Origin of the sequence: Chryseobacterium hilariae, assembly GCF_051400735.1 — a bacterium.
GTDB lineage: Bacteria > Bacteroidota > Bacteroidia > Flavobacteriales > Weeksellaceae > Chryseobacterium.
Genome location: NZ_JBLFFJ010000001.1, coordinates 974,132 through 1,031,802, shown reverse-complemented (window position 1 = coordinate 1,031,802; position 57,671 = coordinate 974,132). Strand labels below are relative to the sequence as shown.

Genomic DNA, 57,671 nt, shown 5'->3' with positions numbered 1-57,671 from the left:
TTCCAGATCTACAATTCATTATTTATGAGCCTGCCTTATGATAAAATGACCAATATCGGGATGCTTCTTCCCTTCCTTTACGAGGAAAGCCGAAACGGATATGAAGATGGCAAAACCCCTGAGGAAATTGTCGAAGAATTCTTTAAAAACCATACCGATCTCCAGACAGAGGAACAGAAAGTAGAGCTCCTTTTCAAGATCATACAATACATCGAAAGGCAGGTGGTTTTGTTTGACAGTATAGAAGATGCTGCATTCCCAAACCTTCACTCTGAAAGCGACAGCGGAACTGTGACCAATCTTTTTGAACGTTCATACCAGGATCATAAGCTTGAAAAAGTTCGTGAAAAGCTGAAGGATTTTACGGTAAAGGTAGTTTTTACAGCACACCCGACCCAGTTTTATCCAAGTTCGGTACAGAGGATTATCCAGGATTTACGGGGAGCTATTACCAGCGATTCCGTTACCCAAATCGATATGCTTCTGCAACAGTTGGGGAAAACACCTTTCGTTAATAAAGAAAAGCCAACTCCAATTGATGAAGCGCTTAGCATTATTTCCTATTTAAGATATGTTTATTACGATACGATTGGAGAACTGTTTACCAAAATCAAGAAAACGTTTGGAAATGGTCATTTTCATCTTCACGAAGATCTTATTCAGCTTGGCTTCTGGCCAGGTGGAGACAGGGATGGGAATCCGTTTGTAACCGCTGATGTTACCAAAAGAGTGGCAGAAGAGCTCCGTTCCGCGATCCTAAAATCCTATTACAGCCATTTGAAATTTATCAGAAGAAGATTGAGCTTCAGAGGAGTATCTGAAGTGTTGACTCAATTGAGTGATGACTTGTACAGAGCAATTTTCAACGGAAATATAATCACTGCAGAGGATATTCTGAAAAAGGCAGATGAAGCAGAAAAAATACTGGTGAATGATCACAATTCCCTGTTTTTAGACCTTCTGGCGAATTTCAGGGATCGTGTGAAAATTTTCGGAACTCACTTTGCAACGTTGGATGTCCGCCAGGACAGCAGAATTCATCAGAAAGTTATTGATGAGGTTTTTGCAAAAGTATACGGTGCTATTGAAGCCAGTGAAGAAGAAAAATTCAATAAGCTGATTCAGCTTGATAACAAAGTTAATGCAGATCAGTTTGAAGATATCGTTAAAGACACTTTGCTAACGGTTTCACAGGTTGCCGAGATCCAGAATTTAAATGGACAAAGAGGAATGAACCGCTATATTATTTCCAATTCAGATGCCGTAAAAGATGTGATGAATGTGTATGCATTCTTTAAAATCTGCGGATATCAGGATGAAGACATCAGAATGGATATTGTTCCGCTTTTTGAAACCATGGAAGGTCTTGCCAATTCCGAGAATGTAATGAACGAGCTTTATCAGAATCCTGTTTATAAAAAGCATCTTGAAAGCAGAGGAAACCAACAGACGATCATGCTTGGTTTTTCGGACGGAACAAAAGACGGTGGATATCTGAAGGCCAACTGGGAAATTTATAAGGCCAAAGAAGTCTTAACTAAACTTTCCGTTCAGAATGGAATTAAAGTAGTATTCTTCGACGGAAGAGGAGGCCCGCCTGCAAGAGGAGGAGGGAAGACCCATGATTTTTATGCATCACAGGGAAATACCATTGCCAACAATAAAATTGAACTGACCATCCAGGGACAGACGATCACCAGTATTTTCGGAAATAAGGAACAGGCCAAATATAATTTTGAACAGCTTCTGACTGCCGGAGTGGAAAATGATGTCTTTAAAAACTCCAAGAAAGATCTTACAGAAAAAGAAAGAAAACTGATCGCCGAGCTTGCCGATATCAGTTACAAAAAATATTCAGACCTTAAAGCTCACCCAATGTTTGTTCCTTATCTCCAGGAGATGAGCACGCTGGAATATTACGGTAAAACAAATATTGGAAGCCGTCCGTCTAAAAGAGGGAATGGAACTGAACTGAAATTTGAAGATCTTAGAGCGATTCCGTTCGTAGGTTCTTGGTCTCAGCTGAAGCAGAATGTTCCCGGATTTTTTGGGTTCGGGTTTGCCATGCAGCAGATGAAAGAGCAGGGAAGACTGGATGAAGTGAAAGAGCTGTATAAAGGTTCGGATTTTTTCAAAACTTTAGTTCTGAACTCGATGATGAGTATGAACAAATCCTATTTTCCATTGACGTATTACATTAAAAACAATCCGAAATTCGGAGCATTTTGGAATGTCCTTTTTGATGAATATACGCTTTCAAGAGACATTATGCTTGAGCTTACCGGGTTCAAAATGCTACAGGAAGAAGATCCGTTGTCCAGAAAGTCAGTCAAGATTCGTGAGAAGATCGTGCTTCCGTTGTTGAGTATTCAGCAATATGCCTTAATGAAAATCCAGAAAGGAGAGGGAAATAAAGAAGCCTACGAAAAGCTGGTGACCAGATCATTATTCGGAAATATTAACGCGAGCAGAAACTCAGCTTAATATATTATAACAACGCCTCTCAATTTGTGAGGCGTTGTTTTTAACATATGGGTAAAGCCAATTTGATTGATGATAAAAGGTCAAGGATACATCTTCGGTAGTTTATTAAGATAATAGGTTGTATTCCAGCCTAATAATTTCACTTTTGAAGTGTGACAATGAAATGGGTTCAAATCCTTTCCATTGATTTGAACTTGTGGCATTTGTGTTAAAATTTGTGTTATTTGTGGTTAAAAATAAATCCACCATCAGCAATAGCAAATAACTATTCCTTTAAAAATTTTTCATAAAAAACCTGTTTCTTCGTTTGAATTTTCAGATAATAAGTTCCCTTCGGAAAGTCTTCCACTTTTATAGATTTTTGACCATTATTTTTTCTGATCAGCTTTCCTAGATTATCATAGACCTCAAGTAGCAGAATTTCACTTTCAGAAGCAATATTCAAAATATTTTTAACAGGATTTGGGAAAATGGCAAATTTTTCTTTCTTCACCATTTCAGAAGTATTCAATACTTGATTGTAAAGGTTCCCAAAATTAAGAATACCGTAACCCATCTGATCCGTGTGAGCTGGATAAAGTGAAGCGGTCTGTCTCAGTTTTGTTCTCATCAGCTCCCTGTTCATGGAAGGGAAAGCCTGGATAAAACAGGCTACACCACCAGCAGCGATTGGCGTTGCAATGGAGGTTCCGTTTACTGAAGTTAAGGTGCTGTTGTTAACTGTAGCAGATGCAGTTCCTCTTGCGCTTCCATCAGGTTTTACTACGCCGAGTGCATTCGGGCCATATGATGAAAATCCTGAAGAGCTTCCTGTTGCATCTACTGATCCTATGCTGAATACTTTAGCATTGTCTGCAGGAGTCATAATATAATGCCATGGCTGCTGGCCTGAATTTCCTGCTGCTGCAAGAACAAAAATTCCTTTATTGGCAGCTATTTCAGCAGCTCTTGCGATGAAAGAAGTGGTTCCATTCATATCGGAGTAGCTGTAGCTGTACCGGGAATCATCAAAAACGTTGTATCCAAGAGAAGTTGTGATGATATCGACTCCTTTTCGGTCCGCTTCTTCGGCCGCTTCTATCCAGTATAATTCCTCTTCCGGAATTTCGCCAACCGCATTTTCACTGCGGTAAAGATAGAAATCAGCATCCGGCGCTGATCCTACAAATGTATTTTCGATATAGCCGCCGATGGCACCCAGCACAGCAGCTCCATGATTGCTGATCGCAGTGCTGTACACATTATTTGTTTTGGTTACAAAGTCGTAAACAGCTTTAATGTGATTGTTGTTGCGTAATCTTTCAAAGGCAGATCCGGTATCTACATAAGGAAAACCTGCATCAATAACTGCAATGGAAACTCCTGTTCCTGTAAATCCGGCAAGGTGAAGAGGCCTTACATTAATCTGGTCTATCTGTGCGGAACCTGAGCCATAATCAAAGACAGTCAGAGTTTTTTGAGTCTCAGAAGAAAAATTCCATTTATCCTGATGTGCTGTTTTAGGAACAGAATTAGTGTTTCTTGCAAAGCTTCCTACTGACGATACATAGGGTTGGGCCTGTAAAATTGTTATCTGTGCCGGAGTTGCATTTACAGCAGCTCCGTTAAGCCATTTGGAATAATCTGTAACAGTAAAGCCTAGGTTCTGAAGATTTTGGATATAAGACTGTTCAATCGGAGCATCCTGATCATTCAACGGAATACCCAGCGAAGTACGTCTGTTAAGGGATTTTTGAGTCAGTTCCGAAAGGGGATTTGCATAAAAAGCAGCTTTATTCGGTTTGCCTGTAAAATAAACAAAAACAAGCTCCGTTTGTGCATTTACGGTAGAGTAACCCACTAAAAGACAAAAGAGTAAAAGTTTTTTCATAAAGTTATTTTCCATAAAGATAAAACAAAATCAATAAAATTTTTGATAGGATTTTAAATTCCTTATTTTTACACAAATATTTATTTATGAAAAAAATTCAGATGGTTGACTTGCAAAGTCAGTATTACAAAATAAAGAATGATGTAGATAATGCAGTTTTAAATGTAATGGATTCTGCGGCTTTTATCAATGGCCCTGAAGTAAAGTCTTTCCAGAATGAATTGGAATCTTATTTAGATGTAAAGCATGTGATCCCGTGTGCTAACGGAACGGATGCTTTACAGATTGCGCTGATGGCTTTGGACCTGAAAGAAGGAGACGAAGTGATCACCGCAGATTTCACTTTTGCTGCTACAGTGGAAGTTATTCATCTGCTTAAACTGAAATCAGTGCTGGTAGATGTAGATTACGATACATTCACCATTTCTACAGAAGAAATTAAAAAAGCGATTACACCAAGAACTAAGGCGATTATTCCGGTGCATATTTTCGGACAGTGCGCCAATATGGAAGAGATCTTAAAAATTGCAGAAGAGCATAATCTTTACGTCATTGAAGACAATGCACAGGCAATAGGAGCTCAATATACATTCTCTGACGGAACTGAAAAATATGCAGGAACCATGGCAACTGTGGGAACTACTTCATTCTTCCCTTCTAAAAACTTAGGCTGTTATGGTGATGGCGGAGCTATTTTCACCAATAATGATGAACTGGCGCACCGTTTAAGAGGAATTGTCAATCACGGGATGTATGAGAGATATTATCATGATGAGGTAGGAGTGAATTCAAGATTAGACAGTATTCAGGCTGCGGTTTTGAGAAAGAAACTTCCAAATCTTGATTCTTACAATGACGCAAGAAGAAAAGCAGCTGATTATTATGATGAAGCTTTTGCAGGAAACGAAAATATTTTAACTCCAAAAAGGGCAGAATATTCTACTCATGTATTTCACCAGTATACTTTAAGAATCCTGAATGGAAAACGTAATGATTTACAAAAGTTCCTTACAGAAAAGGAAATTCCTGCAATGATTTATTATCCGGTAGCCTTAAGAAAGCAGAAAGCTTATTATCAGGAAAGTAACGATGCAGATTTTGTGAATACAGATAAGCTTTTAGATCAGGTAATTTCTCTTCCGATGCATACAGAACTGGATGAAGAGCAGCTGAAATATATTTCGGATGCTGTGCTGGAGTTTATGAAATAATATGCTTCGCGACGAAAATAAGTTTGCTTATTTCCACATCAATCAGAAATGAAATAAAAAATATAGGAAAACACAACGATTAAAAAAATATTAAACAAAAAAATGGCAATACTTGTTACAGGAGGATTAGGATATATAGGTTCCCACACAGTAGTAGAACTCATCAATAATGGTTATGAAGTTGTTATTGTGGATGATCTATCTAATTCCGAAAGGTTTATTTTAAAGAATATTGAAGAAATTACAGGTAAAAAGCCGGTTTTTTATCCTTTTGATTTAAAGAGAAGAGAACTTCTTACCCAAGTGTTCGATGCCCACAAAATTGAGGGATGTATCAATTTTGCAGCATCTAAGGCCGTTGGAGAAAGTCAGGTAAAGCCTGTGGATTATTATGAAAATAATTTATTTACGCTGATTAACATTCTTCAGGAGTTTAAAGAAAGAGGCATCTCTAATTTTATTTTCAGCTCTTCATGCACGGTGTACGGACAGGCAGAGAAAATGCCGATTGATGAAAATACACCATTGAAAATGCCTGAAAGCGTTTATGGCAAAACAAAACAGATGGGAGAAGAAATTCTGATTGATTTTGCAAAAGCTTACAACAGAAGGATTTCTCTTTTAAGATACTTTAATCCAATCGGAGCTCACCCGTCCGGAAAATTAGGAGAACTTCCATTGGGAGTTCCTAATAACTTAATTCCCTATGTTACCCAAACAGCAGCGGGAATCCGCGAGAAACTGAATATCTGGGGTGATGACTACGACACAGAAGACGGAACAGCAGTACGCGACTATATTTATGTTGTTGATCTTGCTAAAGCCCACGTAAGTGCTCTTAAGAGATTACTGGAGAGCAGCGAAGAAACGGTGATTGATATATTTAATCTCGGGACAGGAAAAGGTTCATCTGTACTGGAAGTGGTGAAAGCATTTGAAACGGCTAATGACGTGAAAGTCCCTTACCAGATCTGCGCCAGGAGAGAAGGGGATATTACCATTGCTTATGCTAATGCGGATAAAGCCGAAAAAGACCTTCACTGGAAATCTGAAACCCCATTGGAAGAATCTTTGAGAACAGTCTGGAAATGGCAGCAATATCTTGAATCCAGAACTGTTTAATTAAATTTAAAAGATAAACAAATTATAAAAACCCTTCCCTCAATATTGGTCTTTTATCGGTTAAAAGAATAATGGTTGTAGCGGAATTTAATTGAACTATTATGAAAACGCAAAAAATAGGTATTACATTTTCTTCATTTGATCTGCTACATGCAGGGCACATCAAAATGCTTGAAGAAGCTAAAACAGTATGTGATTATTTAATTGTAGGTCTTCAGATAGACCCGTCTCATGACCGTCCGAATAAGAACAGGCCTACGCAGACTATTGTAGAAAGATACATCCAGCTGAAAGCAGTGAACGCAGTAGACGAGATTATTCCTTACTATACAGAAGAGGATCTTGAAGATATTTTAAAATCTTTTGTGATCGATGTGAGGATTATCGGTGATGATTATATGGACAGGGATTTCACAGGTAAAAAATATTGTGAAGAGAAAGGTATTGAAATCTTTTACAACAAAAGAGATCATAGGTTTTCCTCCAGCGATTTGAGAAAACGAATTTATGAAGCGGAAAAGGAAAAGTCTTCAAAAGCCGAAGCATTAAAATAAAAAAATCCCGGAAAATATTTTCCGGGATTTTTTGTGTATTACATTGGAACTTGCTGGTCATCGCCACTTTCGTTGGCATTGATGTCTTTTTTCCTTTTAGGCTGCTCTATTTTTTCGCCCTGCTTAAATCTGTAAGTTAAAGCAATTGAAAATTGTCTTGGTTGCCATTGCATGTAATTTCTGCGGGTGTAGTCACTATTGAAGCTGTATACTTCTCTGTTTCTGGTATTAAAGATATCCTGAATATTGAAAGAGATTGTTCCATCACCTTTCCATATTGTTTTAGAAGCTCCCAGATTTAGTGCATACATATCCTGAGTATCTTGATTCGCTGATTTTTGTGCCCCTCTGTAGAACCCTTGCAGCTGTACACTTAATGTCTTATCAAGTTTGAAAGTCGTGTTCAAACGTGCTCTCGTTGAGAAACCATCACCAGTAAAATCCATTGTACCGATTTTAGTTTTACCTAAAGCATCTTTTGTTTCGTACGAAGCAATACCGGTAGTTTTATAACCAAATACATCTAAACTTCCCATGATTTTTAACCATGCAAATGGATCATAAGTGAAATTAAGGTCTAAACCATAACGATCATCATTTCCTAAGTTAATCGGTTTTGTATAAAAAATACCCTGGCCTTCATCAGGTCTGTAGACAAGCATTTTAGTATCTTCTGTTGCATGTCTGTAGTAAAGAGTAGGGTTGATCGTGAATTTCTTTCTTGTAATGTTATAACCTACTTCATACGAATCTACATAGGATGGATTTAAATCAATATTTCCTTCAAAAACGTTTTGACTATTACTGTAATTAGGGAAAGGAACCATAAAGAATGATCTCGGCCTGTCTATTCTACGGGAATAGTTTACAAGGATCTGATTGTTCTTTGATATATCATAACTTAAGAATACGCTTGGAAATAAATTGTTGTAGTTCTTATTTTTATTGATCGGAGCCTGATTGGGATTTAAATTAGCATAATCAATTTTAACATTGGAAAGCTCATCTCTTAAACCTAACTGATAGGCAAAATTTTCTCCTATCTTGCTTTTAAACTGCAGATAGAAAGCATTAAACATTTCTCTGTAGTTCGTTTTATTGTTATAATCAAGAATAAACGGATTATTAGAAGTGCTGCTTACAAAATTATCATAATTGTTGTTATTAACATCTATTCTGTATCCTGCTTCAAGTTTAGACTGTTCACCGAGAGGAAGTTCATAATCCGCTTTTCCGATTAAGGTTTTGCTAACAGAATGTCTTTGGGTTATATCTTCCTGAACCGGAACAGAATCTTCAGTTTCTAAGATGTTAGAATTGTTATTACTTCTGTTTCTCTGTAAACTCAGTGATACGGATAAATTCTGTCCTTTATCATCAAATTTATGATCCAGCCCTATATCTCCCTGAAATGCAAGATTGGTATTTCTGCCTTCAGAATATCTTTGTCCATAGGAATCCATTAGGTTCCATGTTTTTTGATCACTGTATCGATAAAACCTATTAAAAGTATTCAGTAACTCATTATTGTCACTTTCAAATGTTCTTACAACTCCGGATAAATTTAATGATGTCTTATCAGAAATGTCATACGTAAAACCTGCACTTGCATTATAATTTTTGTTATAACTCTTGTTGGTAGAATTTTGCAACTGATAGGTAGGAACGTCATTCGGCTGAATATTCGGCAGTATAATAGGTTTTGTAATGTTATGATACGTTGTTTCAGTATCGTTTTTACTTTTATTTTCAGAATAACCTCCACCACCATTCACAAACCAGGTCCAGTTGTTTTTTCTCCAGCTTAAATTAGTATTAAGAGCTGTTCTTGGAAGATAACCCAAAGTACCAATTACACTTCCGTTAAAACCTATTTTTTTATTCTTTTTAAGAATAATATTTAAAATACCTGAAGTACCGCTTGCTTCAAATTTAGAAGAGGGATTGGTAATTACTTCAATTCTTTCGATCTGGTCCGCCGGAATACTTTGAAGCGCATTAGCACCATCATCTATTCCAAGCAGGGAAGAAGGCTTTCCGTTGATCAGAAATTTCACATTGGAGCTGCCTCTCATTGAAACAGTACCGTCGGTATCCACAGAAACAGAAGGCACATTGGAAAGAACATCCTGAAGATTTCCACCCTTACTTACAATATCCTGGGAAGGGTCGTAAGTTTTCTTGTCAAGTTCAACTTTATAAGCTTTTGTAGCTGCTGCAGTGATTACCACACCCTGTATTTCCTGGGTTTTTCCGTCTAAAGTGCTTGTTGCCTCAGGCTGTATGGATAAAGCGCCAATATTTCCGGGACCTGCAATGCTTTTATTGACTATACTTTTTTTATAGTCGATTGCTTCTACTGTAATGTCGTAATTTCCAGGGGCAAGTTCCAGTTTGTACTGTCCTTTTTCATCGGTCAGTACAGCATCGCTTAATGACTTGTTCGCTTTATTGCTGAACGTCACAGAAGCGTAAGGAACCGGCTGGTTGTTTTTGTTGACAATCATTCCCGTAACGCCTGCCTTGTCCTGGGCAAATGCCATTGCAGCTGCCGAAAGTACAAAAGTAAGTGCTAGCGTTTTTTTTGTGAAAATGTTGACAATTTCCGTCTGATTCATAAGGTATTTTTTGTGTAAAATCGTAAAAGTATAAGTCTTAACATTGTGAAATCATTAATTGGGTTTGATTTCAAAATATTACGATTTATGTATTATTTATAGATGTATAAGTCGTATATAATTGTTAAATGTTAATTACCGTATTGTTAAATAAAGTTAAATTAATTTTTTATTTGATATTTTTTGAATTCAGCCAGTCCTGATAAGCTTTTGCATTGATGGCATGTTCCTCCGCACTTGCTGTAAACTTATGATAGCCAAACCTTGCAGGATCAGCACACATAAATATGTAATTGCTGTTTTCTGCATTCAAAACCGCATCTACAGAGTTTTTATCCACCACACAGATAGGGCCAGGAGGAATTCCGGCGTTCGCATACGTGTTGTACGGTGAAGGTGTAGACAAATGCTTATAAAGTACTCTTTTGATTGGTTCCTTAAAATTAGTCTGCTTGTTAATTGCATAGATCACCGTAGGATCAGACTGTAGCTTCATCCCTTTTCTATAACGGTTCAGATACAATCCTGCGATGGTTTTCATTTCATCCTTTTTTCCGCCTGATTCTTTATAAACGATAGAGGCCAGGGCATAGATCTGATCTCTCGTCAGGCCAGATTGCTGTTCCTTGTTTTTTCTTTCAGCTGTCCAGAATTCATTGTACTGTTCATCAAATTTTTTGAAGAACTCTCTAGGGCTTACAGTCCAGAAAAAATTATAGGTATCAATAAAAAAATATTTTTTTAAATCCTCTGCATTTTTGTACCCTTTTTCTGCTGCTACTTTATTCAGGTCGTTTACAAAATGTAAAGAATCCAGTTCTGTTTTTTTGGTTACTTTTCCTATCATTTGGTACATGTCGCCAAAATCACCGATTCTGAAGCTGTTTTCCGTCTGATTCCCGGCCTTGATCATATTCACCAGGTTTGTGTTTCCTGCTCCTGGCTGGAAATGATAACGGCCCGGCTTAAAAAACTTATCAAGATCTTTATCTCTGGCAACCGCTTCAAAAGCTTCTTTGTCTTTTACATATGGGCCTACTGAATCAAGAATCTGCTTGAAATCCGCTTTATGGGGAATCAGCACATATCCGTCTTTCTCTACGTTATTTCCATAGTATTTATTATAAAATCTCAAACCAAAAAATCCTGCCGCTCCAACAATAATGAGAGCGATAATGAGAACAGTTTTTTTCATTATTAAAAATTTGATTAAAAGTTTAGTTTTTAAATAAGATCTATTTTACCTCTAAAAACTTGCTTAGCGGGACCTTCAAGCCAAATGTTTTGGAAAGAATTTCCGTTTTTTACAGCATGAACTTTAAGATTTCCACCTAAAGTTTTAACTTTTACAGAAATTAGATTGTTTTTTTGCAAAAAGGTTAAAGCAGAAGCCGTAACTCCTGTTCCGCAGCTGTAAGTTTCATCCTCAACGCCTCGTTCATAGGTTCTTACAAAGATTTCGTCATCAGTAATTTTTTCAACAAAATTTACATTGATACCGTTTTCTTTATAATTTTCTGAGTTTCTTATGCCATGACCTGCTGCAAAAACATTGTAATTCACCAGATCTTCTACATATTTTACATAATGAGGTGACCCCGTATCCATCACGGTGTCTTCTCCATCTTCGGAAATTGTTTCCACATCAATCATCTTTAATTTGATGATGCCGTTATGGATCTCTGCTTCGTGTTCACCGTCTACAGCAATGAATTTGCATTTATCTTCAAAAATATCCAGAAAAAAAGCAAAGGCTACCAGACATCTTCCGCCATTTCCGCACATAGTGCTCTCGCCGCCATCAGAATTATAGTATACCATCTTGAAATCATAGGCATCATCATTTTCCAGAAGAATAAGCCCATCGCCACCAATTCCGAAACGTCTGTCACATAATTTCCCAATAAGATCTTTTTCCTTAGGGAACTGCAGATCACGGTTATCAATCATTACAAAATCATTTCCAGTCCCTTGATATTTATAGAATTCCATATTTTTAGTCTAAAATTAACGAGCAAAATTAATATATTTAAAATGAAAAACGAACAGTGTTAGCTGTCCGTTTTCTTATTTATAATCGTTTTATCTAAATCCGCCTCCGCTTGACTGCTGTCTTGTGGAGCCGCTGTTTTGCTGAGTGTTACTCTGAGTGCTTGTACTTCCCCTGAAACCACCTGAAGATTCTGTTCTGGTGCTGTTCTGGTTTTGGTTGTATTGCTGCGTATTTCTGAAACCTCCGCTATTCTGATTATTCCGGTTTCCCTGATTGTTCTGAGAATTTCCGCCTGAATTTCTAAAGCCTCCGTTGTTCTGGTTGCTCTGTGGTCTCTGGTTGTTATTAGAATTGGTACTGCTCGAATTTCTAAATCCGTTATTACTGCTGTTGTTTCTTGTGCTGGTTCCTCTGTTATTATTGAAACCGCTATTATTATAATTACCTCCGTTGTTATTTGTACGTGTATTCTGGAATCCGTTATTAGGTCTCTGTGAAGTTACCATAGTTTTTCTTTCAACGTATACTTTTCTTCGGCTGTCCCCTGAATTATAGTAATAATAAGGAACCCCGTTATCATAATAATAATTAACATCATTTCTGTAGTAATAGCCGTCATTTCCATAATAACCGCCGTTTCCGTAATATCCGGAAGGAGCATAATAATATCCGTTGTTATAATACGGATCTCCGTAGCCTCCATTATTTGCATATCCGTCACTGTAAGCTAAACATGATGTTAAACTGCTGATAGCTACAATACTGAATGCTATTTTAAATAAATTTTTCATGACTTTATCACACTTTTTTCTTTTAAACTTTTTTTCCAATTGAGGTATCCTAAGATAGCCATTATAGTAAATACCAAATATTGAACCGAAGTGATACCAAGTTCCTTAAAAATCATCATAGGAATACAAATAAAATCTCCGATGATCCAGAAAATCCAGTTCTCAATGCGCTGTTTGGCCATAAACCACATACCTACTAAAAATATAGAAGTCGTAATAACATCAAGCCAGTTTGCCCAATCCAGATGATATAATCCTAAATTAGCTCCATCCATAGAAAATTTATTATCAATATAGGGCTTGTAATAGTAAATAAGGGTAACCAATGCCATGCTTAATAAAAAAAGAACTCCTGCGAATATTCTTTCTTTTTTTGTTGCCCAGCTTACCTCCACATGAATATGGTCTTCAGAGTTTTTTGACCACAGGATCCAGCCATAAACACTCATTGCAGTATAATACACATTGATCATACAGTCGCCGAGAAGACCAAAATTAAAAAGAATATAAACGTAGATCAGTGTGGAAATGATTCCGGTAGGGTATACCCAGATATTCTTTTTTATTGAAAAATAGACGCTCAAAATTCCGAAAAATGTACCGGTGGCTTCCAGCAGAATTTGTATGCTACTGTAGTTTTCATACGGTTTTACAAAAAGATCATATAAATTCATGCGATCAAAAATAAGCAAAAATTAGTACTTTTGAAAATAAATTAAATAATGTGTAAATCAGTTTTTTAAATATTTTTATTTAAAATAAATCACGAAAGTTTATTAATAAACGTTAAGGTTTGTAAAATTTTTATATTTTCGTAAATCTTTAATTAAATAAAAAAACATGTCTAAAATTTGGGTTAAGAAGCCAATGAGCGCTTATGAAGCTGATATCAAAAAGAGTCAGCTGAAACGCGTTCTGGGAAAATGGAGCCTTACTGCTATCGGAATCGGAGCAATCATTGGAGGAGGAATTTTTGTACTTACAGGAACAGGTGCTTATTATAATGCAGGGCCTGCACTGGCACTTTCATTTGTAATTGCAGGAATTGCCTGTGTATTTGCAGCACTTTGCTATGCTGAATTTGCATCTATACTTCCTGTAGAAGGTTCCGCTTATGCTTATGCTTATGGAACGGTAGGTGAAATTTTTGCGTGGATCATAGGCTGGGGGCTAATACTGGAATATGCTATGGGATCTATGACCGTCGCCGTATCCTGGTCGGGATATTTTGCCAAACTTCTCAAAATGTTTGGGCTGCATCTTCCGGCTTATCTTACCACAGATCCGCAAACCTATATTGCAGCAGGAAACTCAGGGTTTTCCATGAACCTGCCCGCATTTTTAATTGTTTTCTTTGTAATTTCTATCCTGGTAAGAGGAACCAAAGGTGCTGCTAAAGCCAATAACTTCATTGTAGTGCTTAAAGTTTCAGCTATTATTTTTGTAATCGTTGCAGGAGCATTTATTATTTTAAATTCAGCTGAGCCTTTTAAAAACTGGATTCCTTTCATTCCTGATCCAACCACTATTACCGAAAATGGAGTCTCGCATTCCGCCTACGGTGTTGCAGGGGTTGTTGCAGGGGCATCGGCTATTTTCTTTGCTTATGTAGGTTTCGATGCCGTTTCTACACAGGCAGGAGAAGCTATTAATCCTAAAAAAGATGTACCATTTGCGATCATCGCTTCACTGATTATCTGTACACTTTTATATATCCTTGTTTCTTTGGTATTAACAGGAATGATGCATTATACAGACTTTAATCCGTTGGGTAAATATCCGGATGCGATCAAAGCTCCTGTAGCATACGCGTTTGATATTGCCGGATATGCCTGGGCAGGATATATTATTACCATTGCAGCTACTGTAGGGTTAATCTCAGTATTGATGGTAATGATTATGGGACAGTCGAGAATCTTCTTGGGAATGTCTAAAGACGGATTGATTCCTGCTACCTTTTCAAAAGTAAACCCTAAAACAGGAGTGCCTACAAAGAATCTTCTTATTTTAGGAGTAGTAATTGCTATTGTTGCTTCCCTTACTCCAATCAATGATCTTGCACACATGACCAGCTTTGGGACATTGTTTGCATTTACAATGGTATGTGTAGCGGTTTGGGTACTTAGAGTGAAAGAACCTAATTTACAGAGAAACTTTAGAGTTCCTGCTTTACCGCTTATTGCTTGCTTAGGTATAGCGATCAATGTTTATCTGATCTTCAACCTGAGCAAAGAAGCACAGATGTATTCTTTTGCATGGCTGATCATCGGGTTTTTTGTGTATTTCCTGTACAGTAAAAAGCATTCTAAGCTTCAAAACGGAGGCTTTGGAGAGACTTTTAAAGCAGAACAGGAGCCTTTGGAAAAACCTGATTTAGATTAATAAAAAATATCAACTTAAAATCCACAGAATTCTGTGGATTTTTTATTTTTGTCTTTATGAAAAAAACTTTTTCCATTTTATTGGTATGCTTGGGAATATTTATGTTTTCTCAGCAAATAGAAAGCTTTACCACTATTTTAAATGACAAGATAAGCATAAGAGCTCTTGAATTTTATGATAATAAAGTCTGGTATACCGGAACAGATTCAAAGTTTGGCTTTGTTGATCTTAAAAACAACAAAGACCAAAAGCAGCTGGGTCTGTCGGATAAAAAGCTTCAGTTTAGAACGCTGGCACAGGATAAGAATTCTTTTTATGCTATTAATATTGAAAGTCCTGCCTATTTTTTTAAGATTGATAAAAAAGATCTGAAGTCAGAAATTGTGTTTACAGATACTGTGAAAACTGCTTTTTATGATGCTCTGCATTTTGTGAATCATCAGATGGCTTATACTTTCAGTGATGCAGATAAGGATAATCTGCTGAAGCTGGCTGTTTACAGTAATGGAAAATGGAGAATGTTCAAAAGTGATATAAAACTGAACAGCGGTGAAGCCGCATTTGCAGCAAGCAATACCAATATTGCCTCAACAAAAAAGTATCTGTGGATAGCAACAGGTGGAAAAGCATCACGAATTCTGAGAATGGATCTGAAAAAAGAAAGTATCCAGGTTTTCGAAACTCCTTTTATCCAGGGAGAATCTTCTCAGGGAATGTATTCAATAGATTTTTATGACGATAAATTTGGGATTGCAGTAGGCGGAGATTATACCAAGCAGGATGCAAATATCAATAATATTGCAACCACTAATGATGGCGGGGAAACCTGGAAGATTCAGGCTTCCGGAAGTAATGCAGGCTATACGACCTGTGTGAAAATTAAGCCAGGTTCAAAAGGTAGAGAGATAATTTCGGTAGGTGATAAACACATCAGCTATTCTTCTGATTTCGGGAAAACCTGGAAAAAGATTTCTGATGAGAAAGGATTTTTTGTCTGCCGCTGGATAGATGGTAATACCGTTGTTTTTGCAGGAAAAGACAGGATCTCAGTTATGAAATTAAAATTTTAAATCTCAGGAATAGAATTTATCATTATTTGAAGGATCCCAGCAGCGATCATATTTAGACTCATTATAAAATACGGCCTAATATATTTCATGGTTTAAAATTCATTCGTAATGGTTAATTTTGCAGGATGAAATTTATTTTATGTTAAATTTCATGATTCGATAATATTTTAAATTTTGAAATGAATTCTTTAATAGATAAGTATAATATTCCCGGGCCGCGTTACACGTCTTATCCCACTGTTCCTTATTGGGACGAATCTACATTTTCTCCTGAAAAGTGGAGGGAAAGTGTGATCAGGTCATTTCATGAAAGTAATGCAGAAGAGGGAATTTCTATTTATATTCACCTGCCTTTCTGCGAGGCATTATGTACCTTCTGCGCCTGCCACAAACGTATCACAAAACAGCACAGTGTTGAAATTCCATATCTGGAAAGTGTTTTGAAGGAATGGAAGCTTTATCTGGAGCTTTTTGAAGAAAGACCAAAGCTTAAAGAGCTTCACCTTGGAGGCGGTACTCCTACATTTTTTTCGCCAAAAAATTTAAAAACCTTATTGGAGGGAATCTTTGAAACCGTAGAAATTGCAGAACATCCTGAGTTTTCTTTTGAAGGACATCCGAATAATACAACAAGGGACCATCTTCAGACTTTATATGATCTTGGCTTCAGGAGAGTGAGTTTTGGAGTTCAAGATTACGATCCTAAAGTTCAAAAGGCAATCAACAGGATACAATCATTTGAAAATGTAAAAAATGTAACAGAATGGGCTAAGGAAATAGGTTACAGAGGGATCAGTCATGATCTGGTTTTCGGGCTTCCGCATCAGAGTTGGGATGCCATGGAGAATACCATCAGAAAAACAATGGAACTGAAGCCGGACAGGCTTGCATTCTATTCTTATGCACACGTTCCGTGGGTAAAAGGAGTAGGACAGAGAGGTTTCGATGAAAATGATCTACCTAGCGGTGAAGAAAAACGCCGTTTATATGAAGACGGAAAAAAGCTGCTTGAGGATTTAGGATATATAGAAGTGGGAATGGATCATTTTTCTCTTGAACATGATGACCTGTACCAATCCCTGATTCATAAAAAACTTCACAGGAACTTTATGGGCTATACTTCAAGCAATACCCAACTGATGGTAGGCCTTGGAATGTCTGCGATTTCAGATTCCTGGTATGCTTTTGCCCAGAATGTAAAGACAGTGGAAGAATACCAGAAGATTATTGAAGAAGGTAAAATTCCTGTGGTAAAAGGCCATATTCTTGATGAAGAAGATCTTACTGTAAGAAGACACATTTTGAATCTGATGTGTCAGCTTGAAACAACATTTACTGATAAAAATTCTTTCCCTGAACTGGAAAATGCATTTGAAATGCTGGAAGAAATGGAAAAAGATGAATTGGTGGAGATTTATGACAATCAAATCAAGATCACAGAAAAAGGAAGGGCATTTACGAGAAATGTAGCGATGGTTTTTGACCTCAGGATGATGAGAAACAAACCTGAGACGAGAATTTTCTCTATGACGATATAAAAAACAAAAGCGGTTCCATCAGAACCGCTTTTTTATTGAAGTAAAATTTCTATCATTTAATAATAAGTTTCTGACTGTAAGATTTCACATCTCCCGATTTGATGATCAGGTAATAAACTCCGGCAGGAATTCCTGTAATATCAACGCTGCCGTCATTTTCAATTTTTGCTTTCTCCAGGACTATTTTTCCTTCTGTACTGATAAGATCCGCAGTGTTGTTCATATCTTCCAGACCTTCAATGAATACCTTTTCAGAAGCGGGGTTGGGATGGATATACATAGAATTTAAGCGGTTTGTTTCATCTGTTGCGAGTGCTCCTGTTGTGATTTTAAATATCTTTCCGCTGTTTACTGCTGCTACAAACAATTCTTTCTGAGAATTCTGTCCGAAAGTAGAGAAACTGTTGCCTGTACTTGGAGAATTCCACACAATCGAATTATCCGGATTCATAATTCCGATCTGTTCAGAACAGTAATCTGCAAAGAAGTATTTTCCCTGAAGGGTAGGATACTGGCTTCCTCTATAAACATATCCGCCGGTTATAGAGCATTTTCCTCCGGAATGATCATAAACAGCAACCGGGAAAGTCATCGTGGACATAGGAGCACATCCTGCTGTATTGTAAGCATTATTGCCTTCATAGCATCGCCATCCGTAATTGATTCCGGCTTGGGTAACAGGCATTCTGTTGATCTCTTCTATGGCTCCCTGGCCTACATCAGCGATCATTACATTTCCTGTGTTGGTATCAAACGAAAATTTCCATGCGTTTCTAAGTCCATAGGCCCAGATTTCATCAGCTCCGGTCACTGAAGTTCCTGCAAAAGGATTTCCGGGTGGAATATTATACGGTCCTGTAGCATTCACATCTATCCTTAACATTTTTCCCAGAAGTGAATTTATATTTTGGGAATTGTTATTAGGATCTCCACCGCTTCCGCCATCTCCTGTAACGATCCAAAGATTTCCGTCGGGAGCAAAGTGAATGCTTCCTCCGTTATGATTGGCAAACGGTTTAGGAATATTCAGGAGGATTTTTTCAGAAGCAGAATCTGCAACGTCAGGATTGGCAGAACTCACAGAATATCTTGCTACAATGATATTTCCGGCGGTATTGTTATAATACACAAAGAAATATCCGTTGGTTGCGTACTGGGGATGAAATGCAAGGCCAAGAAGGCCTCTTTCCCCTCCGTAAAGAACTTTAGAGCTGATATTCAGAAAATCAGCGCTGTTGATCGTTCCGTTAGGCTGAACGATTTTGATGATCCCGTTCTGCTGTACAACGAAAAGACGGGTGTCATTGGCATTTGTAATTTCAACGGGGCTGGTGAACCCGGACGCAAATTCTACTAAATTAATGCTTTGAGAATTAACGATTAAAGAACAAAAAACACTTAGGGTAAAAAATAGTTTTTTCATAATATTTTGATATTTAGTGTATTGATAACTGAATGAAAATTTTATACCAATCGGAATTTGAAAATTTCATTACGATAAGGAAGAAAAATTATTAAATCTTAAATAGAAGTTAAAACCCCGATATATCTGAAAATAAACCGTTTCTGCTGTTAAAAAATTCATAAAATAATAATAAAATCATTATATTTGCCGACTTAATTTAACGTAGTTATAACAAAATGCAAGGAAAAGGACTTATTACAATTGTTGCTATTGTACTAGGGTTAATTTGCTTAAATGAGCTATTACCAACTTGGTACGCCAGCAAAATTGAAAGGCAGGCGACTGCTGTTGCAGGAGACAATCCGGAAAAGTATCAGAAAGAAATCGCAAGACTTTCTAAAGATACTTTGAACCTGGGATTCACAAAACTTTATTACACTAAAGCCAAAGACAAGGAAATGAAGCTTGGTCTTGACTTGAAGGGAGGGATCAACGTTCTTTTGGAAATCAACCAAAGAGACCTGGTAAATGATTTAACCAATTATTCTACCAATCCTGTTCTTATCGAAGCTTTAAACAAGACGGATGAAGTTCAGAAGAATTCTACAAAATCTTACATCGATAATTTCTTCGATCAGTTTGAAGCGATCAACAAAGCAAAAGGGACGAACCTTAAGCTTGCAGATCCTGAACTTTTCGGAAATACCAATTTATCGGAGATTAAGTATAATACGACTGATGAACAGGTAAAAAGCATCATCAAAAGAAGAATCGATCTTTCTGTAGGTACAGCTTTCGAGGTGATCAGAACCAGAATCGATAAGATGGGTGCGGTGCAGCCAAACGTTCAGAGAGTACCGGGTACGGCAAGAATTTCTGTTGAAATGCCTGGTATGAAAGATATCGACAAAGTGAAGAAAATGCTTCAGACTTCCGCAAAACTTCAGTTCTGGGAAGTACAGCAGGTTCCTGAAATAGCGCCATATTTCCAGACATTGACTACAATGGTGGGCATAAAAGGTGATTCTATGGGAGTTGCGAAGAACATCAATTTCATGAGTCTTTTAAACCTTGACAAATTAAGATCAAACGGTGTTGCAAGCGTAAAACTTTCAGATACTGCTGCTGTAAACAAAATTTTGAACAGCAAAGTAGGTCAGTCATTACGTCCGGCTAACATTAAATATACACAGTTTATGTGGGGTTACAAGCCTGAAGCTACAGATGCTGAAAGTTTAGTATTGTATGCGATCAGAGGTAACATCAACCAAAAAGCTCCGGTAGACGGTGCTGTTGAAACGGCTAGCATTGGCTATGATGAGCTAAGCAGAGTGGTAGTAGACATGCAGATGGATTCCAAAGGGGCTAAAGAATGGAAAACATTAACTGAAAGAAACGTAGGTAAGCCGGTAGCGGTAACATTGGATGGCAGAGTATATACAGCACCAAACGTTGTGAATGCTATTCCTAACGGTAGAACACAGATCTCAGGTAATTTTTCTCAGGAGGAAGCCAAGGAACTGGTAGACGTTTTAGGAGCAGGTAAATTACCAGCGGGTGCAAAAGTAGTTCAGGCTACAGTAGTAGGACCTTCATTAGGACAGGAGTCTATTAATGCAGGGGTTATTTCATTTGCTATCGCATTCCTGATTATTATTGTTTATATCATTTTCTATTACGGTGGTGCAGGTGTGTACGCTGTAATTGCGATGATCATCAACTTATTCTATATTTTCGGAATTATGGATTCCGGAGACTTTACATTAACGCTTCCTGGTATCGCGGGTATTGTTCTTACAATGGCAATGGCAGTCGATACGAACGTAATTATCTACGAAAGAACCAAAGAAGAATTATTTGCGGGCAAGAGCATTTTGGAAGCCTATAAAGATGGTTTTAAACATGCATTAAGCGCGATTGTTGATGGTCACTTAACGACATTATTAACGGCTGGTGTACTTTTCTTATTCGGAACAGGACCTATCAAAGGGTTTGCACTGACTTTAGGAATCGGTATTTTAATGACATTCTTTACTTCCGTATTGCTTTCCAGAGTAATGATCTTTACAAGATTGAATAAGGGAAAACATCTTTCTGTCTGGACTCCTCCAACGAAGAACCTATTCAGAAATACGTGGATTGATTTTATAGGAAAAAGAAAATATGCTTATATTATTTCTGGTATTTTAACAGTGATTTGTGTTGTATCTATCGCAATGAACGGATTCAAATACGGAATCGACTTTACAGGAGGTAGAAATTATGTGGTAAGATTTGATAAAGCCGTCAATGCTGAAGATATTGAACAGAATCTGGTAAAGGTATTCAAAACTGAAGATGGTAAAAATTCTTCTGTTGAAGCTAAAACTTTCGGAAATGACAGACAGCTTAAAATCTCTACAGATTATCTTATTGAAGATGAATCTTTAAAAGCTGACCAGACTGTAGAGCAAAAATTATATGAAGGATTAAAGGCTAGCTTACCTGCCAAGACTACATTGAATGATTTCAAATCTGCAGATAAAGAACATGCAGGAATTATCTCTTCTGAAAAAGTAGGTCCTACGGTAGCAGATGATATCAAAACTCACGGTATGCTTGCTGTAGCAGCAGCTTTGGCTGGTATCTTCATCTATATCTTGTTAAGATTTAGAAAATGGCAATTCTCATTGGGTGCTGTTGTGGCTTTATTCCATGATGCGGTAATTATTTTAGGAGCGTATTCATTGCTTCATAAATTTATGCCGTTCAATATGGAGATCAATCAGGATTTCGTTGCAGCAATCCTTACTGTACTAGGATACTCAATTAATGATACCGTTATTATCTTCGACAGAATTAGAGAGTATTTAAGAGAAAAGAAAGCTTTAACATTAGCTGGGTTATTTGATGACTCTATCTCAAGTACATTAGGTAGAACATTCAACACTTCATTTACAACGATCCTTGTGATCCTGGCAATCTTCATCTTTGGTGGGGACAACCTGAGAGGATTTATGTTTGCCATGCTGATCGGTATTGGATTTGGTACTTATTCATCAATCTTTATTGCATCGGCTATCGCTTACGATTTCCTTAAAAAAGGGAAAGAACAAGAGGTACACGGTAAGACAACAAGTACCAAAGAAGTGCTTGCTTCAAAATAATATCAACTACAATAAATAAGTAAGGGCCGTTTTCGAAAGAAACGGCCTTTTTTTGTGCAGATGGATTGTGGGATGCATGGTTTGAGATAAAAAGCTTTTGAGTTAAGGTTTTAAAAAAATTAATATTTAAAGTTCAAGGTTTAAATTTATATTTGCGTAGCCCAAATCTGAAACCTGATGGCTGAAATCTTTCATCTAAAATCTTGGATCTTGGCTCTTCCTTAAATTCACAATTTAGAACCATTTTATTTCAGATTTCATTAATTTTGCAGCACTATGGAAAATTCAAGGAAAAAAGCAGCTATCGGCTTTATATTTATTACTTTATTGATTGACATTACCGGATGGGGAATCATTATTCCTGTCGTTCCCAAATTAATTGAGGAGCTTATCCATGCCGATATCAGTGAGGCTGCAAAATATGGTGGCTGGCTTGGTTTTGCTTATGCATTTACTCAGTTTATCTTTTCGCCTGTTGTAGGAAATCTGAGTGACAAGTACGGAAGAAGACCTATTATCCTGATTTCCCTCTTTGGATTTGCGGTAGATTATATTTTTCTTGCCCTTGCGCCTACGATCTGGTGGCTTTTTCTGGGACGGGTTATTGCAGGAATCACAGGGGCCAGTGTAACAACAGCCAGTGCTTATATTGCTGATATTTCTACAGATGAAGACAGGGCTAAGAATTTTGGTCTTATCGGGGCTGCATTCGGTCTTGGATTCATTATTGGACCTGTATTAGGAGGAGTTCTTGGACATTATGGCGCCAGAGTGCCTTTCTATGCTGCGGCAGGTTTATGTCTTTTAAATTTCCTTTACGGTTATTTCGTTCTTCCTGAAAGTTTAGATAAAGATAAAAGAAGAGAATTCGACTGGAAACGGGCGAATCCCATAGGTTCATTTAAGTTTTTAGGTAAGCATCCGGAAATTTCAGGATTGATCTTTGCCCTTATTTTAATCTATATTGCGGGACATGCCGTGCAAAGCAACTGGAGTTTTTTCACCATGTACAAATTTAGCTGGACAGAAAGAATGGTTGGAATTTCATTAGGCGTGGTAGGACTTTTAGTCGGCCTAGTTCAGGGTGTTCTGATACGTTGGACAACTCCCAGGCTGGGCGAGGAGAAAAGTATTTATTACGGATTGGCCTTGTATGCATTAGGGATGTTGTTGTTTGCCTTTGCTACAGAAGGCTGGATGATGTTTGCGTTTTTAGTTCCTTACTGTTTGGGTGGAATCTGTGGACCGGCCTTGCAATCAGTAATTACTAAAAGTGTTCCTTCCAACGAACAGGGAGAGCTTCAGGGAGCGCTGACCAGCCTAATGAGTGCAACTTCTATTATAGGACCACCGTTGATGACCAACCTGTTTTACTTCTTTACCCATGATGAGGCACCGTTTGAATTTTCAGGGGCGCCGTTCTTTCTGGCATTTATCTTAATGGCGATAAGTGTGGTGATGACTTATTATGCTTTTCAGAAAAAAGAGAAAAAGCTGATCAAAAAGCTGTAAATCACACGGACAAATATTTTGTAAAAGAAGTAATGCAATAACCAATCTGAGCTAAGATCGAGATAAAGTAATGCTTAAATGTAATATTAACAAAAAACAGGGAAGCCCTACAGCTTCCCCATTTCTATTGAAAAATATAATAATGTGTCAGAATTTTTACGGATAAAGTGATTTTGTTCCGTTGCTTACGATATTGCTTCCCAATCCGGAAAATGATACGGAAAAATTGCTGCTGTTAAAGCTTAAAGAACCCGTAGGAGTACATAAGCCAAGCGCATATCTGCACTGCCCGTAAGCTCCTGTTCTCTTTGTGGTTTTGCTTTCGCTTTTTGCCTTGCCCAAACTGATACTTCCCCAGTCGCTTACATCAACATTGGAAACCGTAGACCCGGAATAATAAATAGTAATCTTGTATCCGATTTCCCCTCTTTTAGATCCCCACAACCATTTGGCTGTCCACCATTCCTTGAACCATTTTGAAGATACTTTAGCCTGAGCATCATAAGGAGAAACTTCAGTATTTCCTCTTGTATCCATCATGACAAGCCCTGCAAATACATTATCCCAAATAATGCCGGACTCATTATAAAAGCATAAAGATGTAAACTGTTGGCCTTTATGGTTCCATGAAATTTCAAGAACATCGGTACCGGCTTTGATCTGTTCGGAAGCAGCTTCTTTAAGTCCTTTTTGGGCCTCAGTCAATTGATCTCCCGAAAATAATACTCCGATTTTTCCTACTTTTACCGTTTCAGGAACAAGAATATTTCCTTCTGCTGTAAACTGCTCCCTGTCAGAAATTAAATTCTGGGAGATTTCAATACCTTTCTGTGTGGAAAGCTTTCCTAAAACATTGATCCCTGTGATCTGCAGGTCGTTTTTCAGGTATTGCTCAAGGTTTTTCTTAGAATCACTGATCTGGATCTGAATATTTTCCGGAACAGTCTGTAATCCAGGACTTATTTCCTTTTTCAGATCAGCAGTTGATACCTTAGAGACACTTGTTTCCTGCATGGTTTCATTGTTTTCATCCTGACAGGCAGTAAGCGTCAATACTGTTATGACAGCAAAAAGCTTAAAAGTAGTTACAAGTTTTTTCATGATAAAATATTTAATGGTTTTGTGTAATAAATATAATAAAATTAATATTATGTCTCGTTTTGTTGAATTAATTATTTATTAACTGAAAGTTGTAGTAGGTTTAAGACAAGAGTAAAAATGTCAATTATAAATTTTGCTTTGCAAGTCAAGGAAATCCTGAGCATCATCATCTACAGTTAAAAGCTTACACTTAAACATTCAAACTCTCAGATTCTCAAACTCTCAGACATGATCTTCCGCATCCCGTAACTCGCAAAACCTCTTCAAATCTTAAAATTTGTTTAAAATTTTACTTTCCTGTAAATAAATGTATAAACTTTCGTAATTTTACCGCATGGAATTAAGTATTGGAGAAATGGCACTGATCGCGGTGGCGATTGTTGTATTATTCGGTCCGGATAAGCTTCCTCAGATAGCGCGTGACTTAGGCTCAGGCGTGAGAAAAATGCGTGGCGCAGTGGAAGACATTAAAACTGAGATCATGAAGGAAACTGATAATCCTGTTTCTGAGATCAAGCGTGAAATAGAGAAGGTAAAAGATGCTGCAAAAGACTTCAATCCCATGAAGAATATTGAAAAGGATATCATCACAGAACCTTCCGCTACTAATGAACCTCCAAAACTAAAGCCTGCCGACGACGAAACCTACGAAGGGCCTGTAAGCAGATAATTCATGGAAGAAATCATTCAGGAAGATAAAAAGGTTTTTCTATACCTTAATAATTTGGGCGATACTTCCTTCGACCAGTTTTGGATGCTCATCTCCAGTACATGGATCTGGGTACCGCTTTACATCATATTTCTTTACTTTTTATACAAAAATTATAAGCTAAAATCCTTAATCTTTATCCTTGTATTCATTGCACTGGGAGCTACGGTTTCTGATCAGCTGGCTAGTGTTTTCAAATATGGAGTGGCCAGGCTCCGGCCCTGCCATGATCCCAGCTTAGAGCATTATATGAGGATAGTGAAGTGTGGCGGACAGTACGGGTTTTATTCTGCCCATGCTTCCAATACCTTCTTTCTGGCAGCTTATTTAAGTATTTTATTGAAAAAGAAGCTCAATTGGTTTCCATATGCTATATTTGTATGGGCTGTGATAGTTTCTTACAGCCGGATATATTTAGGAGTGCATTTCCCGATAGATATTTTGGTGGGGGCGTTTGTTGGATCTTTATTGGGAGTGATATTTGGGGTGCTCGCCAAAAAAGTCGTCAACAAACAAAATATAGCTTCATGAAAAAATCTTTATTACTGACAGCATTTATATGCTCCTCATTCAGTCTTTACGCACAGGATAAAAGTAAAGCCGAAGAATGCTTTAAAAAAGCCGATTACAAATGTGCAGAAGAACAATACAGTAAATTAGCAGAAAAAGAACAGATCCAGAAATTTCAGTCCGAATATTACAATAATCTTGGGACCGCCCAAAGAAGGCTGGGGAAGTCTGCGTTAGCTTTGAAATCTTATGAATCTGCTTTAAAAGCTAATCCTTTATCGGCTCCGGTATATGCCAATCTTGCATCGCTGAACAGCCAGAAAGGTAATAAGACCAAAGCATTGGAATACATTTCCACAGGTCTCAAAATAGATGCAGAAAACCCTGAATTTTATCTTACCCGTTCCAAGATCTATGACAGCCAGGGGAAAAAAGATCTTGCCCTGAATGATCTAAAACAGATCCTGACTTTCGCACCGGATAATATTTTTGCTAAAACGGGACTGGCCAATCTGAAGAAAAATAACGGCGATCTGGACGGTGCATTAAAAGATTATAATCAGCTGATCTCCGAAAAACCGGAATCACTGTTGTATAATGGCAGGGCAGATGTCTATTTCAAAATGAAAAAATCTAAAGAAGCTCTTACAGACGTCAATAAAGCCATTTCCATAGATCCGAAATTTTCTCATTCTTATGTAACCAAAGCATTGGTTTTATTTGATGCGGCAAAGCCTAAAGAAGCATGTGAAAATCTGGATAAAGCAGTAAGCTTGGGTTATGAGAAAGCTATTTTAGCAGATTATTATGCTAAATGTGTGAAAAAATAAATCTTATATAAAACCATTCTTTACGGGCGCGGCATGAAATGCCGCGCCCGTAAAGAATGGTTATCAGACAAAATAATAAAGAAGATAAATGTTAAACATTGTTCTTATAGAACCCGAAATACCCAATAATACGGGTAATATCGGACGGCTGTGTGTGGGTACAGAAAGTAAACTGCACCTGGTTCATCCGTTTGGATTTGTAATCAATGATAAGAATCTGAAAAGATCCGGTTTAGATTATTGGGTGCATCTTGACGTTACCGAATATGAAAATATTGAAGAGTGGATGAAAAATATTCCAGATCCGTCCCGTGTTTTTTTAATGAGTTCACATGCAGAAAAATCATACTTTGAAAATAATTTCCAGGATGGTGACTGGCTGGTTTTCGGTAAGGAAAGTGTGGGTTTGAGTAAAGAAATTTTAGAGCATTTTGAAAATCATCTGACCATTCCCATGTCAAAATTGATCCGAAGTTTCAATATTGCCAATTCCGTTGCTTTTGTAATTGGTGAAGCCAAAAGACAGATCAATTTACAAGTTAATTAAGCAGAGTTCTTTCTTAATACAGGACTTTTAATCATTATGATACGGCTTTCCCTGTAAGATCTGATCAGCACGATAAAGCTGTTCGACAATAAACAGACGGATCATCTGATGGGTAAAAGTCATTTTTGATAAAGACATTTTTTCATTGGCCCGGCTGTAGATCTCCTCAGAAAAACCATAAGCACCTCCGATAAGGATATGAACTTTTTTTACCGAAGAATTCATCCAGGTATCAATTTTCTGCGAGAATTCACGGCTGGTGAACTGCTTGCCTTTCTCGTCAAGGAGCACAACAAGATCATTTTTATCAATATAATTTAAGAAAAGCTTAGATTCTTCCTTCTTTAAAAGTTCAGGCGAGAGATTTTTCGCGTTTTTTACATCCGGGATTTCTGTGATTTCAAAATTCCAGTGCTTGGGAAGACGGGTAAGATAATAACTGATCAGGGATGTGATTTCCTTGTCATCTGTTTTGCCGATACAAAGTAAGCTGATTCGCATGTATAGAGGATTTCAAGAACAAAGATACCATTTTTTAATGCTAAAAAAGAAAAGGCTAATCTTAGAGTATTTAAGGTTCAGCCTTAGTTATTAAATCTTTAAATTTTTTAATTTTTTAATCTTTCCATTAGTTGCTTATTCTTTGTTCTTTAAACTTATTCCTGTATTGAACAGCATTAATCCGGTAGTTTAATGCCTAAACCTAGTGAAATCTACATTAGAAAGATTGACAACTTTCAGAACATCTATTACTTTTCAAATACTGTTTTCTTTCCGTAGATGAGGAGAGAATAGCTATTCTGTACAATTGATGCATATCAATCAATTTAAGCTTTATAACAGGATAAAGAAAATGTTTATATTTGTATATAAGACTTATGTGAAACAGTGGATTTTTTTCCTTTTAAGGAGATAAACAGCTGTTATTATTAAGGGAAATGCACCAAATAGATGAGTATAAAGGTTCCTAGATTTATCTTGAAGATTCAAGAGTTTTTTGACGGTATACATATTCCTGTTTTGGGAATATCGCTCTGGCAGATGTTTCAGATCTATATTTCCGGGATTTTCAAAGGGAATATCGGAAGAAAGGCGGCAGCTATTTCCTGGAGCTTTACCATCAGTTTGTTTCCTTTTCTGCTCTTTTTGCTTTCTGTTTTGCCGTATATGCCGCATTATGACAAGCTGCAGTTTTATATTTTTGAAGTTCTGATGCATAACGTTTTTCCTTCGAATATGGAAGGTGATGTAAGAGGATATATTGAAACCAATATCATCCCGAACATGAAAGGCATCAGTAACCTTACCATTGTTTTGGCATTGGTTTTTGCAACTAATGGAACTTTTTCGCTTATCAATGGGTTTAATGAAAATTCAGATGAAAAACTTAGTGATGTTAAAGAATTTATTCTTTCGTTTTTTATTACAATAGGCTTTATTACCATTGTTTTTTTGTCACTTTTCGGGGTATACTATGTAGAGGTTGTTATGAAACTTTTTACTCCGGCTTACGATATTTCCTGGCTTGTGAATAACCTTTCCAAAATCATCGGATTTGTATCTTTTCCGCTGTTTTATTTTATTCTTTTGACGCTTTTTTACTGGCTGGGAACGGTAAAAATCATCAGGTTCAGACAGGCGGTGCCGGGAGCTATTTTAACAACGGTCCTGTTTGTTCTTACCACCTTTATCTTCGCGATCTATGTAAAAGATATTGCCAGGTACAATGTCCTTTACGGATCTATCGGGAGTATGATCCTGCTGATGGTTTGGGTGAATGTGAATGTGTATCTTCTGTTGTTCGGAAACGAGCTTAATATGGCCCTCAGAAAACTCAGGATCGAAAAGCTGCTGTCTGATGAGATCAAAAGAGAAGCAGCTCACTATCACGCACAGGTGACAGAGCCTAATCTTGAAAGCGATGAAGAGCACAAAAGAAAGCTGGAAGAGGGAAAAGGTTAATTTTCCACAGCATTCATATCTTTTTTAGAACTTATACTCAATATTACAAACCCTAAAACTGCCGCTAAGAAAGAAGCGATCAGGATGGCAAATTTAGCTTCATCCTGAATTGGAATATCATCCTTAAAGGAAAGAAGCGCAATAAAAATGGACATAGTAAAACCTATTCCAGCCAGCAATCCGACACCAGCCATTTGTAGCCATGTACTGTTTTGAGGCAGTTCGCTGAGCTTTAATTTAATAGCGATAAAAGAAAATATGTTGATCCCGATCAGTTTCCCTAATATCAGCCCGCAGATAATTCCCAGACCTAATGTACTCGTCACTCCCGTTACCATTTCACTGGTAAAAGTAATATTGGTATTCGTTAAAGCAAATAGTGGCATGATCAGAAAGCTTACCGGAAAATGAAGCTGGTGTTCCAATTTTTCAAGAGGTGAAATTTCTACATCAGATACATTCGTAGGAATGGAAAAAGCAAGCAGAACTCCGGCTATCGTTGCATGAATCCCGGAATGATGCAGGAAATACCATAAAAATAACCCCGGAATAATATAAAAAATAATACGGGTAACTTTCAGAAAGTTTAAAAGAAACAGCAGTGCTGCCGTTCCAAACGAGAGTAGGAGATAGGTCCAGTGAATCTGTTCAGTATAAAAAATAGCGATCACCAGGATAGCACCCAGATCGTCCACAATAGCCAGTGCCGCAAGGAATATTTTAATCGAGTTGGGAATCTTTTTGCCCAGCATCGAAATGATGGCCAGTGAGAAAGCAATATCCGTAGCCATAGGAATTCCCCAACCGCTGCCATACTCTGTTCCGGAATTGAAGAAGGTATAGATCGCTGCAGGAACCAACATTCCTCCTACTGCTGCAAAAATAGGCAATGATGCATTTTTAAAGGAAGAAAGCTCGCCTTCCACCATTTCCCGCTTGATCTCAAGTCCTACAAGTAAAAAGAAAACGGCCATTAGCCCGTCATTGATCCATATGCTCACCGGATAGGTAAGGTGAAAAAGGTGAGTGCCCACTTCTTTGTCCAGAAAGTTCTGAAAACCTTCACCCGCAGACGAATTGGCGATTAATAATGAGACTAGCACACAGAAAATAAGTATAATTCCCGATGACTGATTGCTGCTGAAAAATTTTTTAAAATATAAAGATAAGTTCATGTCTATGATTGTAATCGTCTCACTCTTGAAACTCCGTCAATGTTTTTAAGTTTTTTAAATGTTTCTTCCAGCTGACTTTTGTTTTTAACTTCAAGATTGATGCTGCCTGTAAAAACACCGTTATTGGATTCTATGGACATACTTTTCATATCCATTCCCATGCTTCCGCTGATCACGGTTGTAATATCGTTGATCATTCCCATCCTGTCAAGACCTTCGATTTCAATCTTAACCCTGTTTTTAAAGCTTTCCGCATTCACCCATTTGGCAGGGATGACACGGTAATCGTACTGTGCCCTCAGGTTGATGGCGTTCGGGCAGTTGTCGCTATGAACTTTAATACCGTCAGAAATTGTGATAAATCCAAAAATTTTATCGCCGGGAATTACTGTACAGCATTTTGCATAGGTGTAGTTCAGTTTTTCTTCATCTTTCCCGAAAACGATCATATCAAGATTCTGTTCTTTCGGTTCTTCAAAATGAGTATTCTTTGCCGGAGATTTTCTGAATCTTGAAAGTAAATTATTAAATACGTTTTTACTCTCAATATATTTTCTCAGACTGCTGACATCCAGCTCATTGCTTTGGAATTTAAGGAACAGTTCCTGGGAAGATTTTAGATTGAAAAACTTCTGAAGTTTGTTAACCTCTTCATCATTAAAGTTGATCTTTGCATGGCGAAGCTTCCTTTGGAGAATTTCTTTTCCATCTTCCACCAGCTGGTTTTTCTGGGAGTTCAGGTAGCTTTTGATCTTGGATTTGGCCTTGGATGTCACTACAAATTCCAGCCAGTCCGATTTAGGTTTCTGGTTCTGCGAAGATAAAATGTCTATCTGGTCACCATTCTGAAGAACATAAGAGATAGGAACCAGCTTCCCGTTGATCTTTGCTCCAAGACATTTCATTCCAAGGTCGGAGTGAACGGCAAAAGCAAAATCCAAAGCTGTAGCATTCGTTGGAAGGATTTTAATTTCCCCTTTTGGAGTAAAAACAAATACTTCCTTAGAATATAAATTGAGTTTTATATTATCTAAAAGTTCAGATGTGGAAAGGTTTTGCTGCTGTTCAAGAATATCACGGATTTCAGTAACCCATCGTTCAAAATTCCGGTCATCAGAGCTCTGTTTGTAACCTTCTTTATATTTGTAGTGAGCGGCAACGCCTTTTTCGGCAATCTCGTCCATTCTTTCCGAACGGATCTGTACTTCTATCCACTTTCTGTCCGGTCCCAGAACGGTTAAATGGAGACTTTCGTACCCTGTAGAACGTGGCTGCGTGATCCAGTCCCTCATTCTTGAAGGATTACTGTGGTAAACATCCGTTACAATAGAGTAGATCTTCCAGGCCAGGAATTTTTCATTCTTTGCATCTGACTTATAAATGATCCTGATCGCATAGTTATCGAAAACTTCCTCAAAAGAAACTCCCTGTTTAAGCATTTTTCTGTAAATAGAAGAGATAGCCTTCGCACGGCCTTTGATCGTGAAATTTAACCCTTCTTCCTTTAATCTTTCCGAAGCTTCTTTCTTAAATTCTTCAATATATCTTTCACGGCTTTCTTTCGCCAGTTCCAGTTTTTCTGTGATTTCATTATAAACTTCAGGATTGTTATATTTCAGGGAAAGATCTTCCAGCTCCGATTTGATATTATACAGCCCCAAACGGTGCGCCATAGGTGCATAGATATAAACGGTTTCCGAAGCGATCTTTTTCTGCTTGTCCGGAGCCATGCTTTCCAGTGTCCGCATATTGTGAAGACGGTCAGCAATCTTGATGAGAATAACCCTGAAATCTTCAGACAGCGTCAGTAACAGTTTTCTGTAATTCTCAGACTGTACAGAAATGTTCTGGTGATTCATGATAGAGATCTTTGTGAGACCGTTCACAATATTGGCGATCTTCTCTCCAAAAATCTTTTTAAGATCTTCATAGGTATAGTCTGAATCCTCAATTACGTCATGCAGCAGGGCGCACGCAATAGAAGTGGCTCCCAAACCAATCTCTGTAGCTACAATTTTAGCAACAGCAATAGGATGATAGATGTAGGGTTCGCCGGATTTTCTCCTTTGATCTTTATGGGCATCCAATGCAATATCAAATGCCTTCCGGATGAGCTTGTTATTTTCCTCGTCCAGAGTCCTGTATGTATTCGAAATCAGATCCTTATACCGGGCAAGGATCTCTTTGTTTTCCTGTTCTAAATCGTAACTCATTTGTGCTAACGCCTATATTTAAACGAAAATACGAAATTTTTTAAACTTTTCCACCATAAAAAATCCGCAGATCATTCTGCGGATTTCCGGTTATTAGGTTTTGTGTTTTTCTGTCAGAATTTAACTTCTGAATCCATGCCGCTGCTTGATGCCTTTATTCTCACATCGGGGCTGTTATGGATCTCGGCTCTGTTTCTGGCATCAATAAATCGTTTAATGTGATCATAATGTGCCTCTCCAATACCCATATTCTCGAATAAATAGGTCTTCAGTACTGAATTTTGGCTGAAAATATTTCGGGCGCCATCAGTTTGGTTATTATCTTTTACCGCAACACTCGCCAGATACTGAGAGGTATCAGAGCCGGTATGGAGATATACTATGTAATCTGAATTTTCAAATCCTGAATTTTCCAGATCGGCTTCAAGCTTTTTGTAATCGCTGTGATGTGCAAATAATCCAGCTAATATATTTGACATAAGCAATAGTTTTAAAATTGTACTTAAAGATAATAAATATTTTTCAATATTATTGCTATTAATTTATTAAAATTTATAATTTATTATTTTATCTATAATGTAATGTTAAAATGTTTGAGAATGTCTATTGAACACCTGTTTGGTTTTGATGGGTATTCTGAATGTATTACAGGCTCTATTCATCTATAGCATCTGTGAAATTTTTGGGAATAAAAAAAACGGACCGAAGCCCGTTTCCATTGGATATTATTAAATTTTATATCCTTTCATTTTTAATTTCCTCCACAATTTCAGGATTCAATAATGTCGAAATATCTCCGAAATTACTGAAATCTCCTTCCGCAATCTTTCTCAGGATCCTACGCATAATTTTTCCCGAACGTGTTTTCGGCAGTCCTGAAACAAACTGTATCTTATCAAGCTTGGCAATCGGTCCTATCTGATCCGAGATAAGCTGATTGATTTCCTTCTTCAGATTTTCCTTGTCACGGCCTTCCCCGGTTTCTTTTAAGATCACAAAGCCATATAAAGCATTTCCTTTGATGTCATGAGGGTAGCCAACAATTGCAGATTCTGCAACGGCAGGATGTTCATTGATGCTGTCTTCGATAGGTGCTGTTCCTAAATTGTGCCCTGAAACAATAATCACATCATCTACACGGCCTGTAATCCTGTAATATCCTACTTCATCTCTCAATGCACCGTCACCTGTGAAATATTTCCCTGGGAAAGCACTGAAATAAGTTTCTTTATATCGTTGATGGTCGCCCCAGATCGTTCTTGCGATTCCCGGCCACGGAAAGCGGATGCAGAGATTTCCTGTCACCTGGTTTCCTGTAATTTCATTGCGTTTATCATCCATTAAGACAGGCTGGATTCCCGGAAGTGGAAGGGTAGCATAGGTAGGTTTGGTTGGAGTAACGAACGGAAGCGGTGAGATCATAATTCCTCCTGTTTCCGTCTGCCACCAGGTATCTACAATGGGACATTTTTTATTTCCTACATGATCATTGAACCAATGCCAGGCTTCATCATTGATAGGCTCGCCTACGGAACCGATCACCTTCAATGAGCTCAGGTCATGTTTATCTACCCATTCCGTGCTTTCTTTTGCTAATGAACGGATGGCGGTAGGAGCGGTATAGAACTGGGTGATCTTATGTTTTTCAATCACTTCCCAGAAACGGTCTGGTTCAGGATAGGTAGGAACACCTTCGAAAATAACGGTGGTTGCTCCGTTAAGAAGCGGTCCGTATAAAATGTACGAATGTCCTGTGATCCACCCGATATCTGCTGTACACCAATAAATATCATTTTCCTTATAATTAAATACATTTTTAAACGTATAAGCTGTGTACACCATGTAACCTGCGGAAGTATGAAGCATTCCTTTTGGTTTTCCCGTAGAGCCGGAAGTGTAAAGGATGAAAAGAGGGTCTTCAGCATCCATGATCACGGTAACGAAATCAGCGGAGGCTTTTTCGTACAGGTCAGTCATCCAATGGTCTCTGCCTTCTTTCATTATGATCTCGTTGTGTGTTCTTTTCACAACCAGAACGGATTCTACGCTTGGTGTTTTTTCCAGTGCTTCATCTACAATGCTTTTCAGATCTAAAACCTTGTTTCCCCTATAGCTGCCATCTGATGTGATAATCATCTTTGCATTACAGTCGTTGACTCTTGAAGCTACGGCAGAAGCAGAAAATCCGGCAAAAATAACGGAATGCACAGCACCTAATTTGGCACAGGCAAGCATGGTAATTGCCAATTCGGGGATCATAGGAAGATAAATACATACTCTGTCCCCTTTTTCAATGCCCATTTCGCGTAAAACGTTGGCTGTTTTGTTGACGCGGTTATATAGTTCGGTATAGGAAATATGTTGTGCTTCCTCTTTAGGGTCGTTAGGTTCCCAGATAATGGCAGTTTTATCGCCCCTTACGGCCAGATGCCTGTCTATACAGTTTTTGGTGATATTTAATTTAGCATTTTTAAACCATGTGATTTTGGCTTCGTTCATATCATACTTAACTACCTTGCTCCATCTCTGGTACCACACAAAATTTTGGTCAGCTATCTTATCCCAGAATTTTTTAGGATTTTTAATAGACTTTTTATACTCTTCAAAATAATGTGGCAGATCTTCAATTAAGTAATTTCTCATATCCCTTCGTTTTTTGAAATTTGAATTTTATTAATATTAAATATATGTTTAATTTATGGCTTAAGCCCTATAGTCATTGATTTTTTCCTGAATTTCCTCAATAATTTTTTCATCATCTATCGTAGATGGAACCTGAAAATCTTTCCCATCCAGCAATGTTCTGATCAATTTTCTTAAGATCTTTCCGGAACGCGTTTTGGGTAGACGTTTAACAACCATTGCATTTTTTAAAAAGGCCACAGCACCTATCTTTTCACGAACCATTCGGATAATGTCTTTTTCAATTTCTTCTTCAGTGATTGCTGCACCGTTTTTCAAAACAACCGTAGCGAATGGAACCTGTCCTTTCAGTTCATCATCGATTCCTACAACAGCGCATTCGGCAACATCGGGGTGCGACGAAACAATTTCCTCCATTTCTGATGTAGAAAGTCTGTGTCCGGCGACATTAATGACATCATCCACTCTTCCGGTAATGAAAATATAGCCGTCCTCATCCTGAATGGCACCGTCTCCAGAGAAATAATACCCTTTGTATTGAGAAAGATAGCTGTTCTGAAAACGCTCATTGTCATTCCAGATGCCTAGAAGTGCTCCCGGAGGAAGCGGAAGCTTGATAATTAAATAACCTTCCTGATGGGCGTCGAGTTCATATCCATTCTCATCAAATATCTTAATGTCATATCCGGGAATAGGTTTTCCGGCAGATGCTCTTTTAATTTGATAATCATCATTAAAGGTCATCAGTCCCAGCATTGGCCATCCGGATTCTGTCTGCCACCAATGGTCAATAGCGGGAACTCCGATGTGTTCTGCAAACCAGTCCAAAGTAGCTACATCGCATCTTTCGCCGGCCAGAAACTGTTTTTTAAAATGAGACAGATCATATTTTTTGACCAGTTCTCCGTTCGGGTCTTCTTTTTTGATAGCTCTGATGGCCGTAGGAGCTGTAAACATTGCAGAAACCTTATATTCTGAAATAATTCTCCAGAAGGTGCCTGCGTCAGGAGTCATAATGGGTTTCCCTTCAAAGATGATCGTTGTATTCCGGTTGATAAGCGGACCGTACACGCTAAAGCTATGTCCAACTGCCCAGCCGAAATCAGAGGCTGCCCAATAAGTTTCTCCAGGCTCAATACCATACACGTATTTCATGGAAAACTTCAACGCTGTTGCATAACCTCCGGTATCTCTTACAATTCCTTTTGGTTTTCCGGTAGTTCCAGAAGTGTAAAGCAGATACAGCGGATGGGTTGATTCTACGGAAATACAGTCTGCAGGCGCTGACTTTTGAACCAATTCTTCATAGTCAATCAGTCCTTCAAACATTTCATGCTGGTTGTCTACCAGTTTTCTGTTGTAAACAATGATGTTGTCCACTTTATCCTGTGCCAGTTCGATGGCCTTTTCCACAAGTAGTAAATAAGGAATTCTTCTTGCTATTTCTACACCGGCTGTAGCGGTAATCAGGGCTTTGGGCTTACAGTCATCAATTCTCACAACCAATTCGTGGGGAGCAAAACCTCCGAAAACCACATTGTGAATCACCCCGATTCTTGCACAGGCCAGCATCGCAAAAAGGGTCTGTGGGATCATCGGCATGTAAATAACGGCTGTATCGCCTTTTTTTAAACCTAATGAAACGAGTCCTCCGGCGAATTTTGACATTTCTTCTTTAGCCTGATTAAAAGTATAGGTCTTCTTCTGATCGGTAACGGGAGAATCGTAAATGATGGCGGTCTGATCTCCGAAACCGTCTTCAATGTGTTTATCAATGCATAGATAGCAAATATTGAGTTTTCCATCAGTATACCACTGTGGATAGTCATTTTTACCTTTTGAAAGAATCTGTTCCGGAAACTCAAACCACTGAATTTCCTTAGCTTGTTCCTTCCAGAAATTTTCTTTGTCTTCTATGCTGTGTTTAAAGAGATTATCTGCGTCCATATTAATTTTTGTGTCTTATGTTTTTGTTTTGCGGACAGACGAAGGGCTAGAGTTTTGTTTTCAATCTACTGTTTCATATTTCAGTTGTATGTCTGAATTTTCTATCCTTGGCAAGATTTTAAACCTTGCCCAAGATATCTATATCCCCAGTTTTTAACTTTAATCCAACACTCTGTCTGTAAGTCTGGTATCTGACGTCTAAAATCCTCTACCCAAACATCTCCTCAATCTGTTGCATCAGCTTCTTAATAGAGTAAGGTTTCGTTACATAAGCATCAGCGCCCATTTTCAGGCCTTTTTCAATGTCTTTAGGATTGTTTTTTGCGCTTAGAAAAATGACTTTTGTATCTTTCATTCTTTCATCTTCTTTGATGGCTTCCAAAGTGCTGTATCCGTCCAGATTGGGCATCATGATATCCAGAAGAATAACGTCCGGAACCATTGTTTTTAGGAAATCCAGGACTTCCGTTCCGTCTCTTGCGATGTAAACGTCGTAACCGTTTTTCTTAAAACTGTATTCCAGCGACATTAATATTTTGTGTTCGTCATCGGCAATAATGATCTTTCTCATAGATGGTTATTGGTTTTGTTCAACTTCATTTTTTGTTATGCTGTAAGGAATGCTTATCGTAAAAGTTACGCCCAGACCGCTGTTTTCCGCTTTTATTGTTCCGCTGTGTGCCTCTACAATTTTTTTTGAAATAGCCAGTCCGAGTCCGCTTCCTGTAGGTTTTAAAATATTTTGGTTTTTTGACTGGTAAAACTTATCGAAGATCATTTCCAGATCCTCTTCGGGAATACGTCTTCCCGTATTGAAAATGCTGATGTTGAGATAATTTTCTTTATCAGACAGTTTGGTCTGTATCGTTCCCTGATCATCGGTGAATTTTAAGGCATTCCCGAGAATATTCTGGAAAAGCTGGATCATTCTTGCTTCATCATATTCAAATACGGTTTGATTCAGGAGGTTGACTTCACTTAAATGAATATTTTTCTGCTGTATCAGATGGAGTAGAGGGTTTAAAGCTTTTTTGTAGGTTTCAAAGATATTGTTTTCTTTAATGTTCAAAGCTATTTCACCGTGTTCCAGTTTGTCCAGGTAGAGAATATCGTTGATGATCTCACTCAGCCTGTCAGATTCCGTGATGATATTGTTTAAAAACTCCTGTTTGATGTCCGGTGGGATATCATCATCATCCGCTAAAATTTCTCCCGCCGAACGAATGGCAGTGATCGGAGTTCTTAATTCGTGGGCTACGGAATCCAGGAAATCGTCTTTCTGACGGTCTTTAATGATCAGGCTTTCATTGGCGGTTCTCAGATCATTAGAAAGCTTCTGTAATTCTTCTGACTGTTCGGTGAGTTTTTTATTAAGGGTAATATTTTCTTTGGATTCTTCCAGGATGTTTAAAACTTCCTTTAAAGATATTTTATCTTCTTTGGTTACGCCTTCAATCAAAATTTTTGCAGATGCAGTCCCGATTCTTCCTGCGAGAAGGTTTTCAGAAAACTTGATAAATCTTGAATCCGCGGTTTCAGTTTTAGAATCTATATTATATTTCAAATTAAAAATTCTTAAGGCCTGTTCTGTTTTATTTTTGCCTAAAAATCTTTCCAGAATATTTTTAATATCTGAAACATAGGCCGTTCCGCGCCAGATAAAAGCATTCTCATGGTTTTGGATATACTTGTCGATATCCACGTATAATTCTGCGAAATTTCTTTCCCGATAATTCCCTTTAACGCTTACAGAAATAATGGTGAACAAAGCTGTATTGGTAAAAATAGACCAGAAGAAGATCTGTGGGATTCTGCTTAGAAAAGGAATATTAAAAAATGTGAACGCATCATACATTTCCCGGATAGCCCCTTTGAACTCCTGGTTATACGAGAAATAATATTGCGGAATAATCAGTCCGAAATAACAAATTGCTAATCCTGCCAGAAGACCTGCTACAGCACCTTTATAGCTTCCTCTTCTCCAGAATATCGCTCCGAAAAAAGAAGGGGCAAGCTGTGCAATGACAACAAATGAGATGAGTCCTACAGAATCCAGCGATGTTTTCAGGATGAAATATTTATAGAAAACAAAAGCCATGATGATCAGGGCGAAGATGCTGAATTTCCTGATATTCGTAATATTTCTTGTATTCTGAACCTCGTTGTCAGATTTGAACTTGCCCAACAAACCGTAAGGAATGATGAGGTTGTTGGAAAGCATGATGGATAAAGTAATGGCTGAAATAATGATCATGGAAATACATGAGCTCAGGCCGCCGAGGAATACAAAGACCGTAATTAAAGTATTGTCAAAATGCTGAGGAATCAGGATAGAATAGAACTCAGGATTTACCTTTTCTCCATCAAAAATAAGCCTTCCTCCCCAGGCAATCGGGAAGATAAATATAGTGAAAATCAATAAGTACAAAGGGAAAAACCAGATCGCTGTTCTGATGTGTTTTTCTTGCCTGTTCTCAATAATTGCGGTGTGAAACTGTCTTGGAAGAATGCAGATTGCCGTGGCAGAAATCATACATAAAACCATCCAGTTCATAGCGCCTTCAATTCCATTGAAAGTGTTTTTTTCTTTAAAATCTTCAAACTTGCTTGCCTTCTCATAGATATCTGAAAAGCCGTCAAATACGAAGTAAATGACAAATATGCCCAGAATAATAATGAAGAAAAGCTTTAAAAAACTTTCTAAAGCAATGGCAGAAATAATTCCCAAACGTTTCTCTGATGCATCCACATATCGGGTTCCGTAATATGAAGAAAAAAGAGCGATTAAAACAACTACAAACGTTGCATTGTCGGTCAAGATGTTATTGGACATCGAGGTCTCGGTAACCAAGTGAAAAGTCTCGGAAATGGCTTTGATCTGAAGTCCGATATAAGGGACGATGGCGAGCAGACAGACAATCGTAATGATCGCACTGAAGCTTCTGCTGTTACCGTACCGTAAAGAAATGAAATCGGCAAGACTGCTGATTTTGTTCACTCTGGAAATTCTTACGATTCTCGTGTTGATGTAGATCCATGCGGGAATAATCATGATCGGTCCTATGTAAATCGGCAGATAATTCAGTCCGCTGGTAGCCGCAACGCCGATGCTTCCGTAGTATGTCCAGGCTGTGCAGTACACGGCCAGAGACAATGCGTAGATGTAAGGATTATTGATCCATCGCTTGCTCTTCTTTTTCTCTGCCAGATGAGCAACCAGGAATAAGAGAGCGAGATAGATTAAAACAACAACAAATAACGCGAAACTACTCATCATACTTTTTTACGATTACAAAAGAGATAATGATGGAGATCATCCAGATTACGAACAGGTAGATCAGAATCATCGGGTAGCCGAAAACATCCTTTTCACTGTTGAAAAGCAGTGAAATAGGAATACTGAAAGCCATCATAAGTCCGATGCTCAGGATAATCAGTTTTTGTTCGTGTCTTTTCTTCATACATGATGATTGATAAAAGATAATTGATGAGTGTGGGTTACTCATCAATTATCATTAATCGGTTATTAAATTTTATCGTCCGAATATTCTCCTATCAGCGAATAGTACCCGAAAATAGCCATTCCGCCGGACACAATCGGCACTAGTATAAAAAGTATAATGATACCGAAAACCAGGTCTTCCTGTTTTCCCGAGGTTATTTTAGGGATTCCCATTACGGTAATTCCGAAGTATGCAACTACCAGTGCCACCAGGATCCATACAATGCCTAATATTTTTTTTAATCCGTTCATTTTAGTAGATTTAAAATTAATAAATTTCTGAGTGATTATCTCTATTAATCGTGGATATTGTTGTTCTTATTTTTAAGATAAATCAATCCGATGATTAAACAGACTCCAGCCACACCAATCGGATACCAAAGCCCTTCCAGATACCAGGTTGGATGTCCTGCATCTTTTCCCTGAGTGACCAGGTAGGTAGCCACGGCCGGAAGAAGTCCTCCGAATACTCCATTTCCAATGTGATAAGGCAGTGACATCGAGGTATAACGTATTCTTACTGGGAACATTTCAACAAGGAAGGCGGCAATCGGGCCGTAAACCATAGTTACAAAAATCACCTGAATGAAAACCAGAAATACCAGGTACCATCTTGTATCATTGCTCAGTGTAATCGATTTTGTGACTTTTGGCTCTTCCGCTTTTCCGTCTTTCATTACAGGACCGGCTGCAGACCAGTGTACGATGCTGTCTTTTTTAATGAAAGTTCCGTCTGTATAGGTAGTTTCTTTGTGAAATGTAATCAAGCTGTCCGATGCAATGTTTTTGTGAATGGCAGCGGTTCTTGTCTCTTTGATCCCGTCGTTTGCAACTGTTTTAGCTTCAATATTTACACTTTTGTACATACTGTCATAAATAGGTCTGTAAGCTAAAATAGCAATCAGCATACCGGCCATCATGATTGCTTTTCGCCCGATTTTATCTGAAAGCCAACCGAAAAACACGAAGAACGGTGTGCCCATTAATAAGGCAGTAGCCATTAAATAATCGACCTGCATCGAATCTATATTCATTACTTTCTGCAGGAAACTCATGGCGTAGAATTGCCCGGTATACCAGATAACACCCTGTCCCATCGCAGCGCCAAACAGTGCCAGTAAAACAAATTTGAAATTAAACTTGTTTCCGAAGCTTTCTTTTAAAGGATTTTTAGATGTTTTCCCTTCACTTTTGGCCTTTGCAAAAAGCGGAGATTCTTTCATGTTTTTTCTGATGAAATAAGACACACCCACCATTAAAATTGAAATCCAGAACGGAACTCTCCATCCCCAGGAGTCGAATTCTGCTGCAGATAGTGAATTTTTAGTAATTAAGATGACGATTAATGAAATGAAAAGTCCGGCAGTTGCTGTAGTCTGGATCCACGAAGTCCAGTAACCTCTTCTGTGAGGCTGTGCATATTCTGCAACATACGTCGCGGCACCTCCGTATTCACCTCCCAATGCCAAACCTTGTAAAAGTCTTAAGATTAAAACTAAAACCGGCGCCATGAAACCGATTGTTTCATATCCGGGAATGCATCCGATCAGGAAAGTGGAGAATCCCATAATCAGCAAAGTAACAAGAAAAGTGTACTTTCTTCCGATGATGTCTCCCAGTCTTCCGAAAAATAAAGCTCCGAAAGGTCTTACCACAAATCCGGCCGCAAAAGTAGCCAACGTAGATAAAAATGCTGCGGTAGGATTATCAGCAGGGAAAAATTTGGTCGCTAAAACGATCGCTAAACTTCCAAAAATATAAAAGTCATACCATTCTATCAGAGTACCGAGTGACGAAGCTGTGATCACACTCCAGATGGTGCGGTTCTTCTGCCGGTCGGTCATATTCTCGTAGTTTTCGTGGTGATTTTCGCTCATGTTGATTGATTTTGATGTTAATGGATTAAGATATTAAGTTCATCCGATGTTTAAAGGTAAATTTGAAACTGTACAATGAATTCGCCTTTTGAGGAAGGGCTTTCCGTAGGACTGGTATAAACCGGTCTTGTGGAATACTGGGTAGTAATTTTTGCGTGATGGCCGTCTATGAACCAGTTGGCACCCACATCAAACTGTGAAGACGACTTGTCGAATGCTTCAAAGTTTTTATGGGTATATGCTGCGAAAGGTTGTATCCTGATCTTTGGTTTTTCTGCCTGGTTAGGAAGAAGCAAGCCTGCCTGGGCATACACTACATTTCCTGTTCCTATCATCGGCTGTAGATTTCCGGGTCCTGCAATGGCTCTGTTTCCTGCAAAATTAGGATCATTGGCTGCAATATTCATTGTTCCAAGGTTTCTTATATAATTAGGGCCGAAATTGTAGTTATAATATCCAGCATAGGCAGAAACGGCCATTTTGTGTTTTGCATTTCCCAAAGGAATGTCTGCAAAAGCATCCACTGCCAGAAGTGTGATGTCGTGTTTTTCAATATTGGAATTGACTGATGTTCTTGTCCCGTCCGCCTGATGATAAAAACCTGCACCTACATTGAATACTTTCTTTGTTCCCAAATACGAGCCCACTTTGAAAGGAAGGGTATTGGACTCTTCATCCAGGAACTGATATTCTACATATCCTGCTTTTGAAAAGCTGGGATTTCCATTATTGTCAACGGCTGAAGCTCTTGAAGGATCTGTAACATTCACAGGAACCAGATCTGTTGCAAAAGGTTTATTTAAGCTGAAACGGTATTCCAGTTTGCCGTATTTTCCTTTAGCAAACATTCCGAGCTGTCTTGCAAATTGATCAGAGTTATCGATTAACGGCCATGAGAAAATAGGAGAGTCTACAGTAAGAAAATTCAGAGTTGAGGCCATGGTCATGCGGGAAAGTCCCATATAGTAATGAAGCCCAGCTCCTAAAGATAAACTGAATTTTCCGGCTTCTCCAGGTAAAATAACTGCATATTCATTCCATGCATCATGAAAAAACAGCTGTGGTTTCTTTCCATTTCCATGACCTCCTGTTCCAGTGGTGCCTGTAGCTCCTCCGTTGATGAAGGTTTGGTTATTGATCCCGAAATGGGCCAGGATCATGTATCTTTTGGAGATTTGCGCGTATACTAATGCACGTAATCTTCTATTTCCCAGACTCCAGGAATTGTCGGTGGCTTCTCCTGCTACCATACTTCCGGGGTTCATTTGGGTATTTCTGAGCCAGAATTGGTCCCATAATATGAATCTGATGTACTTATCTCCTTCCGGATTGAGGTTTAATTTTAATCCGCCTCCGTAATCAGGAGAACCCTGTGAATATAAAGAACCGCTTATTAAGGCTAATCCAATAAATGAAAGTAATTTCTTCATAAATTATCAATTTTTGGCGTTATTTTTTGTGAAAGCCAAATTGTAATTAATAATTTATTTACAAAAATTTAATATATATTATTGGTAATAGTATAGTTTTTCTGTGATGATCTGATTTTTATATGTGAGCTTCAGGTTTTGGACGAGGCTGATAGTCTAAGCTGTTTGATAATAAATGAGCATGGAAAGGGTTGTTGGTTGAATTTTGGCTAATGAGGGGCAGCTATCTGGTGGCTGAGGCTCTCGAAGCCACCACTGTCTTGCATCTTGGTTCTTGAATCTCCCTACTTCTTAAACCTTTCCCACTTAATCAGCATATACTTATCTGCAAACTGAGTGATAATGAGACCTGAGTTTTTGATGTTTCCTTCTTGGCTCATATATTCAATTAATTCGTTTTGCTTTAGAATTTTATAAACAGGATGGAATTCAGAATGAGGTGGCCTTGTGATGTTGTATTTCTTGATCCAAGAGCTGATTGTAACGTGAGAAACTCCAATGATTCTTTCTATTTCACGGAAGCTTAAGCCTTCAAGATAGAGCTGCAGTGCCTTGGTTACATAGTAGTCATCAATCTGTTTTCCCATTTTTTTGACGGTAAAATAATACCTGCAGTCTTTGCATAGAAAACGCTGTTTTTCGTTAATAATACCGCTTTTGACAATCTTATTGCCGCCGCATTTTGGACATTTATTTTCCATAGCTATATGTTTTTAGCAAATATATAATAATTTAGCAATATTCTATTTTAACACAAAGATAAAATTACCTGTATATTTTGTTAAATCAAAAAAAATATCTTTTTAATTTGGTTTTTAAAGTTATTATGTTTTAAATTTGCCAAAAAAATTAGATAAACAAATGGAAATAGAAATTTCCTCATGCGAACATCTCATGTATGTAAGTGAAATACAGCAGGAAATGTATGATTCAGCACAGCGCAGAGGAACGGGGATCGCAAAACGCTCCATCGAATACTTAACGAAAAAGATTTCAGAAGGCAATGCTGTGGTTGCAACTGAAAACGGCAAATGGGTGGGGTTTTGTTATATTGAGACCTGGTCACATGGCCAGTTTGTAGCGAACTCCGGACTTATTGTATCTCCGGATTACAGGAACAGAGGAGTGGCCACTTTAATTAAGAATAAAGTTTTCCAGTTATCTAGAGAAAAATATCCCAATGCAAAAGTATTTGGGTTAACCACAGGACTTGCCGTCATGAAGATCAATAGCGATCTTGGTTATAAGCCAGTAATTTATTCTGAGCTCACTCAGGATGAAGAATTCTGGAACGGGTGTAAGAACTGTGTGAACTATGAAATTTTAATAAAAAAGGAACGTAAAAACTGTTTGTGTACAGCGATGCTTTTCGTTCCTGAAAATAATAATAAAGTAAACGGGACTGAAATTCAGCAGTCCGAAATTGATGAGTACAATGGAGAAAAAGAAAGTCGTCTTAGCGTTTAGCGGAGGTTTGGATACCTCTTACTGTGCCAAATATCTTAGTGAAATACTGGGATATGAAGTGTATGCAGTGACTGTAAATACCGGTGGTTTTTCTAAAGAGGAAGAAAAAGAACTGGAGAAAAAAGCCTTCACTCTGGGGGTGAAAGAATACAGGTGCGTTGATGCTCAGGAGGATTATTATAATTCTTGCGTAAAGTATCTGATCTTCGGAAATGTGCTGAAAAACAATACGTACCCATTATCTGTGAGCGCTGAGCGTACGGTTCAGGCGCAGGAAATTGCAAAATATGCTATTGAAACCGGTGCAGATGCTATTGCTCACGGAAGTACAGGAGCTGGAAATGACCAGGTCCGTTTCGATTTGATTTTCCAGGTAATGTGTCCGGAAGTAGAGATCATTACGCCGATCCGTGATATGAGCCTGTCCCGTGAGGAAGAAATTGAGTTCCTGAAAAGCTATGGCTATGAAATGGAGTTCCAGAAAGCTCAGTATTCCGTAAATAAAGGGCTTTGGGGAACTTCAGTTGGAGGAAAAGAAACACTTACATCACGGAATTACCTTCCGGAAGAAGCTTTTCCATCACAAATCAAAGAAACCCAGCCTTCAGAATTGGAGATTGAGTTTAAAAATGGTGAGGTTGTAGCGGTAAACGGTGAAAATTTTAAACATCCCGTTTATGCTATCCAGAAAATTGAAGAACTGGCTTCAGCTTACGGAATTGGCCGTGATATTCATGTTGGAGATACCATTGTTGGAATTAAAGGAAGAGTAGGATTTGAGGCAGCGGCGGCATCAGTAATCATCAAAGCGCACCATTTACTGGAAAAACATACACTTTCAAAATATCAGCAGATGATGAAATCCCAGCTTTCCGACTGGTACGGGAATTGGCTTCATGAAGCACTTTTCCTAGATCCTGTGATGAGGAATATTGAGTCTTTCTTAGCGGATTCTCAGGCAACAGTCAGCGGGAAAGTATTTGTAACCTTGCATCCGTACAGGTTTGTTTTAAACGGAATTGAATCCAAGCACGATCTGATGTCCGATAAATTTGGAAGCTACGGTGAAGCGAACAGAGCCTGGACAGGAGAAGATGTAAAAGGATATACAAAAATTGTAAGCAATTCCTTAAACATTTACCACCAGATCAATTCAAAATAAAGAGTTTCAAAAGAGGGATTTAACCAATGATAGGATGAGCTCCTGTCAATCAAAAAAATCATATGAAAAAAGTAGGAATTGTAGGCGCCAACGGCTACACAGGAAGCGAATTGATCCGTGTGCTGGCTTTTCATCCCAATGTGACATTGAGTTTTTTATATAGCCGTTCCAATTCGGGGAAAAAAATTTCAGATTTGTACCCGGATTTAACGGCAGTTTGTGAGCAGGTTTTAACAGATAAACCTGAAGAAGTAGATATTTTATTTCTGTGTCTCCCTCATAAGGAAAGCCAGAACTGGCTTACTGTAAATCCGGTAAAAGATGAAACTTTAGTGATTGATCTTGGAAATGATTTCCGTTTGGACGGAGGTTTTGGAAACAGACAATTTATCTATGGACTTCCTGAAATCAACAAAAAAAATCTGGAAGGAGCAAAAAGTATTGCCAACCCCGGATGTTTTGCAACGGCGATTCAGTTGGCTCTTCTTCCGCTAGCAGAAAAAGGTTTGTTGAATGAAGTATACACAACAGGAATTACAGGTTCAACAGGTGCGGGACAATCTTTACAGGCAACGACTCATTTTACCTGGAGAAATGATAATATTTCAGCATACAAAACGCTGACACATCAGCATGTGGATGAGATTTTACAGCAGTTAGTTTTGTTTAATCATAACGATGTCAGTCTGAATTTTGTTCCGTGGAGAGGAGATTTTGCAAGAGGAATTTTTACAAGTTCTACAGTGAAAACGGATTTAATACTTTCAGATATCGTTCAGTTGTATCAGGATTTTTATGAAGAGGAGCCATTTGTAAAGGTAAGTGAAAATGCAATTGATCTAAAGCAGGTTGTCAATACCAATCGCTGTGTGATTCATATAGAAAAGAGTGGAAATGTAGCGGTTATTCACTCAGCGATTGACAATTTGTTGAAAGGAGCCTCCGGACAAGCGGTACAAAACATGAATATCGCGATGGGCTGGGAAGAAAGCCTGGGGTTGAATTTAAAACCGATAGCATTTTAAAAAAGTGAATAGTCAATAAGTCAATTGTGAATTGAAAAACCGAAATATTCGACTTAGGAAAATGGAGCGTTAAGAAAATTAATTCTATGAACGTTAAGAAAATTCTACTGTTTGAAGCGCGACAAAAATATTGAATCGAAAACAAATATTGAAATCGCGCAAGTTTTAGAATTTTTAGAGAATAGAAATAATTTTTAGCGGAAGTTTCCAGGTCTTGAACTTTTGTTTCTTTTGTTTCAAGACAAAAGAAAAATAAACAACAAAAAAATGAATTTATTCAACGTATATCCATTATTCAACATAAATCCGGTAAAAGCTCAGGGGTCTTTTCTTTGGGATGATAAAGGAGAAAAATATCTTGATTTTTATGGAGGTCACGCGGTGATTTCCATAGGACACAATCATCCTCATTATCAAACTCAATTGAAAAAGCAGCTGGAGAAAATATCTTTCTATTCAAACTCGGTTCAGAATGAATTACAGACTGAACTGGCTGATAAATTGGGCAAGCTTTCAGGCTATGAAGAGTACAATCTTTTTCTGTGTAATTCAGGAGCTGAAGCTAATGAAAACGCTTTGAAGCTGGCCTCTTTCCATAACGGGAAAAGTAAAGTGCTTTATTTCTCAGGATCATTTCACGGAAGAACTTCTGCGGCGGTTTCTGTGACAGATAATCCAAAGATTGTTGCTCCGGTTAATTTTTCTGAAAGATTCATTAAATCTGAATGGAATGATATCAAACAGCTTGAAGAGATCTTTGAAACACAGGGAAATGAAATTTCATCCGTCATTATTGAAGGAATTCAGGGGGTGGGTGGAATCATGATTCCTACTGCAGAATTCCTATCCAAAATTAAAGAACTGTGTGAAAAATATGACGTAGCACTGATTCTTGATGAAGTTCAGTCAGGGTACGGAAGAAGCGGGTATTTCTTTGCCCACCAGGAATTCGGAATTGAACCGGATATGGTCACTACCGCGAAAGGAATGGGAAATGGTTTTCCGATTGGGGGTGTTTTGATTCATCCAAAATTTCAGGCAACCAACGGTTTGCTTGGAACAACTTTCGGAGGAAATCACTTGGCTTGTGCAGCGGCGATTGCTGTTCTGGATGTTATGAAGGAGGAAGATCTTATAGCAAATGCTCAGGAAATGGGTGATTATATTGAAAACGAAATTAAAGACTTTCCACATATTAAATCCATCCGAAGGAAAGGATTAATGATTGGAGTAGAGTTAGATCAGGACTGTTCAGAAGTGAGGAAAAGCCTGTTGTACGATCATTACATTTTTACAGGAAATTCCAATGACAAAAATGTATTGAGGATCCTTCCGGCTCTTAACATCGGAAAAGAAGAGACAGATCTTTTTGTCGATGCCTTAAAAGTAGTTTTAGATAAGATTTAAACCACAAAAGGGCTAAGATTATCACAATTAATTTAAAAAATCATCAAATGAAAAAATTCACCTCTGTAAGTGATGTAAAAAACTTACAGGAAATTATAAAAAAAGCTTTACAGATTAAAGAAAATCCCAATTCCGAACCGGAAAAAGGAAAGGGGAAAACAATAGGCCTCGTGTTTTTAAATTCAAGTTTAAGAACACGTTTAAGCAGCCAGATTGCAGCTCAGAATTTAGGATTAAACGTCCTGACTTTGAATGCAGCCCAGGAAGCCTGGAATCTGGAATTTGCAGACGGAGCCGTAATGAATGGCGATACTGTTGAACATATTAAAGATGCGATAGAAGTATTAAACCAATACTGCGATATCATTGCTGTACGTTGTTTTGCAGGAATGAAATCTAAAGAAGACGATGTGAATGAAAGTATTCTAAGCCAGTTTGAACAACACGCCAAAGTGCCTGTGGTTTCTCTGGAATCTGCAACACGACACCCGCTTCAAAGTCTGGCAGACTGCATTACCATTACAGAAAACTGGAAAGAGGATCGTAAACCGAAAGTGGTTCTTACCTGGGCGCCACACATCAAACCGATTGCTCAGGCCGTTGGAAATTCTTTTGCAGAGTGGATGCAGGAAATGGATGTTGATTTTGTAATCGCCAATCCCGAAGGGTATGATCTGGATAAAAATTTCACGAAAGATACCAAAGTAATTCATGATCAGGATGAAGCTTTAAAAGATGCCGATTTTATCTATGTGAAAAACTGGTCCTCTTTTGATGACTACGCAGCCATGCCGGAAGTGAAAGAAAACTGGATGCTGACCGGAGAAAAACTGGAAAACACCAACCATGCAAAAGTAATGCACTGTCTTCCCGTCCGCCGTAATGTAGAGTTGAGTGATGAAGTAATGGACGGAGAAAACTCCATCATCTATCAGCAGGCCAAAAACCGAATTTTCTCTGCGCAAGCAGTTTTTTCAGAAATTTTGGATGAATTGAATTCTAAATAACGGAGTTTAATCCTTGTCAAGGATAAGAATGAAAAATCTCAAAAAAGATTTACAATGAAAGAAAAGCTATACATTATAAAAATCGGTGGCAATTTAATTGATGATGAGGAATTACTGAACGAATTTTTAGAGCAGTTTTCTGAAATTAAGGAAAAGAAAATTCTGGTTCACGGTGGCGGAAAATTAGCAACTACTTTAGCTGATAAATTGGGTGTCGAACAAAAAATGATCAACGGACGGAGAATCACAGATAAAGATACGCTGGATATTGTGGCAATGGTGTATGCGGGAGGAATCAATAAAAATATTGTGGCCAAACTTCAGCATAAAAAATGCAAAGCAATAGGTTTTTCCGGAGCTGATGCAAATTTAATTAAAGCCAGAAAAAGAGAGCATGCGGAAATAGATTTCGGCTTTGTAGGAGATATTGAGAAGAAAAGCGTGAACAGAAAATTGATCTCAAAATTAATTAAACTTAAGCTTGTTCCTGTTTTTTCAGCGATTACGCATGATAAAAAAGGAAATCTTTTTAATACAAATGCAGATACGATTGCTTCAGTAATTGCCCAGGCTTTATCATCAAAATATGATGTGGAATTACTGTATTGTTTTGATAAAGAAGGTGTTTTGGAAGACGTTGAAAATCCTAAATCTGTTATTGGAAATATTTCTGAAGAAGAATTCTCTGTATTAAAAGGAGCAGGAAAACTTCATAAGGGAATTCTGCCCAAACTTGAAAACGCTCTTGGGGCTGTAAAAAATAATGTAAACAAGGTATTCTTAATTAAAGAAACCCAATTAAAAAATCATATAGAAAACCATCATGGAGGAACTAAAATCTGTTTATAGTAAAGAAGAGCTGCTGACTCACGCGGTTGAATTGCTTAAAAAACTGATTGCAATTCCTTCATTCAGCAAAGATGAATACAATACGTCCGTAGAAATTGAGAATTTTTTTAAGAAACATCATATTCCTGCAAAACGTTTTAAAAACAACATTTGGGCAGTTAATAAAAACTTTGATGCATCTAAGCCGTCCATCTTGCTGAATACCCACCATGATACGGTAAAACCTAATAAAGCATATACATTAGATCCGTTTCTTCCGGTTGAGCAGGACGGAAAACTATATGGATTGGGAAGTAATGATGCAGGAGCTTCTCTGGTTTCCATGGCTCAGGTTTTTTTACATTTTTATGAGAAAGAAAATTTAAAATATAATTTAGTTATTGCTTTGACGGCTGAGGAGGAGATTTCAGGATTTGATGGAATTGAGGCTTTATTTCCACTGCTTCCGGACATCGAATTCGCCATTGTAGGAGAACCAACGCAGATGAATCTGGCGATCGCGGAAAAAGGCCTTTTGGTGATAGACGGGGAAATGAGAGGAACTCCTTCTCACGCTGCTCATCCGAATGGCGATAACTCCATTGTAAAATGTATGGAAGATCTTCAAAATATTCTGAACTTCAGATTTCCGAAGGTTTCCGATTATTTGGGTGAAGTTAAAGTTACCCTTTCCGGAATTCACGCAGGTGTTCAGCATAACGTAGTTCCGGAAGCCTGCACTTTTACTTTAGATGTAAGAGTTACCGATGAATATTCCAATAAGGAAGTTTTTGAGGTCATTCAGTCGCAGATGAAATCTTCATTAATGGCCAGGTCTTTCAGGTTAAATTCCTCAAAAATTGAAATGGATCACCCTTTTGTTCAGGCAGGTCTTGAAATCGGAAGGACAACTTACGGTTCACCAACATCATCCGATCAGGCGATTATTCCGTGTACATCCGTAAAAATTGGCCCTGGTGATAGTAGGCGCTCTCATACAGCAGATGAATACATCTATATAAAAGAGATTGAAGAAGGAATCGAGATCTATATAAGGATCTTAGAAAAAGTTTTGTAAGGAGAAGTTAGATGTTAGATATTAGAAGTTAGAAATTTACAATATGGTGTACTAACATCTAATATCTAATATCTAATATCTAAAAAAAATGTTTTAACCAGGCTCAGCAGGCAAAAAAGTCTAGTTTTTAATAAAGATTTATGCAAAAAGAAAATTAAAGACGAAGACTTTTGAATGTGGAGATGTTTTTTTATAGTTTAATAATAAGGATGCTCTGCTGGGCAGGTTGAAACAAATTAAATTAAATATTGTAAAAAATATAGTATGAAAAAAATATGGCAGAAGGATGACCTGGCCACCAATATATTAGTCAATAAATTTACAGTCGGGAAAGATCTTGACTTTGATGAACGTTTAGCAAAATATGATGTTAAAGGTTCCATGGCACATTGCCAGATGTTGGCAGAAACCGGAATTATCTCAGGTGAAGAATCAGAACAGATGCTTTCTGTTTTAGCAGATATTTTAAAAGATATCGAAAACGGAACATTTGAGATCGATAAAGAAGCAGAGGATATCCATTCTCAGGTTGAAGCGATATTAATTGAAAAATTAGGCGATACCGGAAAGAAGATCCATACGGCAAGATCCAGAAATGATCAGGTTTTACTGGATATCAAGCTTTATCTGCTGGATGAGATCCGTGAAATTACATCTTTGACCGATGAGTTTTTTCAAATCTTAATTAAACTGGCTGATCAACACAAAGGTAAGTTGCTTCCTGGCTATACCCACCTTCAGATTGCAATGCCGTCTTCGTTTGGATTATGGTTTGGAGCCTATGCGGAAGCATTATTAGATGATGTTGAATTGTTGTTTTCGGTGAAGAATATCATCAATAAAAATCCTCTGGGTTCAGCGGCAGGATACGGTTCCTCTTTCCCGATTGATCGTGAAAGTACGACCTATAACTTAGGTTTTCAGTCGATGAACTATAATTCTGTATACGCACAGATGACCCGTGGAAAATCGGAAAAAATGCTGTCTATGGCAATGGCTACTTTAGGCGGAACGCTTGGGAAATTTGCCTATGACGTCTGCTTATATTTAAGCCAGAACTTTGATTTTATCAGTTTTCCAAAAGAATTTACAACGGGAAGCAGCATTATGCCACACAAAAAGAATCCGGATATCTTCGAACTGGTTCGTGCACGATGCAACAGAATTCAGTCTTTACCGAATGAACTTATATTATTAACGAATAATCTACCTTCCGGTTATCACAGAGACGTCCAGCTGACAAAAGAAATTCTTTTCCCGGCTATTGATTCCCTGAAAGAATGTCTGGAAATCTTAAATTACACCCTTCCGAATATTCAGGTAAAAGATGGAATTCTGGAAGATGAGAAATACAAATATCTTTTCAGTGTAGAGAAGATCAATGAAGAAGTGAAAAAAGGAAGTTCATTCCGTGATGCCTATGTAAAAGTAGGGCAGGAGATTGAAAATAATGAATTTGAATTTGAAGTTGGAAACCTCGATCATAGCCATCAGGGAAGCATAGGAAATCTGTGTCTGGATAAAATAGAATACCAGTTTAATAAACTGAAGAATAAGTTATTAGGTTGATTTTAAAAAGTAAACAAAGAAGCAAATCAATACTGTATTTCAAAAATTAAGCGAAGCGGCTTTGTTTATCTTAAAAAAAATAGAGCATTTTACTTATCCTTTGTTTAACGTTGTGATAAATTAAGAAAAGATTAATCTAAATCAATCTTAAACTTAGTGGATTTTTTTACTTCGTGAAGCACGATAGAGCTGTGGTACTGACCAATATTAGGTATATTTGAGATCACATTCACTGCAAAATCATTATAAGAATTAATGTCCTTTGCAATGATCTTAAGCATGTAGTCGTACTCGCCGGAAAGACTGATGATTTCCTGGACTTCATCATGTTTCATAATATTTTTCTCAAAGGTTTCCAGTACTTTCTGGGATTGCTCTTTAAGACGGACATTACAGTAGACCACGATATTCAGGCCCAGTTTTTCACGGTTTAAAAGACCAACGTATTTCTCAATAATGCCATGCTTCTCCAATTGTTTGATACGCTCATAAGTTGGAGTAAACGTAAGACCTATCCTTTCTGAGATTTCCTTCACAGATAATGTAGAGTCTTCCTGAATAATGCTGAGAATCATTTTGTCTTTTAAATCCATAGAATAGGTTTGAGATTTAACAAAAATATCAATTATAAATGAAAATAAGGAATGATTAAGAGGTTTTAATTTATTTTAAAATTTGGTTTTGTAAGTTCGTAAATTATTTGTATCTTTGCACCTAATGAATAAAAGAGTATTTATATCATTAGATTTACCGGGCGAAAGCGCCCTTTACGATATTTATTATTATTAGCGAAGATGTTGTCTTCGCTTTTTTTATGTTCAAAAATTAAGAATTATGTTTACGATTACAGAACTTAGCACCGAGAGAATCAACAGTATACTGACCGAAGCACTGGCTTTTGCCAACGGGAAAACTGCAAAAATTGAAGGAGAAATTTTCTGCTCAAACCTTTTCTTTGAAGACAGTACAAGAACAAAGACAAGCTTTGATATCGCGGAAAGAAAACTGGGCCTGCAGGTAGTACCTTTTGATGCTTCCCACAGTTCTGTAAATAAAGGAGAGAGCCTTTATGATACCGTAAAAACCATCCAAAGCCTAGGCGTGAATCTGGTAGTTATCAGAGACAAGAAGGACCGGTATTTTGAAGAACTAAAAAACATCAATATCCCGGTGATCAACGGAGGAGACGGAACAGGAAACCATCCATCCCAGTGCATGCTGGATCTGATGACCATCTTTCAGGAATTTGGAAAATTCGAAGGTCTGAAAATAGGAATCGTTGGAGATGTAAAGCACAGTCGTGTGGCCAATTCCAATGCAGAAGCATTAAGAAGATTAGGCGCTAAAGTATATTTCTCCGGACCTGAAGACTGGTTTGATGAAGGAGCTTTAATTAATGGAACTTATTTGCCGGTTGATCAGCTAATATCTGAAGTGGATGTGCTGATGCTGCTAAGAATCCAGCATGAGAGACACGATGCGAAAATGAGTTACTCCGCTTCAGAGTATCATAGAAAATATGGTCTTACGAAAGAAAGAGAAAAGGCAATGAAAGAGGGCGCAATCATTATGCATCCCGCTCCTATCAACAGAGGTGTAGAGATTGATACAGACCTTGTAGAATGTGAACGTTCAAGAATTTTTAAGCAGATGCAGAACGGCGTGTTCGCAAGAATGGCGATCCTGAAGGAAGCACTGGAAAAAGAAGGGTATACCTTTAAAGTGGATTAAATAGAATAAAGAGTAAAGCAAAAAGAAAATAAAAACAGAACGAGGAAGTCTAACTTCTAACTTCTTAAATCTAATATCTAATTTTTAAAAATGAAGAAAAAATTAATACTGGAGTCCGGTGAAGTGTTTCATGGAGAAGGTTTCGGAGCAGAATTGGAAACTGCCGGAGAAGTAGTTTTCAATACCGGAATGACAGGCTATCAGGAGTTGATCTCCGATCCGTCATACTGCGGTCAGATTGTTTGCATGACCTATCCGCTTATCGGAAATTATGGTATTAACCGTGATGATTATGAAAGTATCGAGCCGGCTATTAAAGGACTTATCGTAAAAGAGCTTTGCGATCTTCCTTCCAATTTCCGTACCCAGATCACTTTAGATGAATTATTTAAAAAGAAAAATCTTTCTGGAATTTCTGGAATTGATACCAGAAGACTCACCAGAATTCTTCGTAATTCAGGAGTTGTGAAAGGCAAAATTGTAAACATTGAAACTGATGAAAACGAAGTTGTTGCAGAGTTAAAAGGTACCAGCTTCCCAACTAATCAGGTGGAAACCGTTTCTACAAAAACAGCTTACGCCAATCCGGGAAGAGGATTTAAGGTAGTGTTGGTAGATTTTGGTTCCAAGTTAGGAATTATCAGAGAGCTGTCTCAAAGAAACTGTGACATTACTGTAGTTTCCCACGATACAACAGCAGAAGAGATCTTATTAATGGATCCGGACGGAATTATGCTTTCAAACGGTCCCGGTGACCCTGAAGACAACCCGCAGGCACTAGAAATGATCCGCGGATTATTAGGAAAAGTTCCGATCTTTGGAATCTGCTTAGGACATCAGTTAATCGGTTTGGCTTGCGGTGCAAAAACATTCAAACTGAAGTTCGGCCACAGAGGAGGAAACCACCCTGTACTGGATCTTGAGAAAAACAAAGTATCCATCACTTCTCAAAACCATGGATATGCAGTAGATCAGGAAAGTCTTAAAGATACAGACCTTATAGAAACTCACATCGCCCTAAACGACAGAACCAACGAAGGTCTGAAACACAAGATCCATCCATGCTTCTCCGTTCAGTATCACCCGGAAGCAAGCCCAGGCCCTGAAGATGCAAATTATTTGTTTGATGAGTTCATTGATTTAATGTACCAATTTAAAAATGTAACAGTTTAACAATAATTAAATGATCAATTTCGAAAACAATCCTTTAATTGAAAAAACAGTGAAATTCTCTTTAGATATTATTGAGTTTTGCGAATTATTGGAACAACATAAGAAATTTGTCATTGCTAAACAGTTATTACGTTCAGGAACAAGTATCGGTGCGAATTCTTTTGAAGCGCAGAATCCTTATAGTAAAAAAGATTTTGTGAATAAAATAAAAATTGCAGCCAAAGAACTTGAAGAAACAAAATATTGGTTATATCTGTGTAAAAACTCCAAAAATTATCCCTTTGACGATAAGTTGGAAACGCAGATCATAGAAATCGGAAAAATTATTTATAAAATTTTAAGCACAAGTTTATCAAAGGAAAACGGTCTGTAAACATTGTTACACTGTTAGATTGATAAATTGTTACATTTTAAACTTATGAAAAGAAACGATATAAAAACAATTTTAGTAATCGGTTCAGGACCCATCATCATCGGGCAGGCAGCTGAATTTGATTACGCAGGAACGCAGGCTTGCCTGTCTTTGAGAGAAGAAGGCTACAAGGTGATTTTGATTAATTCAAACCCTGCAACCATTATGACGGATGTAGAAATCGCAGATAAAGTATATATCGAGCCGATTTCCCTTCAGTTTGTAAGTCACATCATCAGAAAAGAACGTCCGGACGCTTTGTTACCGACACTGGGAGGTCAGACAGGTCTGAATATGGCGGTAGAACTGGAAAAATCAGGAATTCTTGAAGAATGTAAAGTAGAAGTTTTGGGAACTACACTTTCTGCCATCAACAGAGCGGAGGACAGAGATCTTTTCCGTGAGCTGATGAGAGAACTGAATGAGCCGGTTCCGGAATCGGACATTGTGACTACGGTAGAAGGAGCGATCCGTTTTGCTGACGAGATCGGTTATCCGGTGATTGTTCGTCCTGCCTTCACGATGGGAGGAACTGGAGGCGGTATTGCTTCCACAGAGGCTGAGCTGAAAGAAATTGCGGAATTGGGACTGAAATATAGTCCTGTTACCCAGTGCCTTATCGAAAAATCAATTGCCGGTTTCAAAGAGATTGAATACGAAGTAATGCGTG

The 57,671-nt window shown here is 37.9% G+C and carries 47 protein-coding genes and 1 pseudogene (2 of these 48 running past the window's edge); 26 read left to right on the top strand and 22 right to left on the bottom strand.

Features of this window, described 5'->3' with window-relative positions:
* A protein-coding gene (locus tag ACMGDK_RS04780) for a phosphoenolpyruvate carboxylase (protein ID WP_436806878.1) crosses the window boundary here: on the top strand, positions 1-2,484 show its 3' portion. 51 nt of this gene lie to the left of the window's left edge; only the last 2,484 of its 2,535 coding nucleotides appear in the window; the start codon falls outside the window, past its left edge; it ends in the stop codon at positions 2,482-2,484.
* 265 nt (positions 2,485-2,749) lie between these two features.
* On the opposite strand, the gene ACMGDK_RS04775 is transcribed toward ACMGDK_RS04780, so the two are convergent.
* Positions 2,750-4,354, bottom strand: coding sequence for a S8/S53 family peptidase (locus ACMGDK_RS04775; protein WP_436806877.1), 1,605 nt, complete (start codon positions 4,352-4,354; stop codon positions 2,750-2,752).
* Positions 4,355-4,440: 86 nt separating this feature from the next.
* Between ACMGDK_RS04775 and ACMGDK_RS04770 the strand changes: the two genes are divergently transcribed.
* From ACMGDK_RS04770 to ACMGDK_RS04760, 3 genes are all read left to right on the top strand, one after another.
* Positions 4,441-5,565 carry a DegT/DnrJ/EryC1/StrS family aminotransferase gene (locus tag ACMGDK_RS04770; protein WP_426047159.1) on the top strand — a complete coding sequence of 375 codons (1,125 nt, stop codon included), beginning with the start codon at positions 4,441-4,443 and terminating at the stop codon, positions 5,563-5,565.
* A 102-nt stretch (positions 5,566-5,667) separates the two neighbouring features.
* Entirely contained in the window at positions 5,668-6,687 is a 1,020-nt protein-coding gene (gene galE / locus ACMGDK_RS04765) for a UDP-glucose 4-epimerase GalE (RefSeq protein ID WP_436806876.1), read from the top strand.
* Positions 6,688-6,788: 101 nt separating this feature from the next.
* Positions 6,789-7,241: an adenylyltransferase/cytidyltransferase family protein gene (locus ACMGDK_RS04760; RefSeq protein ID WP_436806875.1), complete on the top strand. Its 453-nt coding sequence runs from the start codon at positions 6,789-6,791 to the stop codon at positions 7,239-7,241.
* A gap of 38 nt (positions 7,242-7,279) precedes the next feature.
* On the opposite strand, the gene ACMGDK_RS04755 is transcribed toward ACMGDK_RS04760, so the two are convergent.
* The 5 genes from ACMGDK_RS04755 to pnuC form a co-directional block, all read right to left on the bottom strand.
* The gene (locus tag ACMGDK_RS04755; protein WP_436806874.1) at positions 7,280-9,859 is read right to left on the bottom strand and encodes a TonB-dependent receptor domain-containing protein; all 2,580 of its coding nucleotides are present in this window, start codon (positions 9,857-9,859) and stop codon (positions 7,280-7,282) included.
* A gap of 169 nt (positions 9,860-10,028) precedes the next feature.
* Positions 10,029-11,054, bottom strand: coding sequence for an endolytic transglycosylase MltG (mltG, locus tag ACMGDK_RS04750; protein ID WP_436806873.1), 1,026 nt, complete (start codon positions 11,052-11,054; stop codon positions 10,029-10,031).
* A gap of 29 nt (positions 11,055-11,083) precedes the next feature.
* The gene (dapF, locus tag ACMGDK_RS04745; protein WP_436806872.1) at positions 11,084-11,851 is read right to left on the bottom strand and encodes a diaminopimelate epimerase; all 768 of its coding nucleotides are present in this window, start codon (positions 11,849-11,851) and stop codon (positions 11,084-11,086) included.
* Between the two features lie 90 nt (positions 11,852-11,941).
* Positions 11,942-12,643 (bottom strand): hypothetical protein, encoded by a 702-nt coding sequence (locus tag ACMGDK_RS04740; RefSeq protein WP_436806871.1) that lies wholly within the window; start codon positions 12,641-12,643, stop codon positions 11,942-11,944.
* Positions 12,640-13,317: a nicotinamide riboside transporter PnuC gene (gene pnuC / locus ACMGDK_RS04735; protein ID WP_436806870.1), complete on the bottom strand. Its 678-nt coding sequence runs from the start codon at positions 13,315-13,317 to the stop codon at positions 12,640-12,642. Before pnuC ends, ACMGDK_RS04740 begins: the two co-directional genes overlap by 4 nt.
* Positions 13,318-13,483: 166 nt before the next feature.
* On the opposite strand from pnuC, the gene ACMGDK_RS04730 reads away from it, so the two are divergent.
* The 3 genes from ACMGDK_RS04730 (at position 13,484) to hemN (ending at position 17,633) form a co-directional block, all read left to right on the top strand.
* Entirely contained in the window at positions 13,484-15,025 is a 1,542-nt protein-coding gene (locus tag ACMGDK_RS04730) for an APC family permease (RefSeq protein ID WP_436806869.1), read from the top strand.
* Between the two features lie 56 nt (positions 15,026-15,081).
* A complete protein-coding gene (locus ACMGDK_RS04725) occupies positions 15,082-16,095 on the top strand; it encodes a WD40/YVTN/BNR-like repeat-containing protein (protein WP_436806868.1) in 1,014 nt (337 codons plus the stop codon).
* 179 nt (positions 16,096-16,274) lie between these two features.
* Positions 16,275-17,633, top strand: a complete 1,359-nt coding sequence (hemN, locus tag ACMGDK_RS04720; protein ID WP_436806867.1) for an oxygen-independent coproporphyrinogen III oxidase — start codon at positions 16,275-16,277, stop codon at positions 17,631-17,633.
* 52 nt (positions 17,634-17,685) lie between these two features.
* Here hemN and ACMGDK_RS04715 read toward each other — a convergent pair whose 3' ends face one another.
* Complete coding sequence (locus ACMGDK_RS04715) at positions 17,686-19,056, bottom strand: PQQ-dependent sugar dehydrogenase (RefSeq protein ID WP_436806866.1); 1,371 nt, start codon at positions 19,054-19,056, stop codon at positions 17,686-17,688.
* Between the two features lie 218 nt (positions 19,057-19,274).
* Between ACMGDK_RS04715 and secD the strand changes: the two genes are divergently transcribed.
* Positions 19,275-22,184 carry a protein translocase subunit SecD gene (secD, locus tag ACMGDK_RS04710; protein WP_436806865.1) on the top strand — a complete coding sequence of 970 codons (2,910 nt, stop codon included), beginning with the start codon at positions 19,275-19,277 and terminating at the stop codon, positions 22,182-22,184.
* 276 nt (positions 22,185-22,460) lie between these two features.
* Positions 22,461-23,696, top strand: a complete 1,236-nt coding sequence (locus tag ACMGDK_RS04705; RefSeq protein ID WP_436806864.1) for a TCR/Tet family MFS transporter — start codon at positions 22,461-22,463, stop codon at positions 23,694-23,696.
* Positions 23,697-23,852: 156 nt separating this feature from the next.
* On the opposite strand, the gene ACMGDK_RS04700 is transcribed toward ACMGDK_RS04705, so the two are convergent.
* Positions 23,853-24,797, bottom strand: coding sequence for a hypothetical protein (locus tag ACMGDK_RS04700; protein WP_436806863.1), 945 nt, complete (start codon positions 24,795-24,797; stop codon positions 23,853-23,855).
* A gap of 334 nt (positions 24,798-25,131) precedes the next feature.
* Here ACMGDK_RS04700 and ACMGDK_RS04695 point away from each other — a divergent pair, with 334 nt between their 5' ends.
* The 4 genes from ACMGDK_RS04695 (at position 25,132) to ACMGDK_RS04680 (ending at position 27,393) form a co-directional block, all read left to right on the top strand.
* Positions 25,132-25,467: a Sec-independent protein translocase subunit TatA/TatB gene (locus ACMGDK_RS04695; protein ID WP_436806862.1), complete on the top strand. Its 336-nt coding sequence runs from the start codon at positions 25,132-25,134 to the stop codon at positions 25,465-25,467.
* Positions 25,468-25,470: 3 nt separating this feature from the next.
* Positions 25,471-26,037: a phosphatase PAP2 family protein gene (locus ACMGDK_RS04690; protein WP_436806861.1), complete on the top strand. Its 567-nt coding sequence runs from the start codon at positions 25,471-25,473 to the stop codon at positions 26,035-26,037.
* Complete coding sequence (locus tag ACMGDK_RS04685) at positions 26,034-26,846, top strand: tetratricopeptide repeat protein (RefSeq protein WP_436806860.1); 813 nt, start codon at positions 26,034-26,036, stop codon at positions 26,844-26,846. The genes ACMGDK_RS04690 and ACMGDK_RS04685 overlap by 4 nt, the downstream gene beginning before the upstream one ends.
* Positions 26,847-26,934: 88 nt before the next feature.
* Positions 26,935-27,393, top strand: coding sequence for a tRNA (cytidine(34)-2'-O)-methyltransferase (locus ACMGDK_RS04680; RefSeq protein ID WP_436806859.1), 459 nt, complete (start codon positions 26,935-26,937; stop codon positions 27,391-27,393).
* Between the two features lie 27 nt (positions 27,394-27,420).
* On the opposite strand, the gene ACMGDK_RS04675 is transcribed toward ACMGDK_RS04680, so the two are convergent.
* The gene (locus tag ACMGDK_RS04675) at positions 27,421-27,894 is read right to left on the bottom strand and encodes a 23S rRNA (pseudouridine(1915)-N(3))-methyltransferase RlmH (protein WP_436806858.1); all 474 of its coding nucleotides are present in this window, start codon (positions 27,892-27,894) and stop codon (positions 27,421-27,423) included.
* 450 nt (positions 27,895-28,344) lie between these two features.
* Between ACMGDK_RS04675 and ACMGDK_RS04670 the strand changes: the two genes are divergently transcribed.
* Positions 28,345-29,355 carry a YihY/virulence factor BrkB family protein gene (locus ACMGDK_RS04670; protein ID WP_436806857.1) on the top strand — a complete coding sequence of 337 codons (1,011 nt, stop codon included), beginning with the start codon at positions 28,345-28,347 and terminating at the stop codon, positions 29,353-29,355.
* On the opposite strand, the gene nhaA is transcribed toward ACMGDK_RS04670, so the two are convergent.
* From nhaA to ACMGDK_RS04610, 12 genes and pseudogenes are all read right to left on the bottom strand, one after another.
* Positions 29,352-30,530, bottom strand: a complete 1,179-nt coding sequence (gene nhaA, locus ACMGDK_RS04665) for a Na+/H+ antiporter NhaA (RefSeq protein WP_436806856.1) — start codon at positions 30,528-30,530, stop codon at positions 29,352-29,354. The genes ACMGDK_RS04670 and nhaA overlap by 4 nt on opposite strands.
* Before the next feature lie 2 nt (positions 30,531-30,532).
* On the bottom strand, positions 30,533-32,743 hold the full coding sequence (locus ACMGDK_RS04660; protein WP_426047131.1) for a RelA/SpoT family protein: 2,211 nt from the start codon (positions 32,741-32,743) through the stop codon (positions 30,533-30,535).
* 113 nt (positions 32,744-32,856) lie between these two features.
* On the bottom strand, positions 32,857-33,222 hold the full coding sequence (locus ACMGDK_RS04655) for a hypothetical protein (RefSeq protein WP_436806855.1): 366 nt from the start codon (positions 33,220-33,222) through the stop codon (positions 32,857-32,859).
* Positions 33,223-33,478: 256 nt separating this feature from the next.
* Positions 33,479-35,389 (bottom strand): annotated as a pseudogene (gene acs / locus ACMGDK_RS04650) (acetate--CoA ligase); the annotation flags it as partial.
* A gap of 57 nt (positions 35,390-35,446) precedes the next feature.
* Entirely contained in the window at positions 35,447-37,333 is a 1,887-nt protein-coding gene (locus tag ACMGDK_RS04645; RefSeq protein ID WP_436806854.1) for an AMP-binding protein, read from the bottom strand.
* Between the two features lie 208 nt (positions 37,334-37,541).
* Complete coding sequence (locus ACMGDK_RS04640; RefSeq protein WP_426047128.1) at positions 37,542-37,904, bottom strand: response regulator transcription factor; 363 nt, start codon at positions 37,902-37,904, stop codon at positions 37,542-37,544.
* 6 nt (positions 37,905-37,910) lie between these two features.
* Positions 37,911-40,607: an ATP-binding protein gene (locus tag ACMGDK_RS04635; protein ID WP_436807251.1), complete on the bottom strand. Its 2,697-nt coding sequence runs from the start codon at positions 40,605-40,607 to the stop codon at positions 37,911-37,913.
* Positions 40,600-40,794: a hypothetical protein gene (locus tag ACMGDK_RS04630; protein WP_436806853.1), complete on the bottom strand. Its 195-nt coding sequence runs from the start codon at positions 40,792-40,794 to the stop codon at positions 40,600-40,602. The genes ACMGDK_RS04635 and ACMGDK_RS04630 overlap by 8 nt, the downstream gene beginning before the upstream one ends.
* 65 nt (positions 40,795-40,859) lie before the next feature.
* Entirely contained in the window at positions 40,860-41,087 is a 228-nt protein-coding gene (locus tag ACMGDK_RS04625) for a DUF6814 family protein (RefSeq protein ID WP_111957580.1), read from the bottom strand.
* A gap of 44 nt (positions 41,088-41,131) precedes the next feature.
* On the bottom strand, positions 41,132-42,712 hold the full coding sequence (locus ACMGDK_RS04620; RefSeq protein WP_436806852.1) for an MFS transporter: 1,581 nt from the start codon (positions 42,710-42,712) through the stop codon (positions 41,132-41,134).
* A 50-nt stretch (positions 42,713-42,762) separates the two neighbouring features.
* Positions 42,763-44,142, bottom strand: a complete 1,380-nt coding sequence (locus ACMGDK_RS04615) for a porin (protein WP_436806851.1) — start codon at positions 44,140-44,142, stop codon at positions 42,763-42,765.
* Between the two features lie 284 nt (positions 44,143-44,426).
* Positions 44,427-44,843 (bottom strand): IS1/IS1595 family N-terminal zinc-binding domain-containing protein, encoded by a 417-nt coding sequence (locus ACMGDK_RS04610; RefSeq protein ID WP_436806850.1) that lies wholly within the window; start codon positions 44,841-44,843, stop codon positions 44,427-44,429.
* A 160-nt stretch (positions 44,844-45,003) separates the two neighbouring features.
* On the opposite strand from ACMGDK_RS04610, the gene ACMGDK_RS04605 reads away from it, so the two are divergent.
* From ACMGDK_RS04605 to argH, 8 genes are all read left to right on the top strand, one after another.
* Positions 45,004-45,609, top strand: coding sequence for a GNAT family N-acetyltransferase (locus tag ACMGDK_RS04605; RefSeq protein WP_436806849.1), 606 nt, complete (start codon positions 45,004-45,006; stop codon positions 45,607-45,609).
* On the top strand, positions 45,578-46,771 hold the full coding sequence (argG, locus tag ACMGDK_RS04600) for an argininosuccinate synthase (RefSeq protein WP_436806848.1): 1,194 nt from the start codon (positions 45,578-45,580) through the stop codon (positions 46,769-46,771). The genes ACMGDK_RS04605 and argG overlap by 32 nt, the downstream gene beginning before the upstream one ends.
* 62 nt (positions 46,772-46,833) lie before the next feature.
* Positions 46,834-47,796: an N-acetyl-gamma-glutamyl-phosphate reductase gene (gene argC / locus ACMGDK_RS04595; RefSeq protein WP_436806847.1), complete on the top strand. Its 963-nt coding sequence runs from the start codon at positions 46,834-46,836 to the stop codon at positions 47,794-47,796.
* 267 nt (positions 47,797-48,063) lie between these two features.
* Positions 48,064-49,203, top strand: coding sequence for an aspartate aminotransferase family protein (locus ACMGDK_RS04590; protein WP_436806846.1), 1,140 nt, complete (start codon positions 48,064-48,066; stop codon positions 49,201-49,203).
* Between the two features lie 47 nt (positions 49,204-49,250).
* A complete protein-coding gene (locus tag ACMGDK_RS04585; RefSeq protein WP_436806845.1) occupies positions 49,251-50,210 on the top strand; it encodes a Rossmann-fold NAD(P)-binding domain-containing protein in 960 nt (319 codons plus the stop codon).
* Between the two features lie 54 nt (positions 50,211-50,264).
* Complete coding sequence (gene argB, locus ACMGDK_RS04580) at positions 50,265-51,059, top strand: acetylglutamate kinase (RefSeq protein WP_436806844.1); 795 nt, start codon at positions 50,265-50,267, stop codon at positions 51,057-51,059.
* The gene (locus ACMGDK_RS04575; RefSeq protein WP_436806843.1) at positions 51,034-52,116 is read left to right on the top strand and encodes a M20 family metallo-hydrolase; all 1,083 of its coding nucleotides are present in this window, start codon (positions 51,034-51,036) and stop codon (positions 52,114-52,116) included. The genes argB and ACMGDK_RS04575 overlap by 26 nt, the downstream gene beginning before the upstream one ends.
* A 264-nt stretch (positions 52,117-52,380) precedes the next feature.
* Positions 52,381-53,685, top strand: coding sequence for an argininosuccinate lyase (gene argH / locus ACMGDK_RS04570; protein ID WP_436806842.1), 1,305 nt, complete (start codon positions 52,381-52,383; stop codon positions 53,683-53,685).
* A gap of 131 nt (positions 53,686-53,816) precedes the next feature.
* Here the strand turns inward: argH and ACMGDK_RS04565 are convergent, their stop codons facing one another.
* The gene (locus ACMGDK_RS04565; protein WP_169235940.1) at positions 53,817-54,278 is read right to left on the bottom strand and encodes an Lrp/AsnC family transcriptional regulator; all 462 of its coding nucleotides are present in this window, start codon (positions 54,276-54,278) and stop codon (positions 53,817-53,819) included.
* Between the two features lie 241 nt (positions 54,279-54,519).
* Here ACMGDK_RS04565 and ACMGDK_RS04560 point away from each other — a divergent pair, with 241 nt between their 5' ends.
* The 4 genes from ACMGDK_RS04560 to carB form a co-directional block, all read left to right on the top strand.
* Positions 54,520-55,416 (top strand): aspartate carbamoyltransferase catalytic subunit, encoded by an 897-nt coding sequence (locus ACMGDK_RS04560; RefSeq protein WP_436806841.1) that lies wholly within the window; start codon positions 54,520-54,522, stop codon positions 55,414-55,416.
* Between the two features lie 90 nt (positions 55,417-55,506).
* On the top strand, positions 55,507-56,589 hold the full coding sequence (locus tag ACMGDK_RS04555; RefSeq protein ID WP_436806840.1) for a carbamoyl phosphate synthase small subunit: 1,083 nt from the start codon (positions 55,507-55,509) through the stop codon (positions 56,587-56,589).
* Between the two features lie 10 nt (positions 56,590-56,599).
* Positions 56,600-56,962: a four helix bundle protein gene (locus ACMGDK_RS04550; protein WP_436806839.1), complete on the top strand. Its 363-nt coding sequence runs from the start codon at positions 56,600-56,602 to the stop codon at positions 56,960-56,962.
* A 45-nt stretch (positions 56,963-57,007) separates the two neighbouring features.
* Positions 57,008-57,671, top strand: the start of a protein-coding gene (carB, locus tag ACMGDK_RS04545; RefSeq protein ID WP_436806838.1) for a carbamoyl-phosphate synthase large subunit. It continues 2,516 nt past the right edge of the window; only the first 664 of its 3,180 coding nucleotides appear in the window; it begins with the start codon at positions 57,008-57,010; its stop codon lies beyond the right edge, outside the window.

Excerpts from the sequence above, each read along its gene's own strand:
- ACMGDK_RS04680 (WP_436806859.1), top strand. The coding sequence starts at position 26,935 with ATGTTAAACATTGTTCTTATAGAACCCGAAATACCCAATAATACGGGT.
- ACMGDK_RS04635 (WP_436807251.1), bottom strand. The coding sequence starts at position 40,607 with ATGAGTAGTTTCGCGTTATTTGTTGTTGTTTTAATCTATCTCGCTCTC.
- ACMGDK_RS04760 (WP_436806875.1), top strand. The coding sequence starts at position 6,789 with ATGAAAACGCAAAAAATAGGTATTACATTTTCTTCATTTGATCTGCTA.
- ACMGDK_RS04730 (WP_436806869.1), top strand. The coding sequence starts at position 13,484 with ATGTCTAAAATTTGGGTTAAGAAGCCAATGAGCGCTTATGAAGCTGAT.
- ACMGDK_RS04630 (WP_436806853.1), bottom strand. The coding sequence starts at position 40,794 with ATGAAGAAAAGACACGAACAAAAACTGATTATCCTGAGCATCGGACTT.
- ACMGDK_RS04655 (WP_436806855.1), bottom strand. The coding sequence starts at position 33,222 with ATGTCAAATATATTAGCTGGATTATTTGCACATCACAGCGATTACAAA.
- ACMGDK_RS04615 (WP_436806851.1), bottom strand. The coding sequence starts at position 44,142 with ATGAAGAAATTACTTTCATTTATTGGATTAGCCTTAATAAGCGGTTCT.
- ACMGDK_RS04695 (WP_436806862.1), top strand. The coding sequence starts at position 25,132 with ATGGAATTAAGTATTGGAGAAATGGCACTGATCGCGGTGGCGATTGTT.
- ACMGDK_RS04685 (WP_436806860.1), top strand. The coding sequence starts at position 26,034 with ATGAAAAAATCTTTATTACTGACAGCATTTATATGCTCCTCATTCAGT.
- ACMGDK_RS04775 (WP_436806877.1), bottom strand. The coding sequence starts at position 4,354 with ATGAAAAAACTTTTACTCTTTTGTCTTTTAGTGGGTTACTCTACCGTA.
- galE (WP_436806876.1), top strand. The coding sequence starts at position 5,668 with ATGGCAATACTTGTTACAGGAGGATTAGGATATATAGGTTCCCACACA.
- mltG (WP_436806873.1), bottom strand. The coding sequence starts at position 11,054 with ATGAAAAAAACTGTTCTCATTATCGCTCTCATTATTGTTGGAGCGGCA.
- ACMGDK_RS04660 (WP_426047131.1), bottom strand. The coding sequence starts at position 32,743 with ATGAGTTACGATTTAGAACAGGAAAACAAAGAGATCCTTGCCCGGTAT.
- ACMGDK_RS04585 (WP_436806845.1), top strand. The coding sequence starts at position 49,251 with ATGAAAAAATTCACCTCTGTAAGTGATGTAAAAAACTTACAGGAAATT.
- pnuC (WP_436806870.1), bottom strand. The coding sequence starts at position 13,317 with ATGAATTTATATGATCTTTTTGTAAAACCGTATGAAAACTACAGTAGC.
- argC (WP_436806847.1), top strand. The coding sequence starts at position 46,834 with ATGAAAAAAGTAGGAATTGTAGGCGCCAACGGCTACACAGGAAGCGAA.
- nhaA (WP_436806856.1), bottom strand. The coding sequence starts at position 30,530 with ATGAACTTATCTTTATATTTTAAAAAATTTTTCAGCAGCAATCAGTCA.
- ACMGDK_RS04725 (WP_436806868.1), top strand. The coding sequence starts at position 15,082 with ATGAAAAAAACTTTTTCCATTTTATTGGTATGCTTGGGAATATTTATG.
- ACMGDK_RS04625 (WP_111957580.1), bottom strand. The coding sequence starts at position 41,087 with ATGAACGGATTAAAAAAAATATTAGGCATTGTATGGATCCTGGTGGCA.
- ACMGDK_RS04565 (WP_169235940.1), bottom strand. The coding sequence starts at position 54,278 with ATGGATTTAAAAGACAAAATGATTCTCAGCATTATTCAGGAAGACTCT.
- ACMGDK_RS04605 (WP_436806849.1), top strand. The coding sequence starts at position 45,004 with ATGGAAATAGAAATTTCCTCATGCGAACATCTCATGTATGTAAGTGAA.
- ACMGDK_RS04640 (WP_426047128.1), bottom strand. The coding sequence starts at position 37,904 with ATGAGAAAGATCATTATTGCCGATGACGAACACAAAATATTAATGTCG.
- argG (WP_436806848.1), top strand. The coding sequence starts at position 45,578 with ATGGAGAAAAAGAAAGTCGTCTTAGCGTTTAGCGGAGGTTTGGATACC.
- ACMGDK_RS04645 (WP_436806854.1), bottom strand. The coding sequence starts at position 37,333 with ATGGACGCAGATAATCTCTTTAAACACAGCATAGAAGACAAAGAAAAT.
- ACMGDK_RS04590 (WP_436806846.1), top strand. The coding sequence starts at position 48,064 with ATGAATTTATTCAACGTATATCCATTATTCAACATAAATCCGGTAAAA.
- ACMGDK_RS04620 (WP_436806852.1), bottom strand. The coding sequence starts at position 42,712 with ATGAGCGAAAATCACCACGAAAACTACGAGAATATGACCGACCGGCAG.
- ACMGDK_RS04555 (WP_436806840.1), top strand. The coding sequence starts at position 55,507 with ATGAAGAAAAAATTAATACTGGAGTCCGGTGAAGTGTTTCATGGAGAA.
- ACMGDK_RS04755 (WP_436806874.1), bottom strand. The coding sequence starts at position 9,859 with ATGAATCAGACGGAAATTGTCAACATTTTCACAAAAAAAACGCTAGCA.
- ACMGDK_RS04610 (WP_436806850.1), bottom strand. The coding sequence starts at position 44,843 with ATGGAAAATAAATGTCCAAAATGCGGCGGCAATAAGATTGTCAAAAGC.
- ACMGDK_RS04700 (WP_436806863.1), bottom strand. The coding sequence starts at position 24,797 with ATGAAAAAACTTGTAACTACTTTTAAGCTTTTTGCTGTCATAACAGTA.
- hemN (WP_436806867.1), top strand. The coding sequence starts at position 16,275 with ATGAATTCTTTAATAGATAAGTATAATATTCCCGGGCCGCGTTACACG.
- ACMGDK_RS04550 (WP_436806839.1), top strand. The coding sequence starts at position 56,600 with ATGATCAATTTCGAAAACAATCCTTTAATTGAAAAAACAGTGAAATTC.
- ACMGDK_RS04715 (WP_436806866.1), bottom strand. The coding sequence starts at position 19,056 with ATGAAAAAACTATTTTTTACCCTAAGTGTTTTTTGTTCTTTAATCGTT.
- ACMGDK_RS04575 (WP_436806843.1), top strand. The coding sequence starts at position 51,034 with ATGGAGGAACTAAAATCTGTTTATAGTAAAGAAGAGCTGCTGACTCAC.
- ACMGDK_RS04740 (WP_436806871.1), bottom strand. The coding sequence starts at position 12,643 with ATGAAAAATTTATTTAAAATAGCATTCAGTATTGTAGCTATCAGCAGT.
- ACMGDK_RS04675 (WP_436806858.1), bottom strand. The coding sequence starts at position 27,894 with ATGCGAATCAGCTTACTTTGTATCGGCAAAACAGATGACAAGGAAATC.
- argH (WP_436806842.1), top strand. The coding sequence starts at position 52,381 with ATGAAAAAAATATGGCAGAAGGATGACCTGGCCACCAATATATTAGTC.
- ACMGDK_RS04705 (WP_436806864.1), top strand. The coding sequence starts at position 22,461 with ATGGAAAATTCAAGGAAAAAAGCAGCTATCGGCTTTATATTTATTACT.
- secD (WP_436806865.1), top strand. The coding sequence starts at position 19,275 with ATGCAAGGAAAAGGACTTATTACAATTGTTGCTATTGTACTAGGGTTA.
- ACMGDK_RS04560 (WP_436806841.1), top strand. The coding sequence starts at position 54,520 with ATGTTTACGATTACAGAACTTAGCACCGAGAGAATCAACAGTATACTG.
- argB (WP_436806844.1), top strand. The coding sequence starts at position 50,265 with ATGAAAGAAAAGCTATACATTATAAAAATCGGTGGCAATTTAATTGAT.
- ACMGDK_RS04770 (WP_426047159.1), top strand. The coding sequence starts at position 4,441 with ATGAAAAAAATTCAGATGGTTGACTTGCAAAGTCAGTATTACAAAATA.
- dapF (WP_436806872.1), bottom strand. The coding sequence starts at position 11,851 with ATGGAATTCTATAAATATCAAGGGACTGGAAATGATTTTGTAATGATT.
- ACMGDK_RS04690 (WP_436806861.1), top strand. The coding sequence starts at position 25,471 with ATGGAAGAAATCATTCAGGAAGATAAAAAGGTTTTTCTATACCTTAAT.
- ACMGDK_RS04670 (WP_436806857.1), top strand. The coding sequence starts at position 28,345 with ATGAGTATAAAGGTTCCTAGATTTATCTTGAAGATTCAAGAGTTTTTT.